Annotated in this window: 56 protein-coding genes, 1 tRNA gene and 2 pseudogenes (1 of these 59 only partly in view); 19 read left to right on the forward strand and 40 right to left on the reverse strand. The window is 70.4% G+C overall.

The window, feature by feature from the left end; translation table 11 throughout:
• Window positions 1–450: 450 nt before the first annotated feature.
• Window positions 451–3,906: a bifunctional proline dehydrogenase/L-glutamate gamma-semialdehyde dehydrogenase gene (locus QE454_RS02910; RefSeq protein ID WP_307458299.1), complete on the reverse strand. Its 3,456-nt coding sequence runs from the start codon at window positions 3,904–3,906 to the stop codon at window positions 451–453.
• A gap of 99 nt (window positions 3,907–4,005) precedes the next feature.
• On the opposite strand from QE454_RS02910, the gene QE454_RS02915 reads away from it, so the two are divergent.
• The gene (locus tag QE454_RS02915; protein ID WP_210073196.1) at window positions 4,006–4,893 is read left to right on the forward strand and encodes a LysR family transcriptional regulator; all 888 of its coding nucleotides are present in this window, start codon (window positions 4,006–4,008) and stop codon (window positions 4,891–4,893) included.
• 42 nt (window positions 4,894–4,935) lie between these two features.
• On the opposite strand, the gene aztD is transcribed toward QE454_RS02915, so the two are convergent.
• From aztD to aztB, 4 genes are read right to left on the reverse strand one after another with little or no spacing between them, the layout of a single operon-like run.
• Complete coding sequence (gene aztD / locus QE454_RS02920; protein WP_307458296.1) at window positions 4,936–6,138, reverse strand: zinc metallochaperone AztD; 1,203 nt, start codon at window positions 6,136–6,138, stop codon at window positions 4,936–4,938.
• Between the two features lie 31 nt (window positions 6,139–6,169).
• Complete coding sequence (gene aztC / locus QE454_RS02925; protein WP_307458294.1) at window positions 6,170–7,069, reverse strand: zinc ABC transporter substrate-binding protein AztC; 900 nt, start codon at window positions 7,067–7,069, stop codon at window positions 6,170–6,172.
• A 1-nt stretch (window position 7,070) separates the two neighbouring features.
• Window positions 7,071–8,285 (reverse strand): ABC transporter, encoded by a 1,215-nt coding sequence (locus QE454_RS02930; RefSeq protein WP_307458291.1) that lies wholly within the window; start codon window positions 8,283–8,285, stop codon window positions 7,071–7,073.
• A gap of 31 nt (window positions 8,286–8,316) precedes the next feature.
• Window positions 8,317–9,171, reverse strand: coding sequence for a zinc ABC transporter permease AztB (aztB, locus tag QE454_RS02935; RefSeq protein ID WP_210073189.1), 855 nt, complete (start codon window positions 9,169–9,171; stop codon window positions 8,317–8,319).
• Window positions 9,172–9,226: 55 nt separating this feature from the next.
• Between aztB and aztA the strand changes: the two genes are divergently transcribed.
• Window positions 9,227–9,877: a zinc ABC transporter ATP-binding protein AztA gene (gene aztA, locus QE454_RS02940; protein ID WP_307458287.1), complete on the forward strand. Its 651-nt coding sequence runs from the start codon at window positions 9,227–9,229 to the stop codon at window positions 9,875–9,877.
• Here the strand turns inward: aztA and QE454_RS02945 are convergent.
• Entirely contained in the window at window positions 9,849–10,277 is a 429-nt protein-coding gene (locus QE454_RS02945) for a MarR family winged helix-turn-helix transcriptional regulator (RefSeq protein WP_267788001.1), read from the reverse strand. The genes aztA and QE454_RS02945 overlap by 29 nt on opposite strands.
• Before the next feature lie 142 nt (window positions 10,278–10,419).
• On the opposite strand from QE454_RS02945, the gene QE454_RS02950 reads away from it, so the two are divergent.
• Together QE454_RS02950 and QE454_RS02955 are read left to right on the forward strand one after the other, a co-directional pair.
• On the forward strand, window positions 10,420–10,788 hold the full coding sequence (locus QE454_RS02950; protein WP_210073184.1) for a hypothetical protein: 369 nt from the start codon (window positions 10,420–10,422) through the stop codon (window positions 10,786–10,788).
• A gap of 91 nt (window positions 10,789–10,879) precedes the next feature.
• A complete protein-coding gene (locus tag QE454_RS02955) occupies window positions 10,880–11,227 on the forward strand; it encodes a hypothetical protein (protein ID WP_210073182.1) in 348 nt (115 codons plus the stop codon).
• A 60-nt stretch (window positions 11,228–11,287) separates the two neighbouring features.
• Here the strand turns inward: QE454_RS02955 and QE454_RS02960 are convergent.
• The 3 genes from QE454_RS02960 to QE454_RS02970 form a co-directional block, all read right to left on the reverse strand.
• Window positions 11,288–11,369: transfer RNA gene (locus QE454_RS02960), tRNA-Tyr, on the reverse strand.
• A gap of 88 nt (window positions 11,370–11,457) precedes the next feature.
• On the reverse strand, window positions 11,458–12,339 hold the full coding sequence (locus QE454_RS02965; protein ID WP_307458283.1) for a PfkB family carbohydrate kinase: 882 nt from the start codon (window positions 12,337–12,339) through the stop codon (window positions 11,458–11,460).
• Complete coding sequence (locus tag QE454_RS02970) at window positions 12,336–12,836, reverse strand: FBP domain-containing protein (protein ID WP_210073178.1); 501 nt, start codon at window positions 12,834–12,836, stop codon at window positions 12,336–12,338. Before QE454_RS02970 ends, QE454_RS02965 begins: the two co-directional genes overlap by 4 nt.
• Window positions 12,837–12,924: 88 nt before the next feature.
• Between QE454_RS02970 and QE454_RS02975 the strand changes: the two genes are divergently transcribed.
• Both QE454_RS02975 and QE454_RS02980 read left to right on the forward strand, forming a co-directional pair.
• The gene (locus QE454_RS02975; protein ID WP_210073176.1) at window positions 12,925–13,413 is read left to right on the forward strand and encodes a YajQ family cyclic di-GMP-binding protein; all 489 of its coding nucleotides are present in this window, start codon (window positions 12,925–12,927) and stop codon (window positions 13,411–13,413) included.
• A 32-nt stretch (window positions 13,414–13,445) separates the two neighbouring features.
• Window positions 13,446–13,583: a hypothetical protein gene (locus tag QE454_RS02980; RefSeq protein WP_210073174.1), complete on the forward strand. Its 138-nt coding sequence runs from the start codon at window positions 13,446–13,448 to the stop codon at window positions 13,581–13,583.
• A 51-nt stretch (window positions 13,584–13,634) separates the two neighbouring features.
• On the opposite strand, the gene QE454_RS02985 is transcribed toward QE454_RS02980, so the two are convergent.
• The 3 genes and pseudogenes from QE454_RS02985 to QE454_RS02995 all read right to left on the reverse strand — a co-directional run bounded on the left by QE454_RS02985 (window position 13,635) and on the right by QE454_RS02995 (window position 16,425).
• The gene (locus QE454_RS02985; protein WP_210073172.1) at window positions 13,635–13,775 is read right to left on the reverse strand and encodes a hypothetical protein; all 141 of its coding nucleotides are present in this window, start codon (window positions 13,773–13,775) and stop codon (window positions 13,635–13,637) included.
• A gap of 47 nt (window positions 13,776–13,822) precedes the next feature.
• Window positions 13,823–15,527, reverse strand: a pseudogene (locus QE454_RS02990) (AMP-binding protein).
• 193 nt (window positions 15,528–15,720) lie between these two features.
• Window positions 15,721–16,425 (reverse strand): FadR/GntR family transcriptional regulator, encoded by a 705-nt coding sequence (locus QE454_RS02995; RefSeq protein WP_307458274.1) that lies wholly within the window; start codon window positions 16,423–16,425, stop codon window positions 15,721–15,723.
• A 149-nt stretch (window positions 16,426–16,574) separates the two neighbouring features.
• Between QE454_RS02995 and QE454_RS03000 the strand changes: the two genes are divergently transcribed.
• Entirely contained in the window at window positions 16,575–17,918 is a 1,344-nt protein-coding gene (locus tag QE454_RS03000) for a dicarboxylate/amino acid:cation symporter (RefSeq protein ID WP_307458272.1), read from the forward strand.
• A gap of 109 nt (window positions 17,919–18,027) precedes the next feature.
• Here the strand turns inward: QE454_RS03000 and QE454_RS03005 are convergent, their stop codons facing one another.
• The 4 genes from QE454_RS03005 to QE454_RS03020 all read right to left on the reverse strand — a co-directional run bounded on the left by QE454_RS03005 (window position 18,028) and on the right by QE454_RS03020 (window position 21,861).
• A complete protein-coding gene (locus QE454_RS03005; protein WP_307458270.1) occupies window positions 18,028–19,401 on the reverse strand; it encodes an FAD-dependent oxidoreductase in 1,374 nt (457 codons plus the stop codon).
• 44 nt (window positions 19,402–19,445) lie between these two features.
• Window positions 19,446–20,507: a polyprenyl synthetase family protein gene (locus tag QE454_RS03010; protein ID WP_210073162.1), complete on the reverse strand. Its 1,062-nt coding sequence runs from the start codon at window positions 20,505–20,507 to the stop codon at window positions 19,446–19,448.
• 61 nt (window positions 20,508–20,568) lie between these two features.
• Complete coding sequence (locus tag QE454_RS03015; protein ID WP_307458268.1) at window positions 20,569–21,288, reverse strand: demethylmenaquinone methyltransferase; 720 nt, start codon at window positions 21,286–21,288, stop codon at window positions 20,569–20,571.
• 9 nt (window positions 21,289–21,297) lie between these two features.
• On the reverse strand, window positions 21,298–21,861 hold the full coding sequence (locus QE454_RS03020; protein ID WP_307458266.1) for a DUF402 domain-containing protein: 564 nt from the start codon (window positions 21,859–21,861) through the stop codon (window positions 21,298–21,300).
• A gap of 175 nt (window positions 21,862–22,036) precedes the next feature.
• Here QE454_RS03020 and QE454_RS03025 point away from each other — a divergent pair, with 175 nt between their 5' ends.
• Window positions 22,037–23,245, forward strand: a complete 1,209-nt coding sequence (locus tag QE454_RS03025) for a chorismate-binding protein (RefSeq protein WP_309668513.1) — start codon at window positions 22,037–22,039, stop codon at window positions 23,243–23,245.
• Window position 23,246: 1 nt separating this feature from the next.
• Here the strand turns inward: QE454_RS03025 and QE454_RS03030 are convergent, their stop codons facing one another.
• From QE454_RS03030 to QE454_RS03040, 3 genes are read right to left on the reverse strand one after another with little or no spacing between them, the layout of a single operon-like run.
• Entirely contained in the window at window positions 23,247–24,104 is an 858-nt protein-coding gene (locus QE454_RS03030; RefSeq protein ID WP_307458264.1) for a polyphosphate kinase 2 family protein, read from the reverse strand.
• A 54-nt stretch (window positions 24,105–24,158) separates the two neighbouring features.
• On the reverse strand, window positions 24,159–25,934 hold the full coding sequence (gene menD, locus QE454_RS03035; protein WP_307458262.1) for a 2-succinyl-5-enolpyruvyl-6-hydroxy-3-cyclohexene-1-carboxylic-acid synthase: 1,776 nt from the start codon (window positions 25,932–25,934) through the stop codon (window positions 24,159–24,161).
• Between the two features lie 3 nt (window positions 25,935–25,937).
• The gene (locus QE454_RS03040) at window positions 25,938–26,354 is read right to left on the reverse strand and encodes a PLD nuclease N-terminal domain-containing protein (RefSeq protein WP_307458260.1); all 417 of its coding nucleotides are present in this window, start codon (window positions 26,352–26,354) and stop codon (window positions 25,938–25,940) included.
• 109 nt (window positions 26,355–26,463) lie between these two features.
• Between QE454_RS03040 and QE454_RS03045 the strand changes: the two genes are divergently transcribed.
• On the forward strand, window positions 26,464–26,799 hold the full coding sequence (locus QE454_RS03045; RefSeq protein WP_210073150.1) for a DUF4229 domain-containing protein: 336 nt from the start codon (window positions 26,464–26,466) through the stop codon (window positions 26,797–26,799).
• 65 nt (window positions 26,800–26,864) lie between these two features.
• On the opposite strand, the gene QE454_RS03050 is transcribed toward QE454_RS03045, so the two are convergent.
• The 3 genes from QE454_RS03050 to QE454_RS03060 are packed head-to-tail and all read right to left on the reverse strand — an operon-like array spanning window position 26,865 to window position 29,924.
• Entirely contained in the window at window positions 26,865–27,836 is a 972-nt protein-coding gene (locus tag QE454_RS03050) for a 1,4-dihydroxy-2-naphthoate polyprenyltransferase (protein WP_307458257.1), read from the reverse strand.
• A gap of 11 nt (window positions 27,837–27,847) precedes the next feature.
• Window positions 27,848–29,005 carry an AMP-binding protein gene (locus QE454_RS03055; RefSeq protein ID WP_307458253.1) on the reverse strand — a complete coding sequence of 386 codons (1,158 nt, stop codon included), beginning with the start codon at window positions 29,003–29,005 and terminating at the stop codon, window positions 27,848–27,850.
• Between the two features lie 16 nt (window positions 29,006–29,021).
• Window positions 29,022–29,924 carry a 1,4-dihydroxy-2-naphthoyl-CoA synthase gene (locus tag QE454_RS03060; RefSeq protein WP_307458250.1) on the reverse strand — a complete coding sequence of 301 codons (903 nt, stop codon included), beginning with the start codon at window positions 29,922–29,924 and terminating at the stop codon, window positions 29,022–29,024.
• A gap of 103 nt (window positions 29,925–30,027) precedes the next feature.
• On the opposite strand from QE454_RS03060, the gene QE454_RS03065 reads away from it, so the two are divergent.
• Window positions 30,028–30,207: a hypothetical protein gene (locus QE454_RS03065; protein WP_210073143.1), complete on the forward strand. Its 180-nt coding sequence runs from the start codon at window positions 30,028–30,030 to the stop codon at window positions 30,205–30,207.
• Window positions 30,208–30,246: 39 nt separating this feature from the next.
• On the opposite strand, the gene QE454_RS03070 is transcribed toward QE454_RS03065, so the two are convergent.
• Window positions 30,247–31,044 carry an LLM class F420-dependent oxidoreductase gene (locus QE454_RS03070; RefSeq protein WP_210073141.1) on the reverse strand — a complete coding sequence of 266 codons (798 nt, stop codon included), beginning with the start codon at window positions 31,042–31,044 and terminating at the stop codon, window positions 30,247–30,249.
• Between the two features lie 94 nt (window positions 31,045–31,138).
• Between QE454_RS03070 and QE454_RS03075 the strand changes: the two genes are divergently transcribed.
• A complete protein-coding gene (locus QE454_RS03075) occupies window positions 31,139–31,318 on the forward strand; it encodes a hypothetical protein (protein WP_307458246.1) in 180 nt (59 codons plus the stop codon).
• A 16-nt stretch (window positions 31,319–31,334) separates the two neighbouring features.
• Window positions 31,335–32,336 (forward strand): o-succinylbenzoate synthase, encoded by a 1,002-nt coding sequence (locus QE454_RS03080; RefSeq protein ID WP_307458243.1) that lies wholly within the window; start codon window positions 31,335–31,337, stop codon window positions 32,334–32,336.
• Here the strand turns inward: QE454_RS03080 and QE454_RS03085 are convergent.
• The gene (locus tag QE454_RS03085) at window positions 32,323–32,949 is read right to left on the reverse strand and encodes a TetR/AcrR family transcriptional regulator (protein ID WP_210073135.1); all 627 of its coding nucleotides are present in this window, start codon (window positions 32,947–32,949) and stop codon (window positions 32,323–32,325) included. The two genes, QE454_RS03080 and QE454_RS03085, sit on opposite strands and share 14 nt — an antisense overlap.
• 116 nt (window positions 32,950–33,065) lie before the next feature.
• On the opposite strand from QE454_RS03085, the gene QE454_RS03090 reads away from it, so the two are divergent.
• The 3 genes from QE454_RS03090 (at window position 33,066) to QE454_RS03100 (ending at window position 39,172) form a co-directional block, all read left to right on the forward strand.
• Entirely contained in the window at window positions 33,066–35,948 is a 2,883-nt protein-coding gene (locus QE454_RS03090; RefSeq protein WP_307458238.1) for an MMPL family transporter, read from the forward strand.
• Window positions 35,945–37,990, forward strand: a complete 2,046-nt coding sequence (locus QE454_RS03095) for a YhgE/Pip domain-containing protein (RefSeq protein ID WP_309668514.1) — start codon at window positions 35,945–35,947, stop codon at window positions 37,988–37,990. Before QE454_RS03090 ends, QE454_RS03095 begins: the two co-directional genes overlap by 4 nt.
• A 324-nt stretch (window positions 37,991–38,314) precedes the next feature.
• Complete coding sequence (locus QE454_RS03100) at window positions 38,315–39,172, forward strand: hypothetical protein (RefSeq protein ID WP_309668515.1); 858 nt, start codon at window positions 38,315–38,317, stop codon at window positions 39,170–39,172.
• A gap of 206 nt (window positions 39,173–39,378) precedes the next feature.
• Here the strand turns inward: QE454_RS03100 and ccsB are convergent, their stop codons facing one another.
• The 8 genes and pseudogenes from ccsB to QE454_RS03140 form a co-directional block, all read right to left on the reverse strand.
• Window positions 39,379–40,389 carry a c-type cytochrome biogenesis protein CcsB gene (ccsB, locus tag QE454_RS03105; protein WP_267788039.1) on the reverse strand — a complete coding sequence of 337 codons (1,011 nt, stop codon included), beginning with the start codon at window positions 40,387–40,389 and terminating at the stop codon, window positions 39,379–39,381.
• A gap of 4 nt (window positions 40,390–40,393) precedes the next feature.
• Window positions 40,394–42,109: a cytochrome c biogenesis protein ResB gene (locus QE454_RS03110; RefSeq protein ID WP_307458227.1), complete on the reverse strand. Its 1,716-nt coding sequence runs from the start codon at window positions 42,107–42,109 to the stop codon at window positions 40,394–40,396.
• Window positions 42,090–42,839, reverse strand: coding sequence for a cytochrome c biogenesis CcdA family protein (locus tag QE454_RS03115; protein WP_267788042.1), 750 nt, complete (start codon window positions 42,837–42,839; stop codon window positions 42,090–42,092). The genes QE454_RS03110 and QE454_RS03115 overlap by 20 nt, the downstream gene beginning before the upstream one ends.
• Window positions 42,836–43,015: a hypothetical protein gene (locus tag QE454_RS03120; protein ID WP_309668799.1), complete on the reverse strand. Its 180-nt coding sequence runs from the start codon at window positions 43,013–43,015 to the stop codon at window positions 42,836–42,838. The genes QE454_RS03115 and QE454_RS03120 overlap by 4 nt, the downstream gene beginning before the upstream one ends.
• A gap of 142 nt (window positions 43,016–43,157) precedes the next feature.
• Window positions 43,158–43,442 (reverse strand): annotated as a pseudogene (locus QE454_RS03125) (TlpA family protein disulfide reductase); the annotation flags it as partial.
• Window positions 43,442–44,086 carry a histidine phosphatase family protein gene (locus QE454_RS03130; protein ID WP_210073118.1) on the reverse strand — a complete coding sequence of 215 codons (645 nt, stop codon included), beginning with the start codon at window positions 44,084–44,086 and terminating at the stop codon, window positions 43,442–43,444. The pseudogene QE454_RS03125 and the gene QE454_RS03130, both read right to left, overlap by 1 nt.
• A gap of 84 nt (window positions 44,087–44,170) precedes the next feature.
• Window positions 44,171–44,896: a DedA family protein gene (locus QE454_RS03135; protein WP_307313092.1), complete on the reverse strand. Its 726-nt coding sequence runs from the start codon at window positions 44,894–44,896 to the stop codon at window positions 44,171–44,173.
• Between the two features lie 100 nt (window positions 44,897–44,996).
• A complete protein-coding gene (locus QE454_RS03140) occupies window positions 44,997–45,389 on the reverse strand; it encodes a DUF6264 family protein (protein WP_396652947.1) in 393 nt (130 codons plus the stop codon).
• A 59-nt stretch (window positions 45,390–45,448) separates the two neighbouring features.
• On the opposite strand from QE454_RS03140, the gene aspS reads away from it, so the two are divergent.
• On the forward strand, window positions 45,449–46,786 hold the full coding sequence (gene aspS / locus QE454_RS03145; RefSeq protein WP_307458225.1) for an aspartate--tRNA(Asn) ligase: 1,338 nt from the start codon (window positions 45,449–45,451) through the stop codon (window positions 46,784–46,786).
• A gap of 74 nt (window positions 46,787–46,860) precedes the next feature.
• Window positions 46,861–47,925 (forward strand): ATP-binding cassette domain-containing protein, encoded by a 1,065-nt coding sequence (locus tag QE454_RS03150; RefSeq protein WP_307458223.1) that lies wholly within the window; start codon window positions 46,861–46,863, stop codon window positions 47,923–47,925.
• A gap of 41 nt (window positions 47,926–47,966) precedes the next feature.
• Here the strand turns inward: QE454_RS03150 and QE454_RS03155 are convergent, their stop codons facing one another.
• The 8 genes from QE454_RS03155 to QE454_RS03190 form a co-directional block, all read right to left on the reverse strand.
• Window positions 47,967–49,961, reverse strand: coding sequence for a hypothetical protein (locus QE454_RS03155; protein ID WP_307458221.1), 1,995 nt, complete (start codon window positions 49,959–49,961; stop codon window positions 47,967–47,969).
• On the reverse strand, window positions 49,958–51,730 hold the full coding sequence (locus QE454_RS03160) for a S8 family serine peptidase (RefSeq protein WP_307458219.1): 1,773 nt from the start codon (window positions 51,728–51,730) through the stop codon (window positions 49,958–49,960). Before QE454_RS03160 ends, QE454_RS03155 begins: the two co-directional genes overlap by 4 nt.
• A gap of 109 nt (window positions 51,731–51,839) precedes the next feature.
• Window positions 51,840–52,142: a Dabb family protein gene (locus QE454_RS03165; protein ID WP_210073105.1), complete on the reverse strand. Its 303-nt coding sequence runs from the start codon at window positions 52,140–52,142 to the stop codon at window positions 51,840–51,842.
• Entirely contained in the window at window positions 52,139–52,417 is a 279-nt protein-coding gene (locus QE454_RS03170) for a glutaredoxin family protein (protein WP_210073103.1), read from the reverse strand. The genes QE454_RS03165 and QE454_RS03170 overlap by 4 nt, the downstream gene beginning before the upstream one ends.
• A gap of 66 nt (window positions 52,418–52,483) precedes the next feature.
• Window positions 52,484–52,777, reverse strand: coding sequence for a rhodanese-like domain-containing protein (locus QE454_RS03175; protein WP_210073101.1), 294 nt, complete (start codon window positions 52,775–52,777; stop codon window positions 52,484–52,486).
• A gap of 82 nt (window positions 52,778–52,859) precedes the next feature.
• Window positions 52,860–52,958: a 30S ribosomal protein bS22 gene (locus QE454_RS03180; protein ID WP_003792170.1), complete on the reverse strand. Its 99-nt coding sequence runs from the start codon at window positions 52,956–52,958 to the stop codon at window positions 52,860–52,862.
• An 82-nt stretch (window positions 52,959–53,040) separates the two neighbouring features.
• Entirely contained in the window at window positions 53,041–53,232 is a 192-nt protein-coding gene (locus tag QE454_RS03185) for a helix-turn-helix domain-containing protein (RefSeq protein ID WP_103205849.1), read from the reverse strand.
• 139 nt (window positions 53,233–53,371) lie between these two features.
• Window positions 53,372–53,767, reverse strand: a complete 396-nt coding sequence (locus tag QE454_RS03190) for a helix-turn-helix transcriptional regulator (protein WP_307458218.1) — start codon at window positions 53,765–53,767, stop codon at window positions 53,372–53,374.
• Window positions 53,768–53,835: 68 nt separating this feature from the next.
• Here QE454_RS03190 and QE454_RS03195 point away from each other — a divergent pair, with 68 nt between their 5' ends.
• Both QE454_RS03195 and QE454_RS03200 read left to right on the forward strand, forming a co-directional pair.
• Window positions 53,836–55,278 (forward strand): TrkH family potassium uptake protein, encoded by a 1,443-nt coding sequence (locus QE454_RS03195; RefSeq protein WP_210073097.1) that lies wholly within the window; start codon window positions 53,836–53,838, stop codon window positions 55,276–55,278.
• On the forward strand, window positions 55,271–55,506 hold the 5' portion of the coding sequence (locus QE454_RS03200) for a TrkA family potassium uptake protein (RefSeq protein ID WP_056224009.1). Its footprint extends 436 nt past the window's final position; only the first 236 of its 672 coding nucleotides appear in the window; its start codon is at window positions 55,271–55,273; the stop codon falls past the right edge of the window. Before QE454_RS03195 ends, QE454_RS03200 begins: the two co-directional genes overlap by 8 nt.

Below are 55,506 nucleotides of genomic sequence, written 5' to 3' on the forward strand. Positions count from 1 at the left end.
CCCGTCCTGCGGAGGTTCTGCGCGACACACCGCTCAGGCCCTCACCGTGCCCGGAGTGTCACCGCCGAACTCCGCACGACGGTCCGCCATGGGCGCCGAGCGTCTCGACGATCTGGACGACGGCATCCATCAATGCCGATGTCGACGGCCCGGCGTAGCCGAACACGACCGGCCGCCGGGCGGGTCGACAGGTGTCCCTCCCCCGCGAGGATCTCGTACGCGGCGACCACCGTCCCGCGGCGTCGGGAACGGTGTAGCCGCCACCCGGATCCTCGACGTGCCTGTCGTGCGTGCCGTCCTGCGGACTCTGACCCCGACACGCCGGCCCACACCACCCCGACCCGGCGGGTCGCCACCGGTCTCCGCCGGACGGTACGCCCGCGGCACCGTCCCGGGCCCACCGAAGAGGCGGGGCCGCCCCGAAGGAACGGCCCCGCCTCCGGGGGGGGATCAGCCGACCAGCGGTGGCACCTCGTACCGGCGCGGCGTCCCGAAGCGGTGCGCGGTGATCGACACGGCCTGCTCGCGCAGGAACGGCAACAGCTCGACGTGCCCGGCGCGGGTGACGTCGCCTGCGTAGAGGGCGACAGAGGGCGAGCCGTTCGTCGCCTCGGCCACCGCCACGGGCGATCCGCCGAGCAGGCGGATGCGGCCACCCGTCCGGGCCAGCCGCGCAGCGCGGCGACCCCACTCGGCGGCGTCCTCGACCGCGGCGCGGACGCCGACGCCCTCGAGCCAGGCACGGACCGCGGGCGACAGCTCGCGAGCCGTGCTGACCGTCACGGCCGACCCGGCGCGGACACCCGCGGCGACCACGCGCACGAGCGCAGCCTCCGAGGCGTCCTCGACGCGCACGGTCACCGGAACCGCGGCGTAGCGGAGCACGTTCTGCTCCGACTCCAGGCCGGTCACGTCACGGGCGAGCGAGAACTCCCCGGCCCACGCGGCGGCATCGCTCGAGAGGGCGGATGCCACCCACTCACGGTCCGCGGCGGGCACGGCCGCCAACGCCGGGGCGGCGAGGGCGTCGGGCGTGCGGGGCGACGAGGTCTCGGCATCCGCCCACGTTCCGAAGCCGAACAGGTAGTGCGGTCCGCCGGCCTTGGTGCCCGCGCCGACGGCGGACTTCTTCCAGCCGCCGAAGGGCTGACGCTGCACGATGGCGCCGGTGGTACCGCGGTTGACGTAGACGTTGCCGGCCTCGATGCGCGCGAGCCAGGTGTCGATCTCGGACGAATCCAGCGCGTGCAGGCCCGAGGTGAGGCCGTACTCGATCGCGTTGACGATCTCGATCGCGTCGTCGAGGGTCTCGGCGGTCATGATGCCGAGCACGGGACCGAAGTACTCGGTGCGGTGGAACTCGCTGCCGGGCTGCACGCCCTCGCGGATGCCGGGCCGCCACAGCATCCCCTCGTCGTCGAGGCGCTTCGGCTCGACCACCCAGCGCTGGCCGGGCTCGAGCGACGTCAACGCGCGCAGCAGCTTTCCCTGAGCGGGCTCGATGAGGGGTCCGACGCGCGAGGCCTCGTCCCACGGCATGCCGACCTCGAGCGAGGTGACGGCATCGACCAGTTGGTCGTGGAAGCGCCGCGAGCGTGCCACCGACCCGACGAGCACGACGAGGGATGCCGCGGAGCACTTCTGGCCCGCGTGGCCGAAGGCCGACATCGCGACGTCTTTCGCGGCGAGGTCGAGGTCGGCACTCGGCGTGACGATCACGGCGTTCTTGCCGCTCGTCTCGGCGAGCAGCGGCAGGTCGGGGCGGAACGAGCGGAAGAGCTCCGCCGTCTCGTAGGCGCCGGTGAGCACGACCCGCTCGACGGCGGGATGCGTGAGCAGCTGACGACCGAGATCGTTCTCGGACACCTGCACGAGCTTGAGCACCTCACGGGGAACCCCCGCCTCCCACAGCGCCTCGACCATGACGGCGCCGGAGCGCTCGGCGAGACCCGCGGGCTTGATGACCACGGCGGAACCGGCGGCGAGCGCGGCGAGGGTCGAGCCCGCGGGGATCGCGACGGGGAAGTTCCACGGCGGGGTGACCACGGTGACACCGACCGGGGTGAAGGTCGCGCCGTCGACGGCCTCGAGAGTGCGCGCCTGCTCGGCGTAGTAGTGGGCGAAGTCCATCGCCTCCGACACCTCGGGATCGCTCTGCTCGATGACCTTGCCGCACTCGGCACCCATGACCTCGAGCAGGTCGGCGCGACGCTTCTCGAGCGCGTCGCCCGCGCGGTGCAGGATCTCCGCGCGCTTCGCGGCTCCGAGCTCGCGCCAGCCCGCGGCAGCCGTCGCGGCATCCTGGATCAGCGCGTTCAGCGTGGCTTCGTCGGTGACCGTGTGGTCGGCGATGGTCCGCGCGCCGAGCGTCGAGTCCTCCATGCGCGCGACGATCGCCCGCGACCAGTCGCGGTTCGCCTCGATCGCCGGGTCGGAGTCGGGGGTGTTGCGGAAGCCGTGCGCGGGGGCGGGAGGGGCCTCGGCCGAGCGGTCCTGCACCCGGTTCGAGGCGGGAACGCCCTCGGGCATGTCGGCGAGGGATGCCAAGAAGCGGTCACGCTCGCGAGAGAACAGCGCCTCGTGGGTGTCGAGGTCGAACACCGCCGACATGAAGTTCTCGCTCGATGCGCCCTCTTCGAGGCGACGGATCAGGTACGCGATCGCGACGTCGAACTCCTGCGGGTGCACGACGGGGGTGTAGAGCAGGATCGAGCCGACCGTGCGCCGGACGACCGCCTGCTGCGCGGTCGCCATGCCGAGAAGCATCTCGACGTCGATGCCGCCGGTGACTCCGCGACGCTCGGCGAGGAGCCAGGCGAGGGCGACGTCGAACAGGTTGTGGCCGGCGACGCCGATCCGCACGTTGGTCGTGTGCTCGGGGCGCAGCGCATAGTCGAGGACGGCCTTGTACGAGGCGTCGGTCGCCTGCTTCGAGGGCCAGGTGGCGAGCGGCCAGTCGTGCACGTCGGCATCCACCCGCTCCATCGGCAGGTTCGCGCCCTTGACCACGCGCACCTTGATGGGGGCTCCCCCGGAGGCCACGCGCGCGGCGGTCCACTCCTGCAGGCGGATCATCGCGGCGAGCGCGTCGGGCAGATAGGCCTGCAGCACGATGCCGGCCTCGACGCCGTGGAACTCGGGCTCGGCCAGCAGCGTCTCGAAGACGGCGAGGGTGAGGTCGAGGTCTTTGAACTCCTCCATGTCGAGGTTGAGAAAGGTGCCGGTCTCTTTCGCCACACGGTAGAGGGGGCGCAGGGCCGCCACGGCATCGGCGACGGCGGCGTCGAAGGCCCAGGGCGTGTGCGGAGCGACGGTCGACGAGACCTTGATCGAGACGTAGTCGACGTCGTCGCGCGAGAGGAGCTTTCGGGTGCCGGCCAGGCGCCGCGCGGCCTCTTTCTTGCCGAGGATCGCCTCGCCGAGCAGATTCACATTGAGGCGGATGCCGTCTCCCCGACCGCGGATCGAGGAGATGGCCTCGCCGAGCTTGCGGTCGGTGGCGTCGACGATCAGGTGGCGCACCATCGAGCGCAGTGCCGTACGGGCGGCGGGCACGACGATCTGCGGCAGGATGGGCGCGGCGAACGCACCGAGGCGGATCGCGGCTTTGAGGTGCAGCGGCAGGAAGCCCGGGATGAGCGGGCTGAGCGCGGCGAGGTTGCGCGCGGCGACGCGCACGTCTTCGGGGCGCACGACGCCGTCGACGAAGCCGACGGTGAAGTCGAGGCCGTGCGGGTCGCGCAGAACCCCGGCCAGCCGCTCGGCTGCGGCGTCGACGGGCTCGTTCCGGCTCTCGGCGAGCCAGCGGCGCACGAGGGTGATCGCCTCGTCGGCGAGCTCTTGGGCAGAGACGAGTGCGGCGGGGGTGGTGCCGGACGTGGTGTCGGGGACATCGGTGAGCGACATGGCGATCCTTCCTCGGATGTTTTCAGCATGGGGCTGTCATCCGTTCGAGAAAAGCGATGATTCCTGACGCATACTGATCGATGAAGCCGAAGGGATGCCATGTTCGACCTGCGCCGTCTGCGCCTCTTGCACGAGCTGTCGGTCCGCGGCACCCTCGCGGCCGTCGCCGACGCCCTCTCGTACAGCCCGTCGACCATCTCGCAGCAGCTCGCCCTGCTCGAGAAAGAGGCCGGGGTGCCGCTGCTCGAACCGGACGGACGGCGCGTCCGTCTGACCGCCCAAGGGGCCGCTCTCGCGGCGCACGCCGCGCGCATGCTGGCCGCCGATGAAGCGGCCCGCGCCGAACTGGAACGCATGCGGCCGTCGCTGGCGCCCGTGCGGGTGGCCGTCATGCAGTCCGCCGCGCACGGCCTGCTCCCCCGAGCCCTCGACGCCCTGGCCGGGAGCGAGCCGAACCTGCGCATCGAGGTCGCGGAGCTCGCCCCCGAGGAGGGACTGTTCGAGGTGGCCGCGCGCGGCTTCGACCTCGCCGTGGCCGAGCAGTACCCGGGTCACACGCGCGAGCATCGCGAGGGGCTCGAGCGCAGCCTGCTGGGGCGGGATGCCATCCGTCTGGCCGTCTCGAGCGACGATCCGGCGCAGAGCCTGGAGGACCTGCGCGAGCGCGCCTGGGTCATGGAGCCGGTGGGCACCGCCGCCCGTCAATGGGCGACGCAGCAGTGCCGCGCCGCCGGGTTCGAGCCCGACGTGCGCTTCGAGATGGCCGACCTCACCGCGCACGCCCGACTCGTGGCATCCGGTCATGCCGTCGGCATGATCCCCGATCTCGTCTTCGCGGGCGAGACGCCTCCCGTGCGACTCGTGGGCCTGCCCGGCCAGCCGCGACGCGAGGTGTTCACGGCCGTCCGCCGCGGAACGGCCGACCGCCCCGGCGTACGCGCGGTGCGCGAAGCACTGCAGGTGGCGTACGACCGGGGCGGTCGATAGGGCGCCTCTCGCAGACGATCACTCCCGTCTGCGAGCGGACGCTTACTTGGTGAGCGCGATCTCGTTCGGCGTGTGGTCGAGGGTGACGCTCTTCACGACCGCGCCGGTGGTGAGATCGACCGCGTGCACGGCGTTCTTCGCGGGCTCGGTCACGTAGGCGATGTCACCCGAGACCTTGATCGCGGGGTGGGCGTCCTGCCACTCGACGGGCCCCTCCCACGCGTCGATCACGGGGAAGGCGTCGGTGAACGCCCCCTTCTCGAGGTCGAGCACGTGGATCGCACCGTCGGAGGCCAGGACGTATCCCAGATCCTGCGGACCGCGCGCCAGGTCGCGGAAGGTGTACTCGGCCCCTGCGGGCATGTCGATGACGGTCTGCGTCTTGGCGGCCGTGTCGACGACGGAGACGCGGTGCAGCAGGTATCCCTCGGCGTCGCGGTCGTCCTTGTAGTCGCCGAGCACGAGCGGGCTGGTCTCGCTCACGAACATGTTGCCCGAGCGTCCGTACGGCTGGTCGGGGGCCTCGATCTTGGTGATCTGACCCTCGTCGAGCACGAGAGCGCCGTTGTCGCACCCGAAGACGACGACCTCGTCCTTGGCGGTGCCTTCACCGTGCACGCCCGGGCAGGCCGCGTTCTCGGCGATGGTCGCACCCGAGGAATCCTTCACGACGATGCCCGTGCGACCGTTGGCGTTGCCCACGGTGGTCACGAACGAGCCGTCCTTGAGCACGATCGACACCCCGTGGTGCGCCTCGACGCCCGGAACCGTCTCGACCTCGGGAAGGGACTCGGTGGATGCCAGCAGCGCATCGGTGTCGAAGATCGTCGAGTCGCTCGTGCCGTCGGCGTAGAGCACCGTCTTCCCCCCGTGCGTCACCACGTGACCGGGCTTGGACGCCGGGAAGACGAGGTCGGTGAGCTCGGGCTCGGCGGCCGAGGTCCCGGCATCCAGAACCTGGAAACCCTCGCTCATGGTCACCATGATGTGCTGGCCGTCGCCGGCGGAGTTCAGGCGGGTGAACTCTTCCGACGAGAAGTCGCCGACGGTCTCGAGGGTCTGACCGTCGAGCACCAGGATGCCGCCGAGATACGACAACGCCACACGCGTGGCCGCCTCGGCTGCGGCGGTCGAATCCGGGGACGCGGACCCGGGGGCGGTGCCGCCGGCGCAGGCCGACAGGGTGACGGTGGCGCCGATCGCGAGGGCGACCAGGCCCGCGCGGGGCAGGGAGAAGCTGCGCATGGGTGTCTCTTTCTTCGGTGGGCGGGTCTCGTCAGGGCGAGAGCCCGGTGGCGATGCGCTCCGTGTTGACGCGCATCATGGTCAGGTAGTCGGGGGCGTCGCCCGAGGCGTCGGTGAGCGACTCGGTGAACAGCTCGGTCACCTCGACGTGGCGGTCGGCCTCCTCGGCGAGTGCGCGCACGAGCCGGTCAGGAGACGAGGACTCGGCGAAGATGGTCGGCACCTTCGCTTCATCGATCGCCGCGACGAGGTCGGCGAGATCGCTCGTGCTCGGGGCGGCGAGGGTGGTCCCGCCGGGGATGACGGCCCCGATCAGGCGGAAGTCGAAGCGATCGGCGAGGTAGCCGAACACGTGGTGGTTGGTGACGAGGGCACGACGCTCGGCCGGGATCGCGGAGAAAGCCGCGGTCATCTCTGCGTCCAGCGTCTCGAGCTGCGCGCGGTAGCCGGCGGAGCGCTCGGTGACGGCGGCCCCGCCGAGGCTCTCGAGCGCGGGAGTGAGCCGGTCCACCACGGCGATCATCTGCGCGGGGTCGGTCCAGAAGTGCGGGTCGTCGACCCCGTCTGCGTCGGCGGAGGTGTACGGCAGCACATGGACGGCGTCGCCCGCGACGATGGTGCGCACCCCGTCGGCGGACGCGGCGTCGAGGTGCTGTTGCAGCCCCTCCTCGAGACCGAGTCCGTTGGCGACCAGCAGGTCGGCGGAACGCATGCGCGCGGCCTCGGCGGCGGAGATCTCGAACGAATGCGGGTCGGCGCCCGGGCGCATGAGGGTCAGGACCTCGACGTCGTCGCCCGCCAGCTTCGACACGACGTCGCCGAGGATGTTCGTGGTCACCACGACCAGAGGTCGGTCGGATGCCGCGGAGCCAGCGCATCCGGTGAGGCACAGGAGAGCAGCCGCGGCGAGGGCGGCGAGGGTGCGGCGCATCTCAGCGTCCCGTCTCTGCGAAGAAGAGCGGCGTGCGCTCGGGGGCGAACTCGCGTGCCACTCGCGCGTCGTCGGCGAAGTCGAGCTCCCACATGCGGTTCTCGGCCGGCCCGTTGAGGTATGCACGCTGCTGGTCGGCGATCAGGGTCACGGGCAGCCCCGCGGCGAGGCTCTCCGAGACCAGAGGGGCGGATGCCGCGCGCACCGCGCCGGTGTCACCGTCGAGCACGAGCACCCGACCGCCCGCGGTCAGGGCGAGGACGTTCGCGTTCTTGTCGTCGACCGCCGTGACCTGCACGAGCGGCTCGGGGGCGGGAAGCAGCGTCCACGCGCGCTCACGGGTGTCAAGGATCCAGATTCCGGCGTCGCCCGCGAGAGCGGCGACGCTCGGTCGACCCTCCCGGTTGTGGAAGCCCGTGGCGCGGGGCGCGGTGGTCCCGGGCGGATACGGAACGACCTCGGCGACCGGCTGCTCGCCGTCGACGCTCACGAGCACGGCGCCGTCCCGGCAACCGATCACCGCTCCGACGCGTGTCGTGATGGTGCCCGCGGGTTCGGCGCACGGGGTCGTCACCCCGATCGCGGTTCCGTCTGCCGCGTGCAGCGACACCTCGCCCGCGGAGGCGATCGCCGCGAACGACCCGGCGGGGACGACGAGACCTGCGCCCGGCTCCGTGGTCACGCGGAACTTCTCGGCCACTTCGCCCTTCGACAGCGCCTCGGTGTCGAGCAGGACCGCCTCGCCGGAGTCGGGGAAGAACACCCCCGTGCCGCCCGTCGTCGACGAGTTGGAGGTCGCCACCGTGGCCACGCCCTCGCCCGCGACCTCGCCGATCACCCGTGCGGGTGCCCGGTAGTAGTGGAAGTGGTCGACGTGATCCCACGTCCACACCCCGCTGTCGACGATCGAGACGCCGCCGGCAGCGGCGGAGAAGAGGTAGCGACCGTCGGAATGCACCGCCGCGGGCGCGCGGACGGTTCCGAGGTCGGCCGTCGACTCGTCGAGGAGGTCGAGGTGCGAGACCCGACCGTCGGCGTCGATCGAGGTGAGCCCGAGCGCGGGCTCGGCCAGCTCTGCGGCGCCGTCGATCTGGCCGTGAGCGTCACTCTCGGCAGTCGCTGTCGGGGCGGACGACGCGGACGGCGCGGCACAGCCCGCCAGGGCCAGGAGCAGGAGCGCGCCGAGGGGCGCGAGAGGTCGAGTGGGATGAAGCATGGGGTCTTTTCCGGTGGAGCGGGAAGGGAAGTCAGGCGGGTACGGCGATCGTCGCGGGAAAGCGACGACGGGCCTGGTCCGTGGCGAGTCGCAGCAGCCACGAGACGCCGGCGGCGGCGATCGCGGTGGCGGCGATCGTCGCTCCGGCGGCCGTCGCGGCGTGCCACGAAACGAGGAGCCCGACCGCGACGGCGGTCGCGCCGATACCGGCCGCGAGCACCATGGTCGAGGGGATGCGCTCGGTCCACTGCCTCGCCGCCACGGCGGGAGCGACGAGCAGCCCCACCACCAGCAGCGAGCCGACGGCCTGGTACGAAGCCACCACGGCGAGGGTCACCAGACCCACCAGTACCGTCTGCGCCAGACGCGGGCCGAGTCCGAGCACCCGCGCGACGCGCTCGTCGATCGCGAGGGCGACGAGCGAGCGGTGCGTCAGGGTCGCGGCAGCGATCCCGACGACGACAGCGATGGCCAGGACGACGAGATCGGCGCTCGTGATGGCGAGGATGTCGCCGAACAGGATGGCCGTGGCATCGGTCGCGAAGCTTCCCGCGTGCGAGATCACGATCACGCCGAGTGCGAGCATGCCGACGAACAACAGGCCGATGCTCGTGTCGTACGAGAGCTTCGCGCGCCGCTGCACCGCACCGATGCCGAGGCTCATCACCACGGCACTGGCGGCCGCCCCGATGAGCACGGGCACGCCGAGCACGGTGGCCAGGGCCACACCGGGGAGCATGCCGTGCGCGAGTGCTTCGCCGAGGAACGCCATGCCCCGGACGATCACCCAGGTGCCGGCCACCGCGCAGAGCACCGCGACGAGCACGCCGCCCAGGAGGGCACGCTGCACGAACTCGAGCGAGAAGGGATCGGTGAGCCAGGACACGATGTTCGACCGTAGCGTCAAGTGAGAACGGTTATCAAACTCGTATGATGGAGATATGACGACTCCCGCCCTGCGTGCCCGCGGTCTGCGCGTCGAGTTCCCCGGGACGGTCGCCCTCGACGACGTCGACCTCGACCTCCCCCGCGCGGCCCTCACCGTGATCGTCGGCCCCAACGGTGCGGGCAAGTCGACGCTTCTCGAAGTTCTCGCGGGCGCCCGCGTACCGGCATCCGGGTCTATCGAGCTCGGCGATCAGTCACGCGCCTTCGTCCCCCAGCGAGCAGCCGTGGGAGAACACCTCCCCCTCACCGTTCGCGATGTCGTGACCGTGGGGGCCTGGGGTCGCATCGGCCCCCTCCGCCGCCTGACGCGCGAGGATCGGGAAGTGGTCGACCTCTCGATGCGGCGACTCGACATCGCGCACCTGGGTCGGCATCCGTTCTCATCCCTGTCCGGAGGACAGCGTCAGCGCGCCCTGTTGGCGCAAGGCCTCGCCCGACAGGCCGAGATCCTGCTGCTCGACGAGCCGACCACCGGGCTCGACTCGGCGAGCGCGGAGCTCAACCGCACGGCGATCGAGGAAGAGATCCGCCGCGGCGCGACGGCGGTGTGCGTCAGCCACGACGAACGGCTGATCGCGGAGGCGGACCAGGTGATCCACCTCGAGGCCGGTCGCCTCAGACCCGTGTACGAACCCGCTCCGTGATGCGGCGGAGCAGAGCCGCGGCAGCCTCGGCGGCCTCGCGCGGTTCCGACAGAACGGCCGCCTCGACCTCGCTCGAGAACCGGCGGAGACCGTTCCACGGCTCGACCTCGAGGTCGATCTCGAGATAGATGTGGTTGACGCGCCGATCGTCGGCGTCGAGCTCACGGCGCAGCAGACCTCGGCCGATGAGCCGGTCGACGAGGGTGGTCACCCCGGCAGGAGTCACCCCCAGCCGAGAGCGCAGGTGGGAGGGGCGGATGCCGGGCTCGTCGCAGATGCAGCAGAGAGCCGCAGCCTCCAGCTCGCTCACACCGAGGTCGGCGCGTGCCTGCGCGGCCATCTCGTCACGCGCTTCGACGTACTCGTCGAGCGCCATGGTCAACGCGGAGGACTGAGTCATTCCACCACCTCCTCCTTCATGGCCCGGCCGGCCACAACTCCACCATAGTGAACATCCTGAATATTTTGCAGAATTAATTAAGTTTGTGAAATACGTGCTACCTTAATGATCAGCCCGTCGACCCCGAGCGAAGGAGATCGCCATGGCCACGTTGTTCTACGGATCCGACAAGGACCCCATCGTTCTGCCCGATCGCCTGATGGGTTACATCAAGGTGATCACCTCGACCAAGCTCCGCCGCGGTGAATCGTTCACCCTGACGTGGACCGGCACCCCCGAAGAAGCCGGCCGCTCCACGATCTGGCTCCAGCCCTCTATTCCCCTGCGGTTCGTCTTCGATGCCGTCGAGCCCGAGCAGCTCGTGGGCGAATACCTCCGGTCCCTCGCCGACCAGGCGAACGCCGCCTCGGGTCTCGTGATCGACACCCACACGTGGGAGGCCGCCGAGCAGGCGACCCACGCACCTGTCCGCGCGGCACGTCCCGCCGGTCGCCCCGTCCGCGCCGCCTGATACCACCTCGAGGCCCGTCGGTCGACTTCTCTCATCACCCCGCATAATGTGGGGGGCGCACCACATTCGTGCGCATGAATCGGAGAGGCCCATGCCGGTACGAACTTTGCTCGACAAGTCCCTCCTCGAGGCGTGGCTGACCGAGTTCCGCGCGCTCGGCTATCTCACCGGCAGCGATATCCGCGTCCTCGATCAAGAGGACGAGACCGACCCGGACTCCGGACTCATCGTCGTCGACCTCACCGAGGCGAAGACCATCACGTACTTGCAACCCATCACCGGCGGGGACGGCAGTTGGAAGGCGACCATGGAGGCGCGCGACGCCACCATCGAGCTCGGCGCCGTCGCCCTGGTCAACCTCGGCAACGAGGTGAACGTGCTCGGCGCGCTCGTGAGCTTCCTCGAGGCGAAATCGAAAGCGCTCCTCGCAGCAGGCTGAGCCCGCAACGCTGGGGAACGAGAAAAGGGCACCCGATCCGGGTGCCCTTTTCTGATGGTGTGGCGAGTGAGGGATTCGAACCCCCGAATGCAATGCAGTCTGATTTACAGTCAGATCCCTTTGGCCGCTTGGGTAACTCGCCAGGTGCGCACCCGTCCGGCTTTCTCAGTCGACCGGAGGCGCGATAGACCACTCTACTATCCCGCGAGGGATGCTCGAAACCATCCCGCTCACTCGGGCGTGCGCAGCAGGGCGCCCTCGTGCCGGCAGGTCGCGGCGGCGACGTCCATGGCGCGCGAGAGCACGGCATCCCACTCCCGAGCATCCGCGGGCAGTCGATCGCGCACCAGGGCGGCGGTGGTGGCGAGCACCGCGTCTCCCCCGCCCATCGTGTCGACGATGCGCCCGGGAAGATCCGCGATCGGACGCGACACCGAGGTGCCGGCCGCATCGATCGCCGCTCCACCCGCGCCATAGGTGGCGAGCACCGCGCCGACGCCCAGGTCGACCAGTCGTGCGCGCAGGTCGTCGAGGGGTCCGCCGTACAGCAGTTGCGCGTCGTCCTCGCCGACCTTCACGAGAAGGGCTCCGGATGCCGCCCGCTCGAAGCCGCGGACGAACTCGGCGCGGTCCCGCAACATGCCGCTGCGCGGATTGGGGTCGATCGCGAGGGGCGTCGAGAGCGACGCCGTCGCCTCCACCAGCAGGGAGGTCTGCTCGGGGTCGTCGAAGGGGAAGCAGCTCACGACGACCATCGGGGCGGCCGCGATCGCGGCGCGCTCGGCCTCTCCGTACGCCACACGTCGGTTCTGTGCCGCCTCGTTGAAGACGTACTCGGGCTCGCCACCCGGCGAGCGCGTGCTCACGGCGCGCGAAGACCCGTGCTCCGCGGGGCTCGCGAGCAGCTCGACGTCGTGCTCATGCAGGAAGGCGCGGATCTGGTCCCCCGCCGCATCGTCGCCGACCATGGCGATGAGCGAAGCCGGTACCCCCAGCCGCGACAGCCCCACCGCCACGTTGAGTCCCGCTCCGCCGACGAACTCGCGCACGCCAGTCTCGTCGCGGATCTCATCGATCAACGCGTCGCCGATGACGACGACCCGCCCGGTCACCGCGAGACCTCGGCGGTGTCGAGCACGCGGCTGACGAAGTCCTCGGTGCGGCGCTTGGTGCCGTCGATCTTTCGGTCGACGCTCGCGCGGATCTCGCTCGGCGCCAGGGGGGCGGCCAGGCGCACGGTCTCGTGGCACGACATGTCGGCGCAGATGTAGGTGCCGACGGTGTCGCCGTGCTCACCCGCTTCACCGGCCTTGCGCGCCGTGAACAGCGACACCTGGTCACCGGGCTGCATCGTGTGGCAGAGGTTGCACATCGCCGAGCGCGCCCGGGACTGGCCCTCGGCCGCGCGCAGCACGATCGCGGCGGGTTCTCCGTCGGTTTCGGTGAGGACGTAGCCCCGCCCGCGCGTGCGCGGATCGCGCCAGGCCAGGAAGTCGAGGTGATCCCAGTCCGTCAGCACGAAGTCGAGCGGAAGCGCCACGACTCGCAACTCTTCGGCGGTGGCGTTGACGAACGCCTCCCGCACCTCTTGTTCCGTGAGTGCTCGCATGGCATCCGAGTCTACGAGCGCCTCTACCCGCATGGGGCGGACGATGTCGAGGGGGTGTCGACGCGGGGGCCGCGAATAGAATCGATCCATGGCTGATTCTTCGTTCGACATCGTCTCCAAGATCGACCGGCAGGAAGCCGACAACGCGCTCAACCAGGCGCATAAAGAGGTGGAGCAGCGGTACGACTTCAAGGGCACCGATGCCTCCATCGCCTGGAGCGGCGAGTCGATCGTCATCAAGGCGAACTCCGAGGAGCGCGCCAACGCCGTGCTCGACGTCTTCCAGACCAAGCTCATCAAGCGCGGCATCTCGCTCAAGAGCCTCGAGACCGGCGAGCCCGTGCAAAGCGGCAAGGAGTACCGCATCACCTCCACGCTCAAGGAGGGCATCTCGCAAGAGAACGCGAAGAAGGTCAACAAGATCATCCGCGACGAGGGCCCCAAGGGCGTCAAGTCGCAGATCCAGGGCGATGAGCTGCGCGTGCAGTCGAAGTCGCGCGATGACCTGCAGGAAGTCCAGCGCCTCCTGAAGGCCGCCGATCTCGACGTCGACCTGCAGTTCACGAACTACCGGTAAGCCCCGAGTCGGAGCGAGGCCGTGGTCACGCGATGAGCGTTCCCGACGGGTACCCGCGTTGTCCGACCTGCGGCGACGTGTTGCGGTTCGAGGTCCTCGACGACGAGCGCTTTCTCGTGGCGTGGTCGTGCGTGACCTGCGGCCTCATCCGCACGACGGAACCGGTCTGAACGACGCGTTCCTCGATGAAGTAGCCGGAAGATCCGGCCGCCCCGAGTCGATCAGCCCTCGATGCCGTTGATCATCTGCGTGATCTCGCGCTCGGTCTCCCGACCGATGTTTCGCTCCTCCATGTGAGAAGGCATGTCGCTGTCGTCGTCGACGGAAGGGTTCTCGAACGGCTGCTTCTGATCCTTTTCCATACCTCGATGCTCACACGCCGACGCGAACGCGGCGAGGGGGTTGCGCGTCAGCGGTCGCCCCGCAGGGCGGCATCCGTCCACTCTTCGTGCGCGACCTCGCCGCGGGCGACGGCCTCTTCACGCTGGCGGAGTTCGACGCGGCGGATCTTGCCCGAGATCGTCTTCGGCAGCTCGAAGAACTCGACACGGCGCACACGCTGGAACGGCGCGAGTCGCTCACGCGCGAAGCGGAGGATGTCGAGCGCGACCTCTTGGCCCGCCTCGTGGCCCGCGGCCAGCACGATGTAGGCCTTCGGCACGGCGAGCCGCAGCTCGTCGGGGGCGGGGCACGACGGCGGCCTCCATCACGGCGGGGTGCTCGATGAGCACGCTCTCCAGCTCGAACGGGCTGATCTTGTAGTCGGACGCCTTGAACACGTCGTCGGTGCGCCCGATGTAGGTGATGCTGCCGGTGTCGTCGCGTCGCGCGACATCGCCGGTGTGGAACAGACCGTCGGCGAAGGCCTCGGCGTTGCGCTCGGGATCGCCCACGTAGCCGGTCATGAGGTTCACCGGACGCTCGGTGAGGTCGATGCAGATCTCGCCCTCGTCGCCGCGCTCGCCCGTGACCGGGTCGACGAGCACCACGGGGCAGCCGGGCAGCGGGCGGCCCATCGAGCCGGGCACGAGCTGGGCGTTCGGCGTGTTCGCCACCACGGCGGTCATCTCGGTCTGGCCGTAGCCGTCACGGATATCGAGGCCCCACGCGCGCTGCACCGAAGCGATGACCTCGGGGTTGAGCGGCTCGCCCGCTGACACGACCTCGCGAAGCGCCCCGCGGCGCCCGGTGAGATCGGCCTGGATGAGCATGCGCCACACGGTCGGCGGCGCGCAGAAGGTCGTGACGCGGTCGTTCTCGAGCTCCGACAGCAGCCGTTCGGCCGAGAAGCGCGAGTAGTTCAGGGCGAGCACGGTCGCCCCCGCGATCCACGGCGCGAAGAACAGGCTCCACGCGTGCTTGGCCCACCCGGGCGAGCTGATCGCGAGGTGCACGTCGCCGGGCTGCAGCCCGAGCCAGTACATCGTGCTGAGGTGGCCGACCGGGTACGACGAATGCGTGTGCTCGACGAGCTTGGGCTTCGAGGTGGTGCCCGAGGTGAAATAGAGCAGCAGGCGGTCGTCTGCGGTGGTCCCCGGATGCCGGGCCGGCTCGGCATCCGTCTGGAAGGCGTCGTCGTACGTCGCCCAGCCGGCGTACTCGCCGCCCACGACGATACGGCCGAGTCCCTCGGGCAGGTCGTGGAACTTGTCGGCATCGGCTGCGCCGACGACGACGTGACGGATCTCGGCGCGCGCGATGCGGTCGGTGAGATCGACCCGGCCCAGGGCCGTGGTGGTCGGGGCGATGACCCCGCCGATCTTCATGATCGCGAGCATCGCCTCCCAGAGCTCGACGCGGTTGTCGAGCATCAGCAGCACCGACTCACCGCGACGGACGCCGCGGGATGCCAACCATGCCGCGACTTGGTCGGAACGGCGCGCCAGCTCGTCGAACGTGCGCTGGTGGTGGGTGCCGTCGTCGTCGACGACGATGAGTGCGGGCGCGTCGTTTCCGCGCGCCATCGGGTCGAACCAGTCGATCGCCCAGTTGAACGCACCCTCGAACGTCGGCCAGCGGAAGGACGCCGCCTGCTCGGGGTCGGTCCGCGCGGCGAGGAGTTCGTCTCGCGCGGCCCGGTAGCGCTCGGTGGCGGACGCATCGGTGGGGATCATGGTGCTCCTTCGATCGTCGGCCCATTCGAGTCGACGTGACGACGCTACTCCCCCCGATTCGACGCGCCGCGCTAGGGACACAGCCCGGCGGAGGACTCGTCGGGATAACCGAGGTGGGGTCGACGCCGACCGTCTGCCTCCGCAGACAACTGCCCGGAGCCCGTGCGCCGATACCGGAGCGGGGTGCCGCCGATCAGTCGCGCACGCGCTGCGCCAGGTCGGCGATCTCGTCGAGGTGCACGCGCATCGCCGCCTCCGCGGCATCCGGATTCGCCGCCCGCAGGGCTCGCAGGACGCGGGCATGCCCCTCGTGCGAGAGTCGACGGCCGTCGGCGGCGACGTGCGAGAAGAGCCGGGCCTCGAGCGTCCACGACACGGTCAGCTCGCTGAGAGAGGCAAGCAGAGGGTTGCGCGTGGCCGCGGCGACCCCCGCGTGGAACGCGATGTCGAGCTGCACCGACCGCTGCCCGTCGAGCACGGTGCTCGACTCGACGACGACCGCCTCGAGCTCGTCGAGTTGCGCGTCGTCGATCCGGGTCGCAGCGAGACGGGCGATCTGCGGCTCGACGACGGTTCGGAACTCGGATGCCGCGGCAATCGACGTCTGCTCGTCGTCACCCCACGACGCCAGGGCCGCAGAGATCGGAACGCGAGCGCTCACGCGCGTCCCGCTGCCCTGACGGCGTTCGACCAGACCGGCCGACTGCAGACGCAGCAGCGCCTCGCGCACCGCGGAGCGCGAGACGACCAACTGCTCGGCCAACTCGCGCTCGGTGGCCAGCCGGTCGCCGGGCTTGAGCACCCCCGCCAGGATCAGAGCGCGCAGGCGCGCCACGATCTCTTCGTGCACCGACCCGCCGTGCCGTTCCAGCGGCGCGAGTGCTGCGTGATCGCTCATCGGCCCTCCCGCCCCCATCCTCCCAGGCGGCGCCTCTCGCTCTGCACAGATTGGTCAGACCGTAACGACCCCGAAACACCCGAATCGGGTCGACGAAACGACCGAAGCACACAATTGGACCGACCACGGGCAACGGCGGAGGAGCGGCTATGACCACGGAGAACAGCACGAACGGTCGTCGCGGTCTCGCGACCACCTGGCGGATCCTCCGTCACCCGGCGAGCCTCATCGCGCTCGCGGCGGTCCTGGGCATCGCCTTCGGACTGCTCACCGGCGAGTGGGCGGCGAACCTGAAGTTCGTCGGAGACCTGTTCATCCGCCTCATCCAGATGGCGATCGTGCCGCTGGTGATGGCGTCCGTCATCGTCGCGACGGGCTCGATGACGGGGTCGGGCATGGGGCGCATGGCCGGACGCACGTTCGCGTGGATGATCGGGTTCTCGATCGTCGCGGCCGTGATCGGATGGGCACTGGCCACCCTGCTCCAACCCGGTGCCGGCATCGACTACTCCGGCAGCGTCGACCCTGCCCTGCAGGAATCCGCCACGCCGGCCGGCTGGCAGGAGACCGTCCTGGGCTTCGTCTCCACCAACATCTTCAACGCCATGTCGACCGCGAGCATGCTGCCCATCATCGTGTTCTCGCTGCTGTTCGGCCTGGCCCTGAACGGGTACGTGCGCACGACCGGCAACCGTCTCGTGCTCACCCTGCTCGACCAGCTGCAGCAGATCGTGCTCGGCATGATCCGTCTGGTCATGCGCATCGCCCCGATCGGCGTGTTCTGCCTGCTTGCCGCCCTCGCCGGCGACGTGGGCTTCGCCGTCGTCACCAGCGCGCTGTCGTACCTCGGCTCCACCCTTGTCGGCGTGATCATCGTGACGGTGCTGTTCGTGATCGTCGTGGCCCTGCGTACCCGTCTCAACCCGGCCGCCCTGCCGGGAAAGCTCGCGGAGCAGACGATCATCGCGGTCACCACCACGAGTTCCGCGGTGACCTTCCCCACCGTGCTGAAGAACACCGTCGAGAAGGTGGGCGTCAGCCAGCGGGTGGCCAACTTCACGCTGTCGGTCGGCCTGACCATGGGCTCCTACGGCGCGGTGCTGAACTACACGATCGTCATCCTCTTCCTCGCGCAGGCGTCCCGGGTCGAGCTGACCCCCGGCCAGGTCGTTCTCGGCATGGCCCTGGCGATCATGCTCAACATGGGCACGATCACCGTGCCGGGCGGCTTCGCCGTCGCCGCGACCTTCCTCGCCACCTCGCTCGGGCTGCCGCTCCAAGCGGTCGGCCTGTTGATCGCCGTCGACTGGTTCACCGGCGTCTTCCGGACATTCCTGAACGTCAACGGCGACACGATGGTGGCCATGCTGGTCGCCGACGCCACCGACGAGATCGATCGGGACGTCTACGCCGGACGCAAGACAGTGGCCTCCGAAGAGATCGACGAAGAGGCACTCTCCGACAAGTACGCGGCCGCCGACCGCGCCGACTGACCCCCACCGAGCGCAGTCGCCGCCGTCGTGGGCTCGCACAGCCGGACGGCGGTGAGCGCACGAACGACGAACCGCCCCGTCCGAAGACGGGGCGGTTCGATCGAGAGGTCTACTCGCCGCGCGAGATCGCGATCATCTCGTCGCGCGGGACGACCTTGATGCGCGCGCGCTCGTGCGGGGCACCGAGGGCGACCTCGTGCTCGTCGAGGCGGTGCCAGCCGTCGAGGTCGGTCCAGCGCACGCCGCGCTCCTCGAGCAGGGCGGGGATCGCCTCTTCTTCGGGGTGCGCGGGCTGCCACCACTCACCGGCGTCGTTGATGACGTGGCGCACCGTCTCCATGGCATCCGACTTGGTGTGTCCGATGAGGCCGACGGGGCCGCGCTTGATCCAGCCCGTGGCGTAGACGCCGGGCAGACGCGAGTTCGAGTCAGCGGCGAGCACCTGGCCCTCGTGGTTGGGGATGACACCGTGCTTCTCGTCGAAAGGAACGCCCTTCAGCGGTGAGCCGAAGTAGCCGACGGCGCGGTACAGGGCCTGGATCGGCACCTCGCGGATCTCGCCGGTTCCGACGACACCGCCCTCGGCGTCGGGCCGGGTGCGCTCGTAACGGAACGCGGCGACCCGACCCGCGGTATCCTTGACGACCTCGACGGGCTTCGCCCAGAAGTGCAAGTGCAGGCGACGCGATGCTTCTCCGCCGGAGTTGTTCACGCCCGGGCGGGTGCGCCACTGCTGCAGCACACGGTCGATGACCTTGACCTGCTTGTTGGTCTGGATCGCGGCCAGGGACGCCTCGTCGTAGTCGAAGTCCTCGTCGTAGACGACCATGTCGACATCGCGCAGCTCGCCCAGTTCGCGCAGTTCGAGAGGGGTGAACTTCACCTGCGCGGGACCGCGGCGGCCGAAGACGTGCACGTCGGTGACGGGCGAGGCCTTGAGCCCCTGGTAGACGTTGTCGGGCACCTCGGTGGGCAGCAGGTCGTCGGCGTGCTTGGCCAGCATGCGGGTCACGTCGAGAGCGACGTTCCCGTTGCCGATGACGGCGACCGACTCCGCCTCGAGAGGCCACTCGCGCGGCACGTCGGGGTGGCCGTCGAACCAGCTGACGAAGTCGGCGGCGCCGTACGAGCCGTCGGCGTCGATGCCGGGGATGTCGAGGTCGGCGTCGCGGATCGCGCCTGTCGAGAAGATGACGGCGTTGTAGTGCTGCTTGAGGTCGTCGAGGGTGATGTCCTCGCCGAAGCGCACGTTGCCGAAGATGCGGATGTCACCGCGGTCGAGAACCTCGCGCAGCGCGGTGACGACGCCCTTGATGCGCGGGTGGTCGGGGGCGACGCCGTAGCGGACGAGACCGTAGGGCGCGGGCAGTTGCTCGAACAGGTCGATCGACACGTCGAACTGACGCTCGGACTTCAGCAGGATGTCGGCGGCGTAGATGCCGGCGGGACCGGCTCCGACGATGGCGAGGCGCAGCTTCGTCATGGGTTCCTCTCGATCGCGATCGGGGGGGGTGGGGCGGAAAGGGGTCAGGCCGAGCGATCGGCCACGGCGCGGGCGAAGCGCGTCAGCGCTTCGCGCACGGCACCGTCGGGAAGCGGCGCGAGGGCGTCGATCGCCTCTTGCGACCACTGGTGCGCGAGGCGCAGGGTCTCGTGCGTCGTGTCGTGCTCGCGGAGCTCGGCGAGCGCGCCGTCGAGCACCGACGGGTCGGCTCCGGCGGCGATGCGTTGCTGGCCCTCGTCGATACGCGCACGAAGATCGGCGGATGCCGCGTCGGAACGGTGCCCGAGCAGCAGGTACGGCATGGTCGGCACACCCGCGCGCAGGTCGGTGCCGGGGACCTTGCCCGTCTCGGAGGGATCGGGCGACAGGTCGATCACGTCGTCGAGCAGCTGGAAGGCCACACCGGCCTTCTCGCCGAAGACGACCATGGGCTCTTCGAACTCTTTCGGCGCGCCGGAGTAGATGACACCCGACTGCGCGGCGGCAGCGATCAGCGACCCCGTCTTGTCGGCGAGCACCTGGAGGTAGAAATCGACGGGCTCGTCGCCCTCTTGCGGCCCCACGGTCTCGTGCATCTGCCCGAGGACGAGGCGCTCGAAGGTGTCGGCCTGCAGCTGGATCGCTCGCTCACCGCGGCGGGCCATGAGCTGGCTGGCGCGGGCGAAGAGAAGGTCGCCGGTGAGGATGGCGATGTTGTTTCCCCACACCGTCTGCGCACTGGGCACACCGCGACGCTTGTCGGCGCCGTCCATGACGTCGTCGTGGTAGAGCGAACCGAGGTGGGTCAGCTCGAGGGCCGTGGCCACCTCGACGACCTCCTTGGTCGTGCCCTGACCGAGCTGCGCGGTGAGGATCGCGAGCATGGGGCGCACACGCTTGCCCCCGGCCTCGTAGAGGTAACGGGCGGTGACGTCGGCGAGCTTGTCGGCGCTGCGCACCTCGCCCTCGAGCTCGGTCTCGACACGCGCGAGTCCCGCCTCGACGGTGGAGAGGAGGGTACGCGAACGCAGGCCGGCGAAGATGCGGTCACTCAGGCCCAGCTTGCCCGACAGGCGGGTGCCGGCCGCGGGCGGTCTCGGGGTCACGGTTTCAGCCTATCCTGGCGCGCCGCAGGCCCGCCGACGGTATTTCGACGGTTGACAGGGGTTACGAAGCCGGACGGATGCCGCGATGCAGCGCGACGATGCCGAAGGTGAGGTTGCGGTAGGCCACGTTGTCCCACCCGGCGTCTCTCATCCATCCGGCCAACGTCGGCTGATCGGGCCAGTCACGGATCGACTCGTTGAGGTAGTCGTAGGCCTCGGCGTTCGAGCTCACCGCCTTCGCGACGATCGGCAGGACCCGGTCGTTGTAGAAGCGGTACAAGCCGTTGAAGGCGCGGGACGGCGGGTGCGAGAACTCGCACACCACGATGCGACCGCCGGGGCGCGTGACGCGCCGCAACTCGCGCAGCGCTCGACGCGGGTCGATGACGTTGCGCAGGCCGAACGACATCGTCACGGCGTCGAACTCGCCGTCGGCGAAGGGCAGGTCGGTGGCGTCGGCCTGCACGAACTCCAGGTTCGGCACGTTTCCGTGACGGCGACGGCCCTCCTCGATCATGCCGCGCGAGAAGTCGGCGGCGACGACGTGCGCCCCGCTCGGCACGAATGCCATCGACGAGGTGCCGGTGCCGGCCGCGAGGTCGAGGATGCGCTCCCCGCGCTGCGGGGCGACCGCGCGCAAGGTTGCGACGCGCCAGAAGCGGTCGTTGCCGAGGCTCAGCACGGAGTTGGTGCGGTCGTATGCGGCCGCGACCTGGTCGAACATGCCACTGACACGCTGCGGGTCTTTGCCGAGGTCGGCGCGGTTGGGGTCGCTGCTCACCCGTCGATTCTAGGCGCGCGGGCTCGAGGGGTCTTCGGGGGTTGCCATGGCGGCGAGACGTTCGAGCCAGGGGCCGGTCACGTCGTCCGAGAACGGGGCCTCGCGCGCGAGCACACGGCGTTCGAGGTCGAGGGCGGTCGCCTCCAGGTGCGCGACGATCTGCGCGGGATAGCCGTACTGCACGCGATGCTCGTCCCACTCGTCGCGGTCGTCGATCCAGGTGCCCCGGTCGTCGGTGCGGCGGACGACGTCGAGATCCATGTCGATGCCACGGGGCACGCCGTCATCGTGCCAGCGCACGTCCCATCCCAGGTCGATGTAGACGGCCACCGGGTGCGGGTCGGCGTTGTGGGTGAAGGCCCAGTCACCCGTCGCCGGGACCAGCGTGACGTTCGGTTGACGACACACGAACTCGGCCCCCGGCCGAGCACTCCGCCATCCCACCTGCTGGCCGAACCACTCGCCCCACTCGTCGGAACCGAGGTAAACGCTGTCCTGGACCCAGTGCGGTGAGCCGTCCCACTTGCGCCACTCGAACATCAGGCGGGTGCCGGGGGCGGGTCGAGGATCCATGCTCGGAGTCTAAAACGCGCTCGGGCGCCGGCGTCTCGCTCGACGCCGAAGCATCGCGGTGCCGCGTCCCTCCGGCCCGCCGGACGCGGGGCTACGCTGAAACACGTGCTGGAACCCGCGGAAGACGTCGTGCCGCGCCTGCGCGTGATCACGCGCGAGCTGCCCCCCATGGACGATGTCCTGGCCTACACCACCCCCTACGACCCCTTGTTCTGGAGTCGTCGCGGCGAGTCCCTCGCCCGCCTTCGGCGACCTGCTCACCCTGCGCTACACCGGGGAGCAGCCCGGCGATGCCACCGTCTCGGAGCGCTGGCGCGCGATCGCGGCCGCGGCGGAGGTCGACGACCCCGTGCAGCTTCCCGGAACCGGTCTCGTGGCCTTCGGGTCGTTCGTGTTCGATCCGCAGTCCGAGCGCGAGAACGTCCTGCGCGTCCCCGGCATGATCGTGGGCCGTCACAGCGGGCGTGCCTGGGTGACCCGCCTCGCTTTCGACGACACCCCCGACGAGCCCGAACCCGAGCTTCCACCCCGCTCCCCCTTCGGTCCGCACTGGTCCGCGACTCTCGGCCCGGGCCTGCAGACGGCGGAGGGATATCAGGATGCCGTCCGCCAGGGAATCGAGGCGATCGGTCGCCGCGAGGTGGGCAAGGTCGTCCTGGCGCGCGACATCACCGGAACCGTTCCCGCCGGCTCCGACCTGCGACGCCTCGTCCGCTCCCTCCTCGAGGGGTACCCGGACTGCTGGGTCTTCGCCGTCGACGGCCTGATCGGCGCGAGCCCCGAGACCCTCGTCACCGTCTCGGGCGGAACCGTGACCGCTCGCGTCCTCGCCGGCACCGTGGCGCGCGGCGGCGACGCCGACGCCGATGTCGCGGCATCCGTCGCTCTCGCCCGGAGCACGAAGGACCAGGACGAACACCGGTTCGCCGTGCAGAGCGTCTTGAAAGCCCTCGCTCCCCATACCTCGGCCCTCGCCGCCGCCGACGAGCCCTTCACTCTCAAGCTTCCGAACGTCTGGCACCTCGCCACCGATGTCGAGGGCGAGCTGAGCGAGGATGCCTCGTCCCTCGACCTGCTCTCGGTCCTGCACCCGACGGCCGCGGTCGCGGGTACGCCCACCGCCGCGGCCATGGACGTCATCCGTCGCCTCGAGCCCTTCGACCGCGGCCGCTACGCCGGCGCGGTCGGCTGGACCGCCGCCTCGGGCGACGGCGAGTGGGCGATCGCTCTGCGATGCGCGCAGATCGATCGCGCCGCCCCCTCGTCGCCCACCGCGCCGATCACCGCCTACGCCGGAGCGGGCATCGTCGCCGACAGCGTGCCGGAGTCGGAGCTGCTCGAGACGCGCGTGAAGTTCCGCCCGATCGTGGAGGCGCTGGCCTGACTCAGGAGTTCGCGAGACGCTGCTTCTCGACCTCGACGTCGTAGTCTGCCGCGGGCCACTGCGGGTCGATGTCTTCGAGGGCGTCGATCAGCAACTGCTGAACGGCGAGGCGGGCGTACCACTTGCGGTCCGCAGGAACGACGTGCCAGGGAGCGATCGGCGTTGACGTGCGTTCGATCGCGACCTGGTACGCGTCCATGTAGGCGTCCCAGAGCTTTCGCTCATCGACGTCGGACGGGTTGTACTTCCAGTGCTTGTCGGGGCGCGCGAGCCGTTCGCCGAGGCGCTCGCGCTGCTCGTCCTTCGAGATGTGGAGCATGACCTTGACCACGCGGATGCCCATCTCGGCCGCCTGCGCTTCGAACGACACGATGGCGCCGTAGCGGCGCTCGATCTCCTCGGGCGGGGCGAGTTCGCGCACCCGTCCGATCAGCACGTCCTCGTAGTGGGATCGGTCGAAGACCCCGAGGCGACCGGCATCCGGCAACCGCTTCTCGATGCGCCAGAGGAAGTCGTGCTCGAGCTCTTCGGCGGTGGGCTTCTTGAACGAGGCGAGCTCCACGCCCTGCGGGTCGACCGCTCCGACGACGTGCCGCACGATCCCGCCCTTGCCCGCGGTGTCCATCGCCTGCAGCACGAGCAGCACCGATCCCGTGGCGGTGCCCGCGACGCTCTGCGCGAAGAGACGCTCCTGCAGTCCCTCGAGCGGTGCACGGCCCGCATCGAGGTCGGCTCGGCCGTCGTTCTTGTCGCCGTCGTAGCCGGGCGTCGAGCGGGGGTCGATGTCGACGAGGCGGAACCCGGGCTCCACCCGCAGGGCGTCGGCGGCGGGCGTGGACCAGCGATTCTTCGAGCTCATAGGCTCATGCTGCCGCGGCATCCGGGATCATCGCCACCCGTTGACGGCCCGGATTCAGCGCGGGAGGGGGACCTCGATCAGCTGCCGGCCGCCGGTAGGGGCGGTCAGCACCTGGTCGAGCGCGACGCGCGTGGTGCAGCGGTGGTACTCCCACCCGAAGGCGAGGGCGAGCTGCTCGAGACGGGCCGTGTGCGGGGTGTACTGCACGCGGGCCATCGCGTCGTCGCCTGCGACCTCGGCCACCTCGAGACCGTCGAAGATCGTGCCCCCGCCGTCGTTTCCGACGACGACCTGCAGTCGCGGCTCGGTCTCGCCGGGAGGCAGCATCAGCGCGCCGATGTCGTGGAGGAAGGCGAGATCGCCGAGCAGCAGGCGCGTCACACCGGGGCGCTCCTCGACCTGGCTGGCCAGAGCGACACCTGTGGCCGTCGCGATCGTCCCGTCGATACCCGCGAGCCCCCGGTTGGAGTGCACGGCGACCTTCTTGCCGCCGAGCACCTCGTCGGCGACACGCACGATGCGCGATGAACCGAAGACGAGACGGTCGTGCGGCCAGGTCGCCCGCCAGAGGGCGTCGACCAGGGCGGGGCGATCGAGGGGCGCGCGCATGACCTCGACCTCGGCGTTGATCGCCCCGAGCCGCTCGTGCGGTACGGCGGAGGCGAGTCCGTCGGCGTCGGGGGCGGGCGGCGAGAGGTCGACGGCGCGGGCGCGAGAGGCGCGCATCCACTCCCCCAACCACGCGCGGTCGTTCTCGCCCGATCCGACGCGCACGGCGTCGACGGCCTGCGTCGTGCCGTTGAGGTTGACCGGTTCACCGGGTCCGCGCACCGCGAGCACCTCGACGTCGTCGCGCATGAGCAGCCGGGTCACTTCGCGGCTGAGCGTGGGGCGCCCGAACACGACGACGCGTTCGACGCGCCCGCCCAGCGCGGGGTCGTCCACGAGCGCCCGGTAGCCGTGCACGATCTGCCGCCCGAAGCGCGAACCGCTGACGATCTCGGCGATGAGGGGGAAGCCCCCGTCGTGGGCCACCTGCTCCGCGGCGGCGCCCGCATCGGCGCCCGCGATCACCACCGTTCGCGGCCCGGGCTCGATCACGTACGCCGCCTCGACCTCGGGCGCCACATCGGCCTCGCCGATGCCTCCGCCGCCCTGGTACAGCGCTCCGGATCCGTCGGCGTCGTCCTCGGCGGGGTGAGCACCGGATGCCGCCCGCTCGGCCAACCACGACGGAGCCGCGCCCGCGAGCGGCTCGCGGAACGGCACGTTCAGGTGCACGGGGCCGGCTGCTCGAGCGCCCTCCCCGAGAGCCGCGGCGAGCGCGGAAGCCGCCACGGCGTCGAGCTCCGCCGTCTGCTCCGAGGTCGCGTCGCCGTCGATCACCGCGGGGACCGCGAGGTCGGCTTCGAGGCGGACGGCGGAGCGGAACAGCCCCGGCTGTCGAGTCGTCTGATTCGCACCCACGCCGCGGAGTTCGGGCGGTCGATCGGCGGTGAGCAGAAGCAGGGGCACCCCGGCGTGATGCGCCTCGAGAGCGGCCGGGACGAGGTTGGCCACGGCGGTGCCGGAGGTGCAGACGACGACCGCCGGCATCCCGGTCTCTCGTCCGATGCCGAGGGCGGTGAAGCCCGCGACGCGCTCGTCGATGCGCACGTGCAAGTGCACGAGTCCCTGGCGCTCGAGCTCGGCGGCGACCAGCGCCAGGGCCTGGGAGCGGGATCCGGGGCTCACGACGAGGTGTCGGACGCCGCGCGAGACCAGCCCGGCGAGAAGGGCGGCAGCGGCGTCGGTGGCCGGCGCGGCCGCGCGCCGGGTGTCGAGGGGCACGGTTCAGCCGACGGCGCCGCGCTGATCGCGGGTGTCGTCGTCGCCCTTGCCGGGGGTGTCACCCGGGTCGGTCGTCTTCTTCGGCGGCTGCGGGTCGTCGGCCTCGGAATCGAGCTGTGACAGCTCTTCTTCGAGACGGCGGATCCGCTCGTCCTGCTCGGCACGTGCCGACGCGGTCATGCGCCCCAGGAACTCGGGGTCGTCGTCGGGGGCGCGTCGCACGACCGTCTGGGTCGCGCGGCCTCGGCCGATCGAGAACCACAGGATGCCGCCGAGCACCGGAAGGAGGATGACGATCGCCAACCACGCGGGCTTGCTGACGCCGCGGTGACGAGCGGGGCTCTGCACGGCGCAATCCACGATCGTGTAGACCCAGAAGACGGTCGCCACGAGCGCCAGGATGAGAAGCAACCGTGCCATGACCCGATTCTACGTGCGCCGGCTGGGCAGCGGCCCGGAGCCGGCACGCGATCTTCCGCCGTCGAACGACCCGGGATGGGCGCCGAGGCGTCCGCCGTAGAATGAGGACATGCGTGCTCGTTCGGCCCTCGTCTACACGGTGCTGCGATTGCTCGCCTTCCTCGTGCCCCTCGGCATCCTGCTGCTGTTCCCGGTGTTCCAGGAGCTGCCGTGGCTCGCCGCGATCTTCGCCGCCCTGATCGGATTGAGCCTGTCGACGCTGTTCCTGCGTCGTCCGCTCGACCAGGTCACCGGCGGTCTCGCCGAGCGACGCGCCCAGCGCACCGCGACCGGTCGCCGGACCGGCGCTCAGACCGACGCCGACGCCGAAGATGCGGTGGTCGATGCCACGCGCACCGACGTCGCCGAGGATCCGAGCGCGGCGGGCGAGGCTCCGCGCGGCTGATCGCCCCTCGAGGGTTTCGGCAGCCCGGTTCTCGCGCCGACGGCCGCTCTCCGCGCGAGGCGTCGTCAGACCGCGAATGCTGCGAACAGGATCGCGCCGTAGGCCACCGACGTGAAGCTCGTCACCTGGAGCGCCGTGATGAGCTCGCGCGGGACACGGTAGGTCCACACGATGAGGATCGCCGCGAGACCGCCGAGCAGGGGGATCCCCTCCAGCCACGCCAGCGGGTACACCTGCGCCAGGAACGCAGCGATGCCGAAGGGCACCAGCACGAAGACCGTGAACAGCACCTGGGTCGCCCGCCGCCCGATGAGCACCGAGAGCGTGCGCTTTGCGGCGAGGCGGTCCTGGTCGATGTCGCGCAGATTGTTGGCCAGCAGCACGGCGCACGCGAGCAGACCCGCCGAGACCGCGCCGAACCACGCCTCCTGCGGCAGCGACAGCACCTGCAACCACGTCGTACCGAGGGTGGCGACGAGGCCGAAGAAGACGAAGACGAAGATCTCGCCCATCGCGTTGTAGCCGTACGGGCGTTTGCCGCCGGTGTAGAACCACGCGGCGACGATGCAGACGGCGCCCACCAGGAGGAGCCACCACTGCCCCGTCCGAATCACCAGGGCGAGCCCGATCACCGCGGCGAGCGCGAAGAACGACAGTGCGACGATCAGCACGGTCCGCGGCTTCGCCTTCTTCCCGCCGGTCAGGCGGCCCGGCCCGACGCGCACGTCGTCGGTGCCGCGGATGCCGTCCGAGTAGTCGTTCGCGTAGTTCACGCCGATCTGCAGGGCGAAGGCGACGGCCAGGCAGGCGAGCGCGATGACCCAGTGCACGTCATCGTCGACGAGCGTGGCCGCTCCGGTACCGATGAGCACCGGGGTGATGGCGAGGGGCAGCGTGCGCAGGCGCGCCGCGGCGATCCAGTCGCGCGCGGTCGCCGGGACGACGGCCTGCGAAGCACCCGTCTTCGCCTTCTGCGGGTTGCCGCCGGGACGACGCTTCTTGGCGGTGTTCGGACGCTTGCGAGACTGTGCTGCCACGAGGGGTCAGTCTAATCCCGCGGGTTCGGCGCGCCTTCGCCGACGAAGCGCCGCAGCGTCGCGCGGTCGGGCTTACCGGAGCGCAGCGTCGGGAGCTCGTCGACCGCGACGACGCGGGCCGGCCGCGCGGGCGCTCCGACGGCCACGCCGACGACCTCGCGGAGCGTGGCGAGCAGGTCGTGTTCGCGAGCCGCCGCGATCCCGGGCACCACCACGGCGGACCCCTGCCCCCATGTCGCATCCGGGATCGGCACGACGACGGCGGATTCCAGTCCCGCGATGCCGCGCACGGCGGCTTCGACCCGGTCCAGCGAGACGTTGACGCCTCCCGAGACGATGACGTTGTCGAGACGACCGGTGACCTGCAGGACGCCGTGGACGATCTCGCCCCCGTCGCCCGTGCGGTACCAGCGGGTGCCGTCGACGCGGGGGAACACGGATGCCGTGCGCTCGGGATCGCCGAGGTACCCCTCGGCGAGAGTCGGTCCCGAAAGGCGTACCTCTCCGTCGACGATCGCCACGTCGACGCCGTCGAGGGGCACCCCGTCGTAGACGCACCCACCGCTGGTCTCGCTCGAGCCGTAGGTGCGCACGATGCGCGCCCCGACGGCCTCGGCACGCTCGCGTACCGAGGGGGCGAGTGCTTGCCCCCCGATGAGGATCGCCTCGAACGAACGCAGCGCCTGGGCGACGGTGGCGTCGTGCTCGGCGGCATCCAGGAGTCTTTGCAATTGCGCCGGAACGAGCGAGGTATAGCTGGGCACGCGGGCTCCGTCGAGGTGCGAGGCCATGCCGAGGGCTGCGGCGGCGAAGGGCTCCGGGCGGAAAGGGCCGGCGACGACCGCGGGCTCGCGATCGGCGAGGAGCGCCCGCACGATCACCTGGACGCCCGCGACGTAGCTCGCCGGGACCGCGAGCAGCCACGCGCCCTCCCCGATGCGGGCAGCCGTGGCGTACGCGCTGGCGATGAGGGCGTTGCGGCCGATCACGACCGACTTCGGCACGCCCGTCGAGCCCGAGGTCGTCACGACCGCGGCGGTACCCGGCGGGACCTCGCCGGGCAGGACCGCGCCGCCGAGGGCGACGGCCGGCCCGGCACCGAGGACGGCCGCGCGCAACGCCCGCAGCACGTCGCGCGGGTCGTCGGATGCCGGCGGGTCGAGCCTCACGCGCGGGTCCCGGCGATCAGTAGTGCCACGGCACGTCGGACCAGTCGGGGTCTCGCTTCTCGAGGAAGGAGTCGCGGCCCTCGGCGGCTTCATCGGTGCCGTAGGCGAGACGCGTGGCCTCGCCCGCGAAGAGCTGCTGGCCGGCCAGGCCGTCGTCGACGGCGTTGAACGCGTACTTGAGCATGCGGATCGCGGTGGGCGACTTCGTCAGGATGGTCCGCGCCATCGACAGGGCTTCGCGCTCGAGATCCGCGTGGGGCACGACGCGGTTGACCGCGCCCATCTCGTAGGCGCGCTCGGCCGAGTACTCCTCGGCGAGGAAGAAGATCTCCCGAGCGAACTTCTGCCCGATCTGGCGCGCGAAGTACGCGGAGCCGTAGCCCGCGTCGAACGAGCCGACATCGGCATCCGTCTGCTTGAAACGGCCGTGCTCGGCGCTCGCGATCGAGAGGTCGCAGACGACGTTGAGCGAGTGCCCGCCTCCGGCGGCCCAGCCCGGAACCACGGCGATGACGACCTTCGGCATGAAACGGATGAGGCGCTGCACCTCGAGGATGTGCAGGCGGCCGGCGCGACCGGGATCGTGCACGGTGGTCTCGTCGGTCGAGTACTTGTAGCCGTCGCGGCCGCGGATGCGCTGGTCGCCGCCGGAGCAGAACGCCCACCCGCCGTCCTTCGGGCTCGGACCGTTGCCGGTGAGCAGGACGACGCCGATGCGGTGGTCCTGGCGAGCGATGTCGAGGGCGCGGTACAGCTCGTCGACGGTGTGCGGCCGGAAGGCGTTGCGCACCTCGGGCCGGTCGAATGCGATGCGCGCGACGCGCCCATCGTGCGTCACGTGGGAGGTGATGTCGGTGTAGTCCGCGGCGCCGGGCGCCAGGGTCCATTCCGCGGGATCGAAGAGCTCGGAGACGGTCACCCGATCAGCCTACGCGCGGGGGCCGGGGCGGGCGGAGACGCCGAGAAGCTGGATTCCCGCCGGCATCACCCGTAGCCTGAACGACCCGACGATCGGAGTCATCATGGCGAAGAAGGTGTCGATACTGGGCCGCATCCGCGAGTACTTCCTCGGAGCGCCCGCACACGAGCAGTCCGAGGACGCGCGGCGGTCGCTGAACCACCAGAGCGAGACCGCGTACTACCAGGGCGAGGCCGCGAAGAACTGGACGGGGACGTCCGGGGGCGCGCAGTTCAAACCGTGACCGCGACGGCGCCCCGACATCGCCGGGGCGCCGTCGTCGTCACGCGTTCTTGCTGTCGCGCCAGCGCAGCCAGCGCTCGACGAGCGAGTAGTCCCAGTCCGGACCGCCGAAGCCGAGGGTGAACAGGCGCGTGCCGGCGTCGTAGAGGGCGTCGGCGACGTCTTCGTCACGGTCCTTCAGCTCGTTCGAGACGACGAGGCCCGACAGGTCGCGCTGCTCGGCCTCGGCCCACTTCTCGATCACCCCGAACTTGTGCGGCAGTTCGTCGGGGGTGACGAAGCTGTGCCAGATGTCGGCGTGACGGGCGACGATGCGCAGGGTCTTCTGCTCGCCCTTGCCGCCGATCATGACGGGGATCTTGCGGGTGGGCGCCGGGTTGAGCTTGCCCCACCGCGCGACGACCCGGTCGAGGTCGGTCGCCAGGGCGTTGAGCCGCGAACCGGCGGTGCCGAAGTCGTAGCCGTACTCGTCGTAGTCGCGCTGGAACCAGCCCGAGCCGGTGCCGAAGATGAAGCGACCCGTGTCGCCGCCCTTCTTGCTGATGTGGTCGACGGTGCGGGCCATGTCGGCCTGCAGGTCGGGATTGCGGTAGCTGTTGCAGTTGACGAGCGCGCCGAACTCGACGCGCTCGGTCTGCTCGGCCCAGGCGGAGAGCATGGTCCACGACTCGAAGTGCTCGCCCTCGGGGTCACCGTAGAGGGGGTAGAAGTGGTCCCAATTGAACAGGACGTCGACGCCCATCTCTTCCAGGCGAAGGACGGCGTCGCGGATGTCGGAATACTGCACGTGCTGCGGCTGGATCTGCACGCCGAGCCGGACGGGGGTATCGAAGAGCATGGCGTCAGCCTATGCCCGTGCCCGTGCGCCGGGACGGGTGGACCGCGGGGTCGATCGAACGTAGCGTGGAGGGTTACCGACGATCGGAGTCCCCATGACGAAGAAAGTGTCAAAGCTCGCGCGGCTGCGCGACTACCTCTTCGGTCCGCGCCGCACGCACGAGCAGGCCGAGAACGCTCAGCAATCGCTCGATTCGCAGAGGGACCTGTCGTCCTACACGGTCGAGCGCCAGACGTCCTGGTTCGGCGGGTTCGGCGGCGGCGGACCGCGCTGAGCGGCAGGATGAGGGCATGAGCACCGTCGCCCTCCCCCCACTCTCCGACATCCTCGCGTCGGCGCGCGTCGTCTCTCTTCCGCTCGCCGCCCGCTTCCGGGGGATCGACACGCGAGAGGCGCTCGTGTTCGAGGGGCCCGAGGGCTGGGCGGAGTTCTCGCCGTTCGTCGAGTACGCCGACGTCGAGGCCGCGACCTGGCTCGCCGGAGCCATCGACTTCGGGTGGCGTCCGTCACCGCCCGCCGTGCGCGACCTCGTGGCCGTCAACGCCACCATGCCCGCTGTCGCGGCATCCGAGGTGCCGAGGATCCTCGCCCGCTACGACGGATGCCGCACGGTCAAGGTCAAGGTCGCCGAGGCGGGCCAGACGCTCGCCGACGACGTCGCGCGCGTACGAGCGGTCCGCGAGGCGATGGGCCCCGAGGGGCGCGTGCGCGTCGACGCCAACGGCGCGTGGAACGTCGACGAGGCCGAGCGCGCCATCCACGCACTGGCGGAATTCGATCTCGAGTACGTCGAGCAGCCGTGCGCCGAGGTCGACGAGCTGGCCGAGCTTCGCGAGCGGGTCGGCTACCTCGACATCCCGATCGCCGCCGACGAGAGCGTGCGCAAGGCCGCCGATCCTCTTCGGGTGGCCCGCGCGGGCGCCGCCGATCTGCTCGTCATCAAGGCCCAGCCTCTCGGCGGCGTGCACGCAGCGCGAGAGATCGTCGCGCACGCGGGGCTCCCGGCCGTCGTCTCCAGCGCGCTCGACACATCGATCGGTCTGTCGATGGGTGTGGCTCTGGCGGCCTCGTTGCCCGACCTCGACTACGACTGCGGCCTCGGCACCGCCGCGCTGTTCACGGCCGACGTCGTGGCCTCCCCTCTTGTTGCGCGCGACGGGGTGCTGTCGCTCGAGCGTCCCCGCCCGCGAAGCGCAGATCTCGACCGGGTGGAGGCGAGCGAGGAACGTCGCGACTGGTGGATGGATCGCCTGCGGCGCTGCTACGCGCTCGTCGAGGTCACTCGAGGATGAGTCGCACGATCTGCGCCAGCCTCTCCCCGAGCTGAGCGCGCGAGGCGGAGGGAGACGTCCCCGTCATGACGGCGGTCTCGGCCGTCGAGATCCATGCCGACAGCAGAAGCTCGGTCGCGGCGTCGGCCGGCAGCCGAAGGGTCAGTCCTCGCGCCTCGGCGATGTCGCGGACGAGTTGCGTGACGCTCTCGCACAGCGCGCCGTTCGACGAGAGATAGGCCGCGGCGAACTCCGGGTTGCGCAGCGCCTGCACGCGCGTCTCGGCGCCCAGCAGAACGTCGAGCCGGTCTTCTCCCGCGACCTCGAGCACCTCCTGCACGAGATGCAGGACCTCGCCCGCGGCATCCAGGCCTCGGTCCTCGATCGAGGTGACGCGCTCGCGCACGGCGGCGATCGTCGTCTCCGCGGAGCGCGCGCACAGGGCGAGGAAGAGCTCTTCTTTCGAGGCGAAGTTCGAGTAGAAGGCGCCGCGCGTGAAGCCGGCCCGGTCGCAGATCGCCTCCACCGAGGCTGCGTCGATGCCGACCTCGGCGAACATCTCGGCGGCGGCGTCCATGAGACGGGTGCGGGTGTTCTCGCGTCGTCGCGAGGGGGCGGGGGCGGTGTCGGTCATCCGCGTCTCCTGTTCTAGGTGGACGTCCAGCTGGGGTCCCACCCACGAGGTCTACGATACATTGATGTATCCGATACGGTGATGTATCGACTCGTTCACCGATCGTGGGAGCCGCCGTGTCGACATTCCTGTACACCCTGGGCCGCTGGTCGTTCCGCCACCCCTGGCGCGTGCTGACGGGCTGGCTGCTGATCCTCGTGATCGCGGGCGGCGGCGTCGCCGTGTTCGCCAAGGGCACCGACAACACCTTCTCGATCCCGGGAACCGAATCGCAGGCCGGTCTCGAGATGCTCGGGCGCACCTTCCCCCAGGTCAGCGGGGCGAGCGCCCAGATCATCGTCGTCTCGGCCGACGGCACGAGCGTGCGCGACCAGAATTATCAGGATGCCGTTCAGAAGGCGTCGACCGATATCGGTCGACTCGACTTCGTCGAAGCCGTCACCGACCCCTACGACGCGCGCATCTCGGGCGGGATCTCCGACGACGGCCGAGCCGCGATCGTCCGAATCCAGTTCGCCGGCGAATCGACCGAGGTGCCCGCCGCCACCAAGGACGCCCTGCGGGACGCGACCACCGCCCTGGGGCAGGAGCTCCCCTCGGGGTCGCAGGCGATCCTGGGCGGCCAGCTCTTCGCCACCGAGATCCCCGGCGCCTCGCTGACCGAGGCACTCGGCGTACTGATCGCCGCACTCGTGCTCATGGTGACGTTCCGCTCGTTCCTGGTGGCCGGGATGCCGTTGGCCACCGCGATCCTCGGCGTCGCGCTGTCGATCGGCCTCATCTTCATCGCGACCGGGTTCGCCACCGTGTCGTCGACCACCCCGCTGCTGGCGGTCATGCTGGGCCTGGCGGTCGGCATCGACTACGCCCTGTTCATCGTGTCGCGACATCAGGACCAGACCCGCGCGGGGATGGACCCCGAGGAGTCGACCGCCCGCGCCGTCGGCACCGCGGGGTCGGCCGTCGTGTTCGCCGGAATCACGGTGCTCATCGCGCTCATCGGCCTGAGCTTCGCCGGCATCCCGTTCCTGACGACCATGGGCATCGCGGCCTCCGTCGCCGTGGCGATCGCGGTGTGCGTGGGCCTGACGCTCACCCCCGCGTTCCTCGGGTTCGCCGGACACCGCGTCGTGGGTTGGGGGTACAGCCGGTCGAAGGCCGCGCGCCGCCGACGCGACATGTCGCCCCCGCAGGAAGTCGACGCCGACGCGGAGCGCGAGAGGGAGACCACCGCGGAAGCGTCGCGCGCCGGACGGACAGGCCCCGCCCAGCGCTGGGTGGGGCTGGTGACGCGGCATCCGGTCGTCACCACCGTCGCGGTGATCGGCCTGCTCGGTGTGACCGCGATCCCCGCGGCCTCGCTCGCCCTCACCCTGCCCAACGCCGGTCAACTGCCCCAGGGCGACGAGGCGCGCGTGGCGTACGAGCTGACCGACGAGTACTTCGGCCCCGGCGCCAACGGCCCGCTCATCATGACCGGCACGATCGTCACCTCGAACGACCCGTTGAATCTCATGACGAGCATCGGTGACGAGATCGCGAAGATCCCGGGAGTCGCCAAGGTGGCCCTGGCCACCCCCAACGCGACGGCCGACACCGGCATCGTGCAGATCGTGCCCGAGACGGCCCCCGACGACCCTCGCACCGCCGACCTCGTGCGCGAGCTCCGCGCCGCCGAACCGCGCCTGTACGACCAGTTCGGCGTGCACCTGCTCGTCACCGGCTACACCGCCGTCACGATCGACATCTCCGACCAGCTGGGTGCCGCCCTGCTGCCTTTCGGTCTGTTCGTGGTGGGGCTGTCGCTCGTGCTGCTGATGATCGTGTTCCGCTCGGTCTGGGTGCCGCTCACGGCCGCCGGCGGCTATCTGCTGTCCGTCGCCGCGTCGTTCGGCGTCGTGGCCGCGGTGTTCGAGTGGGGCTGGTTCGCCGACGCTCTGCACGTGGCGAAGGTCGGGCCGATCATCAGCTTCATGCCCATCGTCGTCATGGGCGTGCTGTTCGGGCTCGCGATGGACTACCAGGTGTTCCTCGTCTCGCGCATGCGCGAGGACTACGTGCACGCCGACCGCGAAGGCCGCACGCCGCGCGAGGTCGCCCTCGGAGCCGTCCGCAGCGGGTTCTCGGCATCCGCCCGCGTGGTCGTCGCCGCCGCCGTCATCATGTTCGCCGTCTTCGTCGCCTTCGTACCCGAGGGGGACTCGAGCCTCAAGCCGATCGCCCTGGGCCTGGCCGTGGGCGTCGCGGTGGACGCATTCCTGGTGCGCATGACACTGGTGCCGGCGATCCTCGCGCTGCTGGGCGCGAAAGCGTGGTGGATGCCCCGCTGGCTCGACCGGTTGCTGCCGAAGCTCGACGTCGAAGGCGAAGCGGTCGAACGCGAGGTGCGCCTGGCCGACTGGCCGAGCGAGCCCTCGATCGCGATCGCCGCCGACGACCTGCGCACGGTCGGATCCACGGATGCCGAGGAGCCGGTCTTCTCGGACGTGTCGCTGCGACTGCCCTACGGTGAAACCCTGCTCGTGACCGGTGAGACCCGCACGACGCGAGCCCTGTTGCTCGCCCTGTCGGGACGGATGTCGCAGATCGATGGACGCCTGCGCGTCGACGGGCTCCTCGTACCCGAGCGCGCCGGGGCCGTCCGCTCGCGCGTCGGTGTCGCCCTGCTGGACGACCCCACCGAAGCCGCGGCCGACATCGCCCGAGCCGCCTCGCGCGGCACGCGGGTCGTGCTGGTGTCGGACATCGACCGCCTCGACGACGATGCCCGGGAAGACGTGGCCCAGGTGCTTCGCCGAGCCGCAACCGATGCGCGCGAACGCAGCGACGACGCCTCGTCGCCCTTCACGCTCGTCGTGTCGGCCCGCGACGAACGCCCGGCTCTCGCCCTGCTCGCCCAAGCGCAGCGCCCCGACGTCACGACCCTCGCCCTGCCGACCCCGCGTCGCCACCGCCCCGAACCCGAAACCTTCGCCGATCTCTCCGAGGTGTTCGCATGACTCTCCCCGTCGAGCGCTCCCGTTCGCGCCGCCCCGTCACCTGGCTCACGCTCATCGGTGTGCTGCTGCTGCCCGCCGTCATCGGCGGCATCCTCGTCGGCGCGCTGTACAAGCCCACCGACCGCCTCGAGAACATCACGGCCGCGATCGTCAACGACGACAAGGCCGTGGAACTCAACGGTCAGCTCGTCCCTCTCGGGCGACAGCTGACCGGTGGCCTCGTCAAGGGAGCCGATGACCAGCCGAGCAACATCGACTGGGTCATCTCGAACGACGAAGACGCCGCGGCCGGCCTCAAGGACGGCACGTACACCGCCGTCGTCACGATCCCCGAGAACTTCACGGCCGCCTCGCTCTCCACCCGACCGGGCGAGACGCCCGAGAAGGCCACGATCGGTGTGCAGACGGCACCCAACGCGCGCGTCGTCGACGGCGCGATCACCGGAGCGCTGGCATCCACCGCCTCCGACGTCTACGGCAGCACGCTGTCGTCCCAGTACCTGAAGAACGTCTTCCTCGGGTTCACCACCCTGAGCGACCAGCTCGGCACGGCCGCGAGCGGCGCCCACCAGCTCGCCGACGGGGCCTCTCGAGCGGCCGACGGCGCCGGGAGCCTCCGCGACGGGCTGGGGCAGCTCTCCACCGGCGCAACCGGTCTGTCCGACGGCGCCGCGAAGCTCGCCGCGGGAGCCGGTCCTCTCGCCAGCGGCGCAGACCAGCTCTCGAGCGGCGCGGAAGCACTGGCCGGGGGAACGCGCTCGGCGGCGGCAGGGGTCACGAAGCTCGCCGACGGCAACGCCGAACTGGCGAAGCAGATCGGCGCCCTCGCCGCGCAGATCCCGCCGAGCTTCGCCCAGAACGCGCAACAGTTGGCGAACGCGGCGCCGCAGATCAGCTCCGCGCTCACCGACGCCGCGGCCGCCCTCCAGAAAGCGGCCGACGACTGCACCGGCACCCCCGAGCAGTGCGCAGCTCTGCGCACGGCATCCGACAACGCCAACGCGGCCCTGCCGAAGGCGAAACAGGCGGTGACGCAGATCGGCGACCTCTCGGCGGGGGCTTCCAAACTCCCCGCCGGTTTCAGCGCCCTCGCCGAGGCGAACCAGAAGCTCGCCGATGGCGGCTACGACGCCGCGAAGGGCATCACCACCATCGCCGGCGGCATGGACGGCATCGCCGGCGGAGCCACGAAGCTCGCCGACGGCGCCCGCCAGTTCGGCACGGGAGCCTCGGCCCTGGCCTCGGGCGCCGGGCAGGTGGCATCCGGAGCCTCCGACGCACAGACCGGAGCCGCCCAGCTCGCGGACGGCGTCAACCAGGTCGCGACGGGCACGACGTCGCTCGCCGACGGTCTGGACGCTGCGGTGTCGAAGCTGCCCACCTACACCGACGCCCAGGCCACGAACCTCGCCGACGTCGTCGCCGACCCCGTCTCGGCGACGGGGAGCAGCAACTCGCTGTTCGGTGTCGCGGCGGTGCCGCTGCTGGCGATGGCCGTGCTGTGGTTCGGCGCTCTCGCTTCGTTCGTGGTGTTCCAGGCGGTCTCGGCCCGCGCCCTCACCAGCCGTCGCCCCTCGGCGCTCGTCGCGCTGCGCGGCTTCACCCCCGCCGCGATCGTCGGAGCCGTGCAGGGACTGCTGGTCGCGGGTGTGGTGCAGGTCGCCTCGGACTACGACTGGGGCGACTGGGCCCGGTTCGCGGTGATCTGCATCGTCGCCGGCGTGGCCTTCGCGGCCGTCAACCAGGCGCTCGTCGCGCTGTTCGGTGGCGCGGGGCGGTGGGTCGCGGCGATCGTCGGGGCGCTGGCGCTGGCGACGAGCATCGTCTCGACGGTGCCGCCGGTGCTCGCGGCCTTCGCCGCGCTGCTGCCGACCTCCCCCGCCTACAACGCGATGCTCGGCGCCCTCTCGGCCGTCGGCGGCGTGGGAGCGGGGGCCGCGGGTCTGGTGGTCTGGGCGGTGCTGGCGCTGGTGGTGACGACGCTGGTGGTGGTGCGTCGCCGCACGGTGTCGGCGCGGGCCGCGGTCGCGACCGCGGGCTGACCGGCCCGGCTCCCGCTCCCGCTCCCGCTCCCGCTCCCGCTCCCGCCTGTTGAGTGTCCAAAACACCCGGACGAATTTCAAAACCGTCCGGGTGTTTTGGACACTCAAGGTGGGCATGAGCGTCGGGGACCGCGCGTGGCGACTCCTCCCCGGCACCCGCGTTCTTGGAACCGTCCACAATCGGGCCGGTGAGGCACGCGGGCCCACGCCGCCACGCGCTGAAGTGGGTGCGTGCGACGCCGACCACTCCCCGTAGAACTCGGGACGTCCTTCACCGTGCGCGAGGCTAAACGGCTCGGGGTTCCGCGCGATCGGCTGACGGCGATGGACCTCAGCGCACCGTTCCATGGGACGCGCACCTCGATGGATCTGGCCACCACCGTCGACCGATGCCGCGCTTACGAGCCCAGGCTCACCGGGGCGCAGTTCTTCAGCCATCAAACCGCGGCGCTGCTGTGGGGCGTGCCGCTGCCCGGCCCCGCGCCGGAACACCTGCATGTATCGGCGATCGCGCCCGGGCGGGAGCCCCGCACGCGAGGCATCGTCGGGCACCGACTCGAAATGTCGCCCGACCTCCTGACGCTGCGCCACGGCCTTCCCGTCGGGAATCCCGCCGAGACCTGGGCACAACTTGCCCCCTCCCTCGGGGAGGACTACCTCGTCGCCGCGGGCGATGCGCTCCTGACGGCCGGTCTCGCTGATCACGCAGACCTGGTCGAGGCCGCCGAGCGCCCGCGCCGCCGGGGTGCGAAGGCGCTGGCAGCGGCAGTACCGTTCCTTCGTGCGGGAGCCGAGTCACCTCGCGAATCAGCCGTCCGTCTTGTGATCGTGCGCGCGGGCCTGCCGGAGCCCGAGCTGAACTGGGTGCTCCGCGACGCTGCGGGGCGCTTCGTCGCCCGCCTCGACATGGCCTACCCCGCCTACCGTGTCGCGGTGGAGTATGACGGGCGCCAGCATGCCGACCTGACGCAGTTCCGACGGGATGCCGACCGGTGGCCGGCCATCGCCGGACAGGGCTGGATCCTCATCCGCGTGCTCGACCACCACCTTCGCGAACCCTACGCCCGTGTCGTCGACCCGACGCGACGAGCTCTGATGTCGCGAGGCTGGGCCGAGCACCGTCGCGCCCTCATGACCACCCGCCGCCCACATGGTGCGTGCAGCCGCACAAACGCACTTTGAGTGTCCAAAACACCCGGACGGATTCGAAAATCGTCCGGGGGTTCTGGACACTCAACGGGGGACGGACACGGCGGGCGCCCGAGCGCTGCGCGGTGCACGGCGGGCGCCCGAGCGCTGCACGGTGCACGGCGGGCGCCCGAGCGCTGCGCGGTGCACAGCGCCCGGCGAGCGCGCCCGCGCGGCGGCGGCGCGCCCGCGCGACCGCGTCAGGTCGTCAGGCCGCTGTACGCGTGCAGGCCCTTGAAGAAGACGTTGACGATCGTGAAGTTGAACAGCACCGCCGTGAAGCCGATGATCGACAGCCAGGCCGAGCGGGTGCCGCGCCACCCGCGGGTGGCGCGGGCGTGGATGTATCCGGCGTACAGCACCCAGATGACGAAGGTCCAGACTTCCTTCGTGTCGAAGCCCCAGAACCGGCCCCACGCGTCATTGGCCCAGATGGAGCCGGCGATCAGGGTGAAGGTCCAGAAGATGAACCCGACGATCGCGAAACGGTAGGCGAGCGACTCGAGCGCATCGGCGTTCGGAACCGTGCGCAGGAAGCTGCGCTTCGTCTCGGCATCCGCGGGGGCTTCCGCGAGCTTGCGCTCACGCCGCGTCTGGATGAGCTGGACGACCGACAAGCCGAACGCCAGAGCGAACAACGCCGTCGCCAAGCTCGCGACGAACACGTGCACGACGAGCCAGACCGACTTGAGCGGGTCGGCCAGGGGCACGACCTCGACGTGGAAGGCGAGGGTCGCCCCGCCCAGCAGCAGCACGGCGAGACCGGTCATGAGCGACCCCAGGAAGCGCAGGTCGTACCGGGTCAGCACCGCGAGGTACACCGCGATGATCAGCAGCAGACCGGTCAGGGCGAACTCGTACATGTTCGACCACGGCACGCGTCCGGCGGCGACACCGCGCAACACCGTCGCGACGAGGTGGAAGACGAAGCCCAGCGCCGTGAGCACGGTTCCGAGGCGAGCCCAGAGGTACCGGGGCTGGCCGGAGGAGGTCCCGGATGCCGTTGAACCGGCGGATCCGCCGATCACTCCCCCGCCGCCCGCGGTGACGAGCTCGCGCGCGACGACCTCGTCTTTCGCCTTCAGCGCGAGGTCGGAGCGACGCGCGAGGTCGATGGCGTAGGCGAAGAACGCCAGCACGTAGATGGCGACCGCCGTCCACACCAGGAGGAGGGAGATCTCGTCGAGGAGAAGCGGGTCGGTTCCGGGCATGGTGTCAGTCTACTTTTCCGGTGTCGGGGTGGCTCTGGGTGGGAAGGGTCGCACCGTGCTTGTCGGCGAGCTGGTCGACGGCGGCCGCGAGGGTCGGGTCTTCACCGCGGGCGAGGCCGGCGTACTCGATCTCGACGACGCCGTCGCGCGGGGTCGCCTTGACCCACATGCGTCGGCGCGGCACGAAGAGTGCGGCGAGCAGACCGAACAGGGCCAGCAGCGCGAAGCCCAGCACCCAGGGGCCGGCGAGATCGCGGTGGATCGACAGCGAGGCGAAGCGTTTCACCGACTGCTCGTAGCCCACGGCTCCCGCCGGAGCCTCGTTCTCGAAGGTGATCGTGCCGAGGCCGTTGGGAAGGTCCTCGGTCTGGCCCGGCATGAGCTGGATCGCCGGGTTACCGCTGTCGCCGCCGGCGATCTGGGTCATGCCCGAGGGGTCGAGCGTGTACACCGACCGGGGCGTGCCGTCGTCGATGCCGAGGTCGCCCTCGTACACGCGCAACGTGAGCGTCGGGTATTCGAGCGCACCGTACGTCGAGGTCAGGGCCCCCGAGTCGAGCACGTCCATCGTCGGGTAGAAGAAGCCGAGCAGACCGAGCTGCTGCGGGAGCCCGTCGGCCACTTTGATCACGCCGAGCGAGGTCATGTTGGCATCCTGGGGCAGGAAGGCGACCGAGTCGTGGAACACCTCTTCACCCTGGGCGTTGCGGATCGTGACGGTCGGGGCATAGCCGTTGCCGAGGAGGTACACGCGATCGCCCTGCACGTCGAGGGGGTGGTTGACCCGCACCTCGCCGTCTTGTGCGTCGCCGCCGGGAGCCTGGGTCGTCACGTGCGCGACGAAGTTGCCGGCCTGCCCCGAACCGGGCTGCCCGGGCGGAACGTAGGTGACGTCGAACTTGTCGAGGGTCATCGAGTACGGCGTGAGGGTGTCGCCGCCGACGAAGCGACCGGGATTGAAGGAGGAGTAGTCGAGCAGGCTGTTGCTGAACGCCTGTCCTTCCACGAGCACGCGCTGACCGGTATAGGTGAAACCGCCGCCGACGCCCACGGCGATCAGCACGCCCACGAGTGCGCCGTGGAAGAGCAGGTTGCCGGTCTCGCGCAGGTAACCGCGCTCCGCCGACACCGAGAAACTGCCCCGCGAGTCGTAGCGGGCCACGCGGTAACCGCTCTTGCGGAGCTGGGCCGCGGCGCTGTCCACGGCGGCAGCGGCCGCGGCATCCGCGTTCGCGTCCACCTCGATCGTGCGGGTGCGGTGGTCGTCCAGCCGCGACAGTCGCGCGGGGGTGCGGGGAGGCTGCGAGCGCAGGGCCTTCCAGTGATGCTTCGTCCGCGGCAGCACGCACCCGATGAGCGAGATGAACAGCAGCAGGTAGATGGCGGAGAACCACGGTGAGCTGTACACGTCGAACAGGCTCAGCTTGTCGAGCACCGGCGCGAGGTCGGGGTTGTCGGTGAAGTACTGCGTGACGCCGTTGGGGTCGGCGGTGCGCTGCGGCACGAGGGAGCCCGGGACGGCCGCGATCGCGAGCAGCAGGAGAAGCACCAGGGCGGTGCGCATCGAGGTCAGCTGACGCCACCCCCAGCGGAGCCAGCCCACCACTCCCAGACGCGGTTGAGTGACGTCGTCGGCCGTCGAATCGGCGTGGTCGGAGGGGCGCAGCGGGTCGGTCACGGTGTTACCTCGGTCGGAACGATCAGAGCGGGAGCTGGACATTGCCGATCACCCCCTGCAGGGTCGACATCCACTGGCCCCAGAACCCGGTCACCATGAGCAGGCCGAGCACGATCAGCAGTGCTCCGCCGATGAGGTTCACCACGCGGATGTGCGTGCGCACGAACGCCACCGACTTGGTCGCCCACCCGAAACCGAGGGCGAGGAGCACGAAAGGGATGCCGAGACCCAGCGAGTACGCCAGCCCCAGGAGCGCGGCGCGGCCGGGGTCTCCCAGGTTGTACGACACCGACAGGATCGCCGTGAGCGTCGGGCCGATGCAGGGCGTCCAGCCGATGCCGAGGGCGATGCCCAGCAGCGGGGCGCCTATGAGGCCGAGGTTGCCACGGGACTGCATCCGCACCGAGCGCTGCGCGAGGCCGAAGAGACCGATGAAGACCAGTCCCATGATGATGATGACGACACCCATGACGCGGGTGATGAGGTCGGCGTACTCGATGAAGAAGCGGCCGAGTGCTCCGCCGAGGACGTTGATCGCCATGAACACGAGGGTGAACCCGGCGATGAACAGAAGGGTTCCGCCGAGCAGGCGGCCTTTTCCGGAGGCGGATGCCGAGCCCCCGCGCGGTGCCACGGCACCGCCGATATAGCCGAGGTATCCCGGCACGAGCGGCAGGACGCAGGGCGAGAGGAACGAGATGAGGCCGGCGGCGAGGGCGATGGGAACGGCGATCCACAGCGCCCCGTCGAAGACGAGGGCGCCCGGGTTCACGCGTTCTCCGCGACCAGCGTGCGCACGATCGACTCGAGGATCGAGGCCTCGGGCAGCTCGCCGACGATGCGGGCGGCGACACGACCCTGCTTGTCGAGCACGAGGGTCGTGGGGGTGGCGTTCAGCGGCGTCGCACCGGTGAACGCGAGCTTGAGCTGGGCGTCGCCGACGGCCATGGCGCTGGAGTACGACACCCCGTGGTCGCGCGCGAACGACAGGGCGGTGGCCGGCTGGTCGTAGGTGTTGATGCCGAGGAAGGGCCACGTCCTGACCCTGGAAGCTCTGGTAGGCCTGCTCGAGGCGCGGGGCCTCGATGATGCACGGACCGCACGTGGCGTACCAGAAGTTGACGACGAGCACCTTGCCGGCGAAGTCGGCGCTCGACACGGCGGAGCCGTTGTCGAGGGTGCCGGCGAACTCCACGGGCTCCGTGCGGTTCTCCGGAGCGATCTCATCGGTCTGGAAGCCGTTGGCCGCGATGTAGCCCTTGTTGTCGCCCTCGCGGTACTGCGCGGCGAGCGGGTCTTCCGAGCACGCGGACAGACCCACGACGAGGGCGGCCGCAGCGGCGATCGACGCCGCGGCGGTGAGGATTCTGCGCATCAGACGGCTCCTACATCGACGGCTCCGGCGGTGCTCGCCGGCTCGGCGTACGCCACCTCGACCCAGCGCGGCGAGCCGTCAGCGCCGTCTCGCCGCTCGAAGCTCGTCACGCTCGACAGCGCGCAGCGGCGCTTGCGGGGGTCGTGGCGGGTGGGTTGGTGGGACAGGGCGAGGTGCGTCACCCAGATGGGGAGTTGGTGCGACACAACGACGACGTCGCCCGAGGGAACGCGGTTCCAGGCATCCGTCATCGCGTCGGTCATGCGAGCCACGATGCGCTCGTACGGCTCGCCCCAGCTGGGAACGGCCGGGCGGCTCAGGTGCCGCCAGTTCAGCGGATTCGCCAGGGCCTGCTTCATGCGCCGGCCCTCGAAGACATTGGTCGGCTCGATGACCCGGTCGTCGATGTACGGCTCGATGCCGAACAGCTCCTCGAAGGGCTCGGCCGACTCCCGCGTTCGCTGGAGCGGCGAGACCACGAGAGCGTCGACCGGGCGTTCGAGGCCCCTCACGTACTCGGCCGCCTGGCGCGCCATCCGGCGTCCGTCGACGCTCAGGCCGAATCCGGGAAGCCGACCGTAGAGCACGCGACGGGGGTTGTGGACCTCTCCGTGGCGCACGAGATGAAGGCGGTCGGCGGGCACGTCGCCAGTCTACGGGCGGGTTCTGTGGTCTGACTGAGTCCGGATGCCGGTTGCTTCGACGTGGAGATACCCGTGGTCAGCCCCTCAGGCGTCGCGTCGCGCGGATGCGGCCTCGTCGCGGTCGCCCGCGCGCTGCGAGGCGAGCAGTGAGCGCACGCGCGAGAAGACGAACCACGCGACGCCGATCGCGACGGCGGCGATGACCACGTACTGAAGGATCGAGGCGTACTCCTCGACGATGTGCCAGTTCTCGCCCAGCAGGAAACCCGAGAGCACGAAGATCGTGTTCCAGATGAGGCTGCCCGCACCGGTGAGCAGGCCGAAGCGCCACAGCGGCATCTTCGCCACCCCGGCGGGGATCGAGATGAGGCTGCGGAAGATCGGAATCATCCGCCCGAAGAACACCGCCTTGCCCCCGTGCCGCTCGAACCACGCGATCGTGCGGTCGACGTCTTCGGGGTGCAGGAGCGGCATCTTCGCGGCGAACGCGCGCAGTCGCGCCGCGCCGAGCCAGCGACCCAGGCCGTAGAGCATGAACGCACCGACGACCGAGCCGACCGTCGTCCACAGCAGCGCCTCGAACAGCGTGAAGGAGCCGCGGCTGGCGGTGAGCCCCGCCATCGGCAGCACGACCTCGCTGGGCAGCGGGGGGAAGAGGTTCTCGAGGGCGATGGCGACACCGGCGCCGACGGGGCCGATGATCTCCATGAGCGAGACGGTCCAGTCCGCGAGCGACGTCAGCCAGGACTGCTCGCCCCCGGAGCCGGAAGTCGACCGCATCGGGGCGAGAGAGAGGGTGGTGTCGGTCATCGGGTGCCTTCGCGCTCGGTGATCGGCCGCCCGGTGCGGACGCCCGCTCCCAGGGTAGGTCGCGTGTGCCCGCCCTACCTGGGGGTTGCCCCCGAGCGGATCAGGATGCCGAGACCCCGGCGCCCACGAGGGCTGCGGCGACGAACCAGACCGCGACGACGGCGACGACGGTGACCAGCGGCACCCAGAACGCGAGGCGACGACGACGAACGAGTCGCACGATCGCGACGATCACCCCGATCACGAGGACGACCCAGGGCGAGATGACCGCCGTCCAGAAGCCGATGTTCATCAGCCCGGTGTTGCAGGTCGTCGAGCCGCAGGCGTTGGACGCGAACGCCAGGAGCACCCCGGCGTACGAGGCGGCGAGCGCCAGAAGCGGCAGCAGCACGAGCAGCACGATCGTGAGGGCGACGTCCCACCCGCGTGAGGTGCGCGCCGCCGGTTCCGGCCGAAGCGTGCGGAACGACTCGGGCGGCATCGAGAAGGTCACGCCCCCATCGTAGGTTTGCGCCGGGTCGGGTGAGGACCACGCACGTAGACTGGTCGATCGTGAGCGAACGCGTCCTGGTCAACCAGCTGAAATCCCTCCCCGCCGGCCCCGTCGAGGTGTCGGGATGGGTCGAAACCGTGCGCGACCAGAAGAAGGTGCAGTTCGTCGTCCTGCGCGACGAGACCGGCGCCGTGCAGTTGGTCAACCCGGCGACGCGTCCCTCCGAAGAGACGGAGCAGGATGCCGCCGCCCTCTCGCTGACCGAGACGATCGGGGCCCTCGCGACCGGCACGTTCCTGACCGTGCGCGGCGAGCTCAAGCACGACGAGCGCGTCAAGCTCGGCGGCGTCGAGATCAAGGTCGGCGAGCTCGAGATCGCGGCCGCCGCGAACCCCGAGACCCCGATCGCCGCCGACAGCAGCCCCGACAAGCGGATGGACTGGCGTTTCATCGACCTGCGTCAGCGCCGCAACAACCTCATCTTCCGCGTGCAGACGACCCTCGAGCACGCCATGCGCACGTACTGGGTGGAGCGCGACTACATCGAGGTGCACTCCCCCAAGCTCATGGCATCCCCCTCGGAGTCCAACGCCGAGCTGTTCGAGGTGCCCTACTTCGAGGACAAGACGGCCTACCTCGCGCAGAGCCCGCAGTTCTTCAAGCAGATGGCCCAGGTCGCCGGCTTCGGCAAGATCTTCGAGATCGCGCCCGCCTTCCGCGCCGACCCCTCGTTCACCAGCCGTCACGCGACCGAGTTCACCTCCATCGACGCCGAGATCAGCTGGATCGACTCCCACGAAGACGTCGCCCGGATGCAGGAGGAGCTCCTGCACACGGCGTTCCAGGCCGTGGCCGACAAGCACGGCGACGAGATCCGCGAGCTGTTCGGCGTCGAGGTCGAGGTGCCCGCCGTGCCGTTCCCGCGCATCCCGCTGGCAGAGGCCCGCGAGATCGTCGCCGCCCGCGGCTACGACATCCCCCGCACCGACGGCGACCTCGACCCCGAGGGCGAGCGGCAGATCGCCGCGCACGTGCGCGAGACCTTCGGCCACCCGTTCGTGTTCATCACCGACTACCACCCCGAGATCCGCGCTTTTTACCACATGCGCGACGAAGAGACCGGTCTCACCAAGTCGTACGACCTGCTGTTCAACGGCGTCGAGATCACGACCGGCGCGCAGCGCGAGCACCGCGTCGACGTGCTGATCGAGCAGGCGAAAGAGAAGGGTCTCGACCCCGAGCACCTCGGCTTCTACCTCGACTTCTTCCGCTTCGGTGCCCCGCCGCACGGCGGCTTCGGCATGGGTCTCGCGCGCATCCTGATGCTGATGCTCGGCGAGTCGTCGATCCGCGAGGTCACCTTCCTCTTCCGCGGACCCACCCGCCTCGCTCCGTAAAGGTTCGAGTGGACGACGCCCGGGGTTCACCCCCCGGGCGTTCGTGCGTCATGCGCTCTCTTTAGCGTGAGCAAATGGTCGCCGTCACCCCCGTGGATCCGACACCCGTCGGGGAGTCGCCGGGCTCGGGGTGGTCCATCTCGCTCCGGGACGTGCACCGCGAACGCGCCGGAGTGCCGGTCCTCCGCGGCATCGATCTCGATGTCGCCCCCGGCACCGTCGTCGCCGTCGTCGGGCCGTCGGGCTGCGGCGCCTCGACCCTGCTGCGCGTCGTGAGCGGCACGCAACGACCGGATGCCGGCACGGTGACGGTCGAGGGACGCTCGGGGGCTGCAGCGCCGCGCATCCCGGAGGTTCGCGACCGCACGCCCGTCGCGCGGTTCGGACGCGTCCGTGCGGCGATCGTCGCAGCGGCTCGGCACTCCGGCGATGACGACCCCGAGAAAGAGACCGATCGGCTCCTCGACCTCCTGGGCCTCGGCTGCGCCGACAAGAGCGTGCACCGCCTCTCGCTCGGTGATCGGCAACGCTGGGCGCTGGCGCGCACGCTGGCCGGGCGGCCCCGGGCCCTCCTCCTCGACGATGCGCTCGCGGCGCTGCACACGACCGCGCGCGCCGAGATGCGGGACCGGCTGGTCCGCGAGCTCCGCGACCGAGGTGTCACGACCCTCTGGGCGACGCGAGACACCGCCGAGGCCGCGGCCGTCGCCGACCACCTCGTCGTCATGGACCGGGGTCGCATCGCGGCCGCGGGCGGTCCCGACGAGGTCTATGCGCGCATCGCGGATGCCGCGGTAGCCGAGGTCCTCGGACCGGTGAGCGCGGTCCCGGGGATCGTCGAAGGTCTGACCGTCGAGGTGTGGGGCCAGGAGCTCCCGCTCGCGGAGTCCGCGCACGACGGTCACTGCGAGGTCGTCGTGCGCCCCGAGAACGTCCTGCTGGTCGGAGCGGATTCGCCCGGGGTCGATGGAGTGGTCGAGGACTCGACCTTCCTCGGCAGCGTCCGCCGTTCGACGGTTCTCACCAGCGATGGAAGCCGCGTCGTCGTCGAGCACGCTCCGGGACGACGACTCGAGGACCGGGACGCGGTACGCCTCGCGCTCGCGATCGTGCCGGCGACCGTTCGCCCGATCGGCTGACCGAGAAGGGGGCTCCGGTGCGCTACCGGAGCCCCCTCCCCTCAACGGCGTCCCTGGCGACGGCGTCGGGTGAAGACGATCAGGACCGCGCCACCGACGGCCGCGAACGCCCCCGCGACGATCAGCCCGGGAACGGCCGAGACATCCGCACCGGTCTTCGCCAACGCTCCCGACGTCGATGCCGCGACACCGCCGGGGGCGCGCACGTCGTCCTTGCCGATCGGGCCGGGCGTCAATTGCTCGGGGGACGAGCCGTCCGAGGGCCGAGGCTGCGGTGCCGGCTGGCTCCCGGATCCCGGATCCGACGAGTTCTGCGGAGCGTCGGCCGCGACGACGCCGACGCGCACGAGCGCGCCGAGGCCGCGACGGTCATCCACTTGGAGCGCCACAGCGGTCTGCGCCTGCCCGTCGACCGCCTGCGCGTTCAGCGTGACGACCGCCGTCCGCCCCGCCACGGCGAAGCGGGTCCCCGCCGGCACCGCCCCCGCCGGAACCGTCTGCCCGGCGACCGTACCGCCACCGGTGGTCAGCGTCGTACCGGTCGACGTGACCTGCAGGCGCACGTCCCGCAGCGACACCTCCATCGCCGTCCCGGGGTACAGGACGAGGTCGTCCACCCCCACCGAAGCCGCCCCGGCGGAGCTGGCTGTCTCGATCCCCCGCACGCTGATCTGGCCGGCGAAACCGTCGGTGACCGTCTGCGCACCGGCGTCGGCCGAAGCGGCGTGCGCGGCCTTCGTCTCCCCGGGTGCGGACACGAAAGCAGGTGCGATGGCCGAGGGGCCTACGGCGTCGACGGCGAAGGCGTAACGCGGAGGGAGCGGTGGCGCGCTGGTCGTCGACGGCTCGGGGGTGGGCGTCGGCGCGGCCGCCGCGGGAGACCACCGCACGACGCCGAGGCTGACCGCGGGGTAGGCCCCCGTGAGGTCCTCGTAGCGCAACGCGGTGATCAGTACGCTGCCGTCGCTCTGCGTGACGCGCTCGTTCAGGTGCACGCGCACGCGCGGCGAGCCCGTGGCATCCAGGCCCGTGTAGAGGTCGGTTCCCGTGTTGATCCAGATCCCGTTGACGAAGACGGCGGATCCGGTGTCGGCGAAGCTCACGCGCGACGAGCCGTCGCCGTCCACCGAAAGACGCAGGCCGTAGACGCGTAGGGCCGACCACATGTACTCGCCGACGGAGGATGTATCCGGCACCTGGCGGAACGATCCTACCGACACCGCGCTCGACCCGTCGGCCGCATGAGCGACGGAGACGTCTGCTGCGGACGACGCCGGGGCCGCCCCGCTCACCGCCTGCGCGGCGACCGAGCCTTCGGCCTCCAGGCGGGGAGCGCCCGGGATCAGCGCGGCCCCGTTCGGTGCTGTGACGGTGACACCCGAGACGAGGGCGGGTGACGCAGACGCCGCGGGAGCACACGCCACCACGCCGAGACGCACGCGCCAGATCTCCGACCACCCCGCTTCGGCCTCGATCCGCAGGGCCGTCACCTGGGCTCGACCGCGGTCGATGGTGCGTTCTGCGACGATCAGCCGCGTCGCCCCCCACGTGGCGGACGTCGGCAACGCGACCGTGTATCCCGCCGACAGCTTCGACGGATTCAAGACGTCCTTGCCGTCGACCGTCAGCGTGTCGAAGGTCACCGACGTGCTCCCGTCGGTCCCGCAGCTGGCACGCAGACCGGTGAAGGCGACAGGGACGCGGTCGCGCAGCTGGAACAGGCCGCTGTCGATTCTCGTCTGCGCTCCGTCGGAGGCCGCTCGGGCGGTCAACCCGGTCGCGCGGGTGGTGTTGAGCTTCAGCGCATCGCCGGTCTCCGAGAGGGAGTTGTCGACGGTCGCCCCGCTGGTCCATTCGCTGAGGGGCGCGGGCTGCTGGAGCGCACCGCCGTCGGCATCGAGGATCTGGATGCCGGAGGCCGAGGTCGAGGGGATCGACACCGCCCCGTTCGCGGGGACGGCGCCCGCGACAGCGGCGGCCGTGATGAGCGCACCGACGATGGCGGCGAGAAACCGGGTACGGGGTCGCGGGGTCACTGGTCTGCTCCGAATCGATCGAGGAAGTCGGCGCCGTTCGGAATGCCGACACCGGTGACCGGGTCCCACCCGGCCGCGGTCTGCAGGGACTGGGGCCGGGTGTCCCACAGGTAGAGGGTCTCGAGCCACAGCTGACCGGTGCTCTCGTCGCGGCGGTACCACGTGCCGGCTGACGCGGGAACGACGTCGCGAATCGCGCTCGACCCGGCCAGGGCGTACAGGAAGGGCGCGGCGAGACCGACCTCCACCCCGGTGCGCGCCTTGGCGATCGCGACCATGCTCGCGACCATCGGCGTCGCCAGGCTCGTGCCGCCGTGGGCCTCGTACGACAGTGCCCCGTCACGCGGCACCGCGACGGTGAAGCCCGTGTTGGGATCGGCGAGCGAGGCGACGTCGGGGACGAGTCGCCCCGATCCCGCGTGCGCGATGCGCTCGCTCTGCCAGCTGGGGCGCGGGTAGAAGGCCGACTCCCCGCCTCCGGCGCCGTAGAGGAAGCCCGGCGGGATGATGCCACCGTTCTGGGCGAAGCGGGTCTGCACCTCCCACCCGGATTCGACGGCGATGCGATTGTCGGCGTCGAGGCCGATGCTGGCCCCGCCCACCGCGGTGACGTACGGGCTGGAGGCCGGGGTCGCCACGTCGGTCTCGTCGTGGTGGTCGCCGGCGAGGGAGTAGTCGCCGTCGTTGCCGCTCGAGGCGAAGACCGACACACCGCGGGACGCGGCTTCGACCAGCACGCGGTTCAGCAGGGTGCGGTCGGCATCGGTGTCGAGCTCTTCGGGCCCGCCGAACGAGAGCGAGATCACACTCGGGGTGACGGGGGCTTCGACGGCGTCGAGGACGCGCAGGTAGAGCGTCGCGGCGAGGCAGTCGTCGGCCCCCCAGTAGACGATGTCGGCGTCAGGGGCCATCGCGCGCACCGCCTGCACGTCGAGATGCTGCTCGACGGTCCACGCCGAGGGACCTCCGCAGCGGGTGACGTCCGGGTTCGAGGGAGCGTGGTGGGTGTACTGCCCCTCCCGCAGAGCGGGCAGACCCTCCCGCGCGAAGTAGGCGTCGGTGTTCGCGGCGACCGTGTCATCGTCGAAGACTCCGACGATCGCCACGGTCGCTCCCGCGCCGCGCGCATCCGCCGGGAGCTGGTGGATCGCGCGCAGTTGCGTGGGCCCGTACCCGCACAGCGCGTTCGAGCGATGCTCGACCTGGACCGACGACGGCCACGACGACGAGAGCGTCTGCCCCCAGTACGCGGCGCAATCGTCGCTGCGCACGGGCGCGGCGTCGGTGCTGGGGCTCATCGCGTCGGTATCGACGAGGCCGGCGACGGACTCGATGGCACCGGCCTCGCGAGGAACGGACAGATCGCGGGTGGGAGCGAACGCCGCGCGACCGTCCACGGTCGTCTCACCGAAGGAGGTGTCGAAGGCCGAGGCGAACGCCGACGCCGGCCCGGTCACCGAGAGCGCGCGGATGCTCTCACGGTCTCGGACGATCTCGATTCCGGCCGTTTCGAGCCACGAGCGCGCCGCACTCGCCTCCGCGGCCGTCGCCGAGTCGGTGAGCAGCACGGTGGCCGTCAGGCGCGCGTCGAGCGACGCCTCGGGGGCGGCGGAGGCCCATCCCGGAGCGGTCGACACGAGGATTCGCCGACTGTCGGGGGAACCGGTGGATGCCGCCGGCGGGGCGCTGCAGGCGGTGGATGCGACCGCTGCTGAGAGCAGCAGAACGGCCAGGGAAGTCGTCGGTCGACGACGGAGGCGTGGGGGCATGGACAGCTTTCTCGATCAGTGGCTCGGGTGAACCGATCGAGAGCTTATCGATATTGAGAACCGTTATCACTAACGGGCAAAAGAAAGCCCCCGTCGGGGCCGAGCCCGCTCAGAACGGGTAGTCGACCGAAGACCGCTCCGCCACGACGGAGCGCACGAAGGCCGCGACCTCCTGGTGGGCGGGATGCACCTGGTAGCGCTCGAGCGCGTCGACGTCGGCGAACTCGCTGACCAGAGCGACGTCCCAGTTCGACTGCGGGTTGACGACGTTGCGACCCACCTCGATGTGCTGGATCTCGTCGATGACCCCGTCGAGGGCCGACAAGCGCTCGGCGATCTGCTCCGCGTGCAGCGCGCGCGTGTCGGCGTCGTCCGCCGAGAGCTTCCAGAGGACGATGTGACGGATGCTCACGCGGAGGCTCCTTGGGTGTCTGCCGCGAGGAGGGCGGCGCGGAGACGGTCGGCCGAGACGCGCCAGTGCGCGTGAAGCTCCCCGTCGATGAGGACGACGGGGATTTTCTCCCACCACTTGTCGTAGAGGGCGGCGTCATCGGCGATCGAGGCCTGCTCGATCGTGACGCGGTCGGCGGCTCGCTCGGGGAGCTCACCCACGACCGTCTCGACGATCTGCTCCGCCACATCGCAGAGGTGGCAGTCGGGCTTTCCGATCAGCGTGAGAGTCGTCACCCTGACCATCCTAGAAGGCGGGGGAAGGGCGAGAGCCGGTGCGCGACGCGCGTGTCCGCTCGCCGGTCAGGACTCGACGTCGTAGCCCGAGGCGATCCACTCGCCCGTGCCACCCTCGACGTTGGTCGCATCGTGCCCGCGCGCCGTGAGGGCCTCGACGACCCGCGCCGAGCGACCGCCGGCCTGGCAGATCACGTCGAACGGCTCTCCGGGGAGTTCCTCGAGGTGCTCGCCGATGGTCGACATCGGAAGATTCACGGCGCCGGGAACGTGACCCGCGGCGAACTCGTGCTCCTCGCGCACGTCGATCAGGGGGCGTTCACGCCCCGCGTGCAGGTCGTGGACCGAGATGGACTGCATGCTTACCTCCGGAGAGACGAACGGCACCGGATACACGAAGCGCCCGTCGCGAATCGGACAGGCGCTCGGTGTGGTGGCCGCTTTACTTCTTGTTGCGGCGCTGGTGACGAGTCTTGCGAAGCAGCTTGCGGTGCTTCTTCTTCGCCATGCGCTTACGGCGCTTCTTGATGACAGAACCCACGGAAAACCTCACTAAGTCGGGGTCTGGGTGCCGATTTCGGCCCCCGGGAACAGCAGGCGTTGAAAAAAAGCCTCGGATCAGTCTAGCCGACGTCGGACACCGGTCGTTGCACGGCATCGGCGACGGCCGATTCGGGCACCCGGTAGCTGCGTCCGAACCGCACCGCCGGGAGCTCGCCCGCGTGGACGAGACGGTAGACCGTCATCTTCGAGACGCGCATGAGTTCCGCGACCTCGGCGACCGTCAAGAACCGCACGTCCGGCAACTCGGCCATCGTTCACCCCTCGTTCCGGGTGAACTCACCCTCCTGATGCTGAGCACACTCTAGGGTCTGGCTGGGACGGCTGTAAACCTATGGGCCCACTGTGACGAATGTGATGAGCGGATGCCGGGATTCCGCGGCATCCGCGGGCTCATCGCCCCGGCAGCTTGCGGAACGCGGTCGAGAAGGAGTGCTTCACCGACGCGGCGGCGCGGCCCACGACCTCGGCGGCGTGCATCGCCGAATCAGGAAGGGCCGGTTCGTGGTCGTCGTCGATGGAGAAGAACGGGACGAGCCAGTCGTCGACCTCGTCGAGAGGGGCGACCGCGAGGCTGTAGTAGCGGTGCTGTCCCTCTTCGCGCACAGAGACGAGCTCCGCCTCGCGCAGCACCTTCAGGTGCTTGGAGACGGTCGGCTGGCTCACACCGAGAGCGGCGACGATCTGCGAGACGCTCGTCCCCCGTTCACCACCGGTTGACCGGTCGAGCAGCAGCTGAAGGATGTCGCGACGCGTTCCGTCAGCGATCACGTCGAAGATGTCCGCCATGGCATCAGATTAGCGGCGCCCCGGCCCGAGTACCATGATTCGGGTTCGGGCACCGAAGGGAGCGGCGCATGGCGGCGACGCCGAACGAGGCTCGACTGGCCGTGCGACTGCGTCGCATCGCCTTCGAGGCATGGGACCGATTACGCAATCTCACGACCGCGTCCCCCGCGCGTTTCGCGGTGCTGGTGTTCGTGACGCTCATCGCCCTGTTCACGGCGCTCTTCTCTCTGCCCGCCGCCTCGGCGACCGGTGTGCGCCTCCCCTTCGCCGACGCGCTCTTCACCGCCGTCTCGACGATCTGCGTCACTGGATTGTCGACGCTGAACATGTACTCCGACTTCTCCCCCCTCGGACGCGTCATCACCTACATCGGCGTCAACGTCGGCGCCCTCGGTGTGCTGACCCTCGCCTCGATCCTCGGGCTGGTGATCTCCAAGCGCCTGGGTCTTCGTGCGAAGCTGATCGCCGCCGGCGACAGCAACCCCCTGCGTGTGCACGGCGGGCCGGTGAACGAGGGGCAGACCGTGCGTCTCGGCGAGGTCGGCCAGCTGCTGCGCACCGTGGCGCTGTCCACGCTCGTGATCGAGGCGGGACTCACCGTCCTCATCTACCCCTCGCTCGTCGTCGGCGGGATCAGCCCGCTCGTGGCGCTCTGGGAGGCGCCGTACTACGCGGCGATGGCGTTCACGAACACGGGCTTCGTGCCCAACGCCGACGGCCTCACACCCTTCGCTCAGGACTACTTCCTGCTCACGGTGCTCATGGCCGGGGTCTTCCTCGGCTCGATCGGCTTCCCGGTGATCTTCACGCTGTGGCGGCACTACTGGCGCTTCCGCCTGTGGTCCCTGCACGCGAAGCTCACCATCATCACCACCGTCGTGTTGTTCTTCGCCGGAGCCGGGGTCATTCTGCTGCTGGAATACGACAACCCCCTCACATTCGGAAGCATGGATGCGTGGGACACCACCTTCCAGGCGTTCTTCCTCTCGGCCATGACACGCTCCGGCGGGTTCAGCGTCATCAACATCGGCGACCTCAACGGGGCCACCCTGATCGTGGGATCGATGCTCATGTTCGTCGGCGGCGGATCCGCTTCCACCGCGGGCGGCATCAAGGTCACGACCCTGGCCGTGCTCGCGCTGGCGGTGTTCTCCGAGGCCAAGGGCCGCCCCTCGGTGCAGGCCTTCGGTCGCCGCATCCCGAGCGACGTGCAGCGGGTCGCCCTCTCGGTCGTCGCGTGGGGCGCAACCATCGTCGCGATCTCGACGGTCACCATCAGCCGCATCACCGACGCCCCGATCGAGCACGTGCTGTTCGACGTCGTCTCGGCTTTCGCCACCGTCGGCCTGTCGACGGGCCTGACCGCCGAGCTCCCCGAAGCCGCGAAGTACGTGATGGCGGCCACGATGTTCATGGGGCGCATTGGTACAGTGACACTCGCTGCGGCAGTGGCTGCGTCGTCCCGGTCGCAGCTGTACGCGCTCCCCGTGGAAAGGCCCATCGTTGGTTGAACGCATCCGCAGTGACGCGCCCGTCCTGGTGATCGGACTCGGCCGCTTCGGCGCCGCCTGCGCCGGCGAGCTCGACCGACTCGACCGCGAGGTCCTGGCCGTCGACGGCAACCTCGAGCTCGTGCAGAAGTGGTCGGAGCGCGTGACGCACGCCGTCCAGGCCGACGCGCGCAACATCGACGCCCTGCGGCAGATCGGCGCCCAGGACTTCCAGGTGGCCGTGGTCGC

Origin of the sequence: Microbacterium sp. SORGH_AS_0454 (genome assembly GCF_031453395.1) — a bacterium.
Classification (GTDB): Bacteria; Actinomycetota; Actinomycetes; order Actinomycetales; family Microbacteriaceae; genus Microbacterium.

Coding starts and splice junctions, on each gene's coding strand:
- QE454_RS02910 (WP_307458299.1), bottom strand. CDS start 3,906: ATGTCGCTCACCGATGTCCCCGACACCACGTCCGGCACCACCCCCGCC.
- QE454_RS02915 (WP_210073196.1), top strand. CDS start 4,006: ATGTTCGACCTGCGCCGTCTGCGCCTCTTGCACGAGCTGTCGGTCCGC.
- aztD (WP_307458296.1), bottom strand. CDS start 6,138: ATGCGCAGCTTCTCCCTGCCCCGCGCGGGCCTGGTCGCCCTCGCGATC.
- aztC (WP_307458294.1), bottom strand. CDS start 7,069: ATGCGCCGCACCCTCGCCGCCCTCGCCGCGGCTGCTCTCCTGTGCCTC.
- QE454_RS02930 (WP_307458291.1), bottom strand. CDS start 8,285: ATGCTTCATCCCACTCGACCTCTCGCGCCCCTCGGCGCGCTCCTGCTC.
- aztA (WP_307458287.1), top strand. CDS start 9,227: ATGACGACTCCCGCCCTGCGTGCCCGCGGTCTGCGCGTCGAGTTCCCC.
- QE454_RS02945 (WP_267788001.1), bottom strand. CDS start 10,277: ATGACTCAGTCCTCCGCGTTGACCATGGCGCTCGACGAGTACGTCGAA.
- QE454_RS02950 (WP_210073184.1), top strand. CDS start 10,420: ATGGCCACGTTGTTCTACGGATCCGACAAGGACCCCATCGTTCTGCCC.
- QE454_RS02955 (WP_210073182.1), top strand. CDS start 10,880: ATGCCGGTACGAACTTTGCTCGACAAGTCCCTCCTCGAGGCGTGGCTG.
- QE454_RS02970 (WP_210073178.1), bottom strand. CDS start 12,836: ATGCGAGCACTCACGGAACAAGAGGTGCGGGAGGCGTTCGTCAACGCC.
- QE454_RS02975 (WP_210073176.1), top strand. CDS start 12,925: ATGGCTGATTCTTCGTTCGACATCGTCTCCAAGATCGACCGGCAGGAA.
- QE454_RS02980 (WP_210073174.1), top strand. CDS start 13,446: ATGAGCGTTCCCGACGGGTACCCGCGTTGTCCGACCTGCGGCGACGTG.
- QE454_RS02985 (WP_210073172.1), bottom strand. CDS start 13,775: ATGGAAAAGGATCAGAAGCAGCCGTTCGAGAACCCTTCCGTCGACGAC.
- QE454_RS02995 (WP_307458274.1), bottom strand. CDS start 16,425: ATGAGCGATCACGCAGCACTCGCGCCGCTGGAACGGCACGGCGGGTCG.
- QE454_RS03000 (WP_307458272.1), top strand. CDS start 16,575: ATGACCACGGAGAACAGCACGAACGGTCGTCGCGGTCTCGCGACCACC.
- QE454_RS03005 (WP_307458270.1), bottom strand. CDS start 19,401: ATGACGAAGCTGCGCCTCGCCATCGTCGGAGCCGGTCCCGCCGGCATC.
- QE454_RS03020 (WP_307458266.1), bottom strand. CDS start 21,861: ATGGATCCTCGACCCGCCCCCGGCACCCGCCTGATGTTCGAGTGGCGC.
- QE454_RS03025 (WP_309668513.1), top strand. CDS start 22,037: ATGTCCTGGCCTACACCACCCCCTACGACCCCTTGTTCTGGAGTCGTC.
- QE454_RS03030 (WP_307458264.1), bottom strand. CDS start 24,104: ATGAGCTCGAAGAATCGCTGGTCCACGCCCGCCGCCGACGCCCTGCGG.
- QE454_RS03040 (WP_307458260.1), bottom strand. CDS start 26,354: ATGGCACGGTTGCTTCTCATCCTGGCGCTCGTGGCGACCGTCTTCTGG.
- QE454_RS03045 (WP_210073150.1), top strand. CDS start 26,464: ATGCGTGCTCGTTCGGCCCTCGTCTACACGGTGCTGCGATTGCTCGCC.
- QE454_RS03065 (WP_210073143.1), top strand. CDS start 30,028: ATGGCGAAGAAGGTGTCGATACTGGGCCGCATCCGCGAGTACTTCCTC.
- QE454_RS03070 (WP_210073141.1), bottom strand. CDS start 31,044: ATGCTCTTCGATACCCCCGTCCGGCTCGGCGTGCAGATCCAGCCGCAG.
- QE454_RS03075 (WP_307458246.1), top strand. CDS start 31,139: ATGACGAAGAAAGTGTCAAAGCTCGCGCGGCTGCGCGACTACCTCTTC.
- QE454_RS03080 (WP_307458243.1), top strand. CDS start 31,335: ATGAGCACCGTCGCCCTCCCCCCACTCTCCGACATCCTCGCGTCGGCG.
- QE454_RS03085 (WP_210073135.1), bottom strand. CDS start 32,949: ATGACCGACACCGCCCCCGCCCCCTCGCGACGACGCGAGAACACCCGC.
- QE454_RS03095 (WP_309668514.1), top strand. CDS start 35,945: ATGACTCTCCCCGTCGAGCGCTCCCGTTCGCGCCGCCCCGTCACCTGG.
- QE454_RS03100 (WP_309668515.1), top strand. CDS start 38,315: ATGGACCTCAGCGCACCGTTCCATGGGACGCGCACCTCGATGGATCTG.
- ccsB (WP_267788039.1), bottom strand. CDS start 40,389: ATGCCCGGAACCGACCCGCTTCTCCTCGACGAGATCTCCCTCCTCCTG.
- QE454_RS03110 (WP_307458227.1), bottom strand. CDS start 42,109: ATGTCCAGCTCCCGCTCTGATCGTTCCGACCGAGGTAACACCGTGACC.
- QE454_RS03120 (WP_309668799.1), bottom strand. CDS start 43,015: ATGGCCGTCGGCGACGCCCAGCTCAAGCTCGCGTTCACCGGTGCGACG.
- QE454_RS03135 (WP_307313092.1), bottom strand. CDS start 44,896: ATGACCGACACCACCCTCTCTCTCGCCCCGATGCGGTCGACTTCCGGC.
- QE454_RS03150 (WP_307458223.1), top strand. CDS start 46,861: ATGGTCGCCGTCACCCCCGTGGATCCGACACCCGTCGGGGAGTCGCCG.
- QE454_RS03160 (WP_307458219.1), bottom strand. CDS start 51,730: ATGCCCCCACGCCTCCGTCGTCGACCGACGACTTCCCTGGCCGTTCTG.
- QE454_RS03175 (WP_210073101.1), bottom strand. CDS start 52,777: ATGCAGTCCATCTCGGTCCACGACCTGCACGCGGGGCGTGAACGCCCC.
- QE454_RS03185 (WP_103205849.1), bottom strand. CDS start 53,232: ATGGCCGAGTTGCCGGACGTGCGGTTCTTGACGGTCGCCGAGGTCGCG.
- QE454_RS03190 (WP_307458218.1), bottom strand. CDS start 53,767: ATGGCGGACATCTTCGACGTGATCGCTGACGGAACGCGTCGCGACATC.
- QE454_RS03195 (WP_210073097.1), top strand. CDS start 53,836: ATGGCGGCGACGCCGAACGAGGCTCGACTGGCCGTGCGACTGCGTCGC.